Origin of the sequence: Heliorestis convoluta (assembly GCF_009649955.1) — a bacterium.
GTDB lineage: Bacteria > Bacillota > Desulfitobacteriia > Heliobacteriales > Heliobacteriaceae > Heliorestis > Heliorestis convoluta.
Map to the genome: position 1 here is coordinate 115,343 of NZ_CP045875.1, position 57,671 is coordinate 173,013.

Below are 57,671 nucleotides of genomic sequence, written 5' to 3' on the forward strand. Positions count from 1 at the left end.
AAGAAATACCGAACAAAGGCATTCTCAACAATCGTATTACCGCTCTTTTCTTTCAGTATCTAGAAGAGAGAGCCATTCCTACCCACTTTGTAGAGCTTCTCAACGATAGAGAAATGCTTGTCAAAGCCTTAGAAATTCTTCCTGTGGAAGTCGTTGTTCGCAATCGAGCGGCTGGTTCTTTAGGCAAACGGATCGGGCAAGAAGAAGGAACTCTTTTGCCGAAGCCAATTTTAGAGTTTTACTATAAAGATGATGGCTTAGGAGATCCTATGATTAATGAATACCATATAGATGCCATGGGTTGGGCGACGAAAGAGCAGATGATACAAGTCAAAGAAATTGCTTTACAAGTAAACAGCCTTTTAATCGATCTAATGGAGCAAGTTAACATTGACCTTGTAGATTTTAAGTTAGAGTTTGGACTTCATAAAGGGCAAGTGTTGCTGGGTGATGAGATTTCGCCAGATAACTGCCGCTTTTGGGATCAAGAAACGAAAGAAAGGTTAGACAAAGACCGCTTTCGCCATGACCTAGGTGGTATAGAAGAAGCCTATCAAGAGATTCTACGTCGTCTAGAAAGCAAACTGCTTACGTAGGGAGGCCTTTATCTTCATGTATAAGGCCCGCATCATCATTACTTTAAAAGAAATCATACCCGATCAAGAGGGAGAGGCGTTGTTACAAGCTTGTCACGATCTATCGCTCAATAAGATCAAGCAAGTACGTACAGGACATTATATAGAGATGGTTATTGATAGTGAAAACAAGCTGGACGCGGAAAAGCAGTTGAAAGCATGGATCGAGAGTGCTTTATACAATCAAGTCATAGAGCAGTTCAAGATTCAGCTTGAAGAAATAAAATAAATAATCATCTGGCAGGAGGCCAAATCATGTCTATAGATGGCATTCACGATCTCCCCTGGGACAAAATGGAGGAGGAGTGCGGGGTGATCGGAATCTACGGTCCGGGCAAAGAAGTTGCCCGGTTGGCTTATTTCGGTATGCACGCATTACAGCATCGCGGTCAAGAAAGTGCAGGTATGGCTGTGGGAGATGGTCAAGAGATTTCCCTTCACAAAGCCATGGGACTCGTTACAGAAGTATTTCCTGAAAAGAAAATCGGGGAACTTCAAAATGAAAAAAGTCAAGTTGCCATTGGTCATGTACGCTATTCAACAACGGGGTCAAGCCTTGTTAGCAATGCCCAGCCCCTCGTTTTTCGATATGCCAAAGGGATGTTAGCAGTAGCGCACAACGGAAATCTTACCAATGCAGCAGAACTGCGCCAAGATCTGGCCGTTACGGGTGCAGTTTTTCAAACGACGACGGATACAGAAGTTATTGTCAATTTACTGGCGCGCTATAGCCAATCTTCTCTAGAAGAAGCGCTAATGAAAGTGATGATTGACATTAAAGGTTCTTATTCGATCTTAGTAATGACAGAAGATCGGATCTTGGGTATGCGCGATCCTTACGGCGTCCGCCCTCTTTGTCTCGGTCGTTTAGATAATGCCTATATATTGGCTTCTGAATCTTGTGCTCTCGATACGATGGGAGCTACCTTTATCCGCGATATTGAGCCTGGAGAAATTGTCGTCATAGACAAAAAAGGTCTTACTTCTCTCAAAGCGTTAACACCTTTGCGCAGAGCTTCCTGTATCTTTGAATATATCTATTTTGCTCGCCCTGACTCGGTTATTGATGGAATCTGGGTGAATTTAGCGCGCCGTGCAATGGGTCGCCAATTGGCTCAAGAAGTTCAAATCGATGGGGATATCGTAATCGGCGTTCCTGACTCAGGGACAGCTGCCGCCATTGGCTACTCTTTAGAATCAGGCATTCCTTTTGAAGAAGGCCTAATGAAAAACCGCTATATTGGACGTACTTTTATTCAACCGACGCAAGAGATGCGAAGTCAGGCGGTTCGTTTAAAGCTCAATGCTATCTCCAAGGCCGTAGAAGGCAAGCGCGTAATTATGATTGATGACTCTATTGTTCGCGGTACAACGAGCGGAAAAATTGTACAGATGTTACGTCAAGCAGGGGCGAAAGAAGTGCATATGCTTGTATCATCGCCACCGATTACCTACCCTTGTTACTACGGCATTGATACAGCCGTGCGCAAAGAATTAATTGCTGCTGTGAAAACCATTGAAGAGATTCGGGAATTAATTGGGGCAGACAGCCTGCATTATCTTACCGAAGAAGGCATATTGAATGCAATTGCTGAACAAGGCGAAGGCTTGACCTGTAAAGATTTTTGTACAGCTTGTTTTTCCGGAGATTACCCAATTGAAGTAACTGATAAGCAGGGTTCCTCCTGCTGCTAAGAACCAGGACCGTTGAAAATTGCGGGAGGCAAGATTGTGTCAACAGATAATAAGAAAGAACAGTCCCAAGAGAGTCTGACCTATGCCCAGGCGGGTGTCGATATTACAGCTGGCAATCGAGCTGTAGAGCTGATGAAAAGTGCTGTTAAAAGCACTTTTAGACGGGAAGTGCTCACTGACATCGGCGGATTTGGAGGGCTTTTTGCTTTAGATATCAAAAAATATGAAGAACCAGTTCTAGTATCGGGGACCGATGGTGTTGGTACCAAATTGCGAGTGGCTATGATGATGGATCGTCATGATAGCATTGGCATTGACTGTGTAGCCATGTGTGTGAACGACATTCTTGTGCAAGGCGCAGAACCCCTTTTCTTTCTTGACTATCTAGCTGTTGGTAAGCTAGAACCTGAAAAAGTAGCAGCTATTGTTGGTGGTGTTGCAGAAGGTTGTCGACAAGCAGGATGTGCACTTATCGGTGGTGAGACGGCAGAGATGCCTGGGTTTTACGCGGAAGACGATTACGATATCGCCGGTTTTACCGTAGGTGTCGTCGATCGCTCTCGGATTATTAACGGCTCTACCATTCGACCTGGTGACTTATTAATTGCTTTACCTTCTTCTGGCATTCATAGCAATGGTTATTCCTTAGCACGGAAAGTTTTCTTTGATCACGCTGGTTACACTGTCGATACCTACCTTCCCCAACTAGGTAAAACAGTGGGAGAAGAGTTGTTAACACCAACTCGGATTTATGCTACTGTAGTGAAAAAGTTACTGGAAGGCGCCTCTGTGAAAGGGATGGCCCATATCACTGGTGGTGGTATTACAGAAAACCTGCCTCGCATTCTACCGAAAGGAATGCGTGCAGCTGTAGAATTGGGTCGTTGGCCTGCCTTGCCTGTATTCTCTACCATTAAATCGTTGGGCAATGTAGCAGAAGCTGAGATGTTGCGCACTTTTAACTGCGGACTCGGTTATATTATTGTGGTTGCACCTGAAGAAGTAGGCAAAGTGAGTGCTCTTATGAATGAGATGAATGAAACCTTTTACACCATTGGTGTTATCGAGTCAATACCGGAAAACGAAGAGGCAGCGCCAGAAGTGTACTATCGTGGTACCTTTCCCTGGGCATAATGATGATTTGCCATGATATTGCCATAAGGAGGTGGCACCATGACCTTGAAAATCGGCGTTCTCGCTTCAGGGCGAGGCTCGAATCTACAAGCACTCCTCGATGCAATTGAAGCAGGCACAGTAGATGGACAAGTTGTACTGGTTGTCTCGGACCGGCAAAACGCCCAGGCTTTAGAACGGGCTTCAGCCAAGTCGATTCCGGCTGTTCACTTGAGTCCAAAAAATTATAGCGATAGGGCAGCCTACGATCGAGCGCTCGCAGCCCTTTTTAAAGAGCGTGGCGCTGAAGCCGTTGTGTTAGCAGGTTATATGCGAATTATCTCAAAATCTTTTCTGGAGGCTTTTCCAGAAAAGGTTGTTAACATACACCCCGCACTTTTACCGGCATTCCCTGGCCTTCATGGACAAAAGCAAGCATTAGATTATGGTGTTCGTTACAGTGGTTGTACAGTTCACTTTGTTGATGAAGGTATGGACACAGGTCCGATTATCTTACAAGCAGTTGTTCCTGTGGAAGATGATGATACCGAAGAGACTTTAGCAGCAAAAATTCTAAAAGAAGAGCATCGCTTGTTGCCACAAGCAATACAACTCTTTTCACAGGGAAGATTGCGCGTAGAAGGGCGAAAAGTGCGAATACTGAAGGAAAAACCTACTTTGTAAAGAGAAGTAAAGTAGAACAGGGTTATCATAAACGGAGGAGGAATCAACTGTGAAGCGTCGTGCTTTAATCAGTGTTTCTGATAAATCAGGTGTTGTTGAATTTGCAAAAGCTTTGGTGGACCTAGGCTTTGAAGTTGTTTCTACAGGCGGTACTTTTCGAACCATCAAAGAAGCAGGCGTAGAAGTCAAATACGTGACAGAAATTACAGGTTTTCCTGAAATTCTAGATGGACGAGTCAAGACTTTGCACCCCAAAGTTCATGGTGGTATTTTAGCTCGTCGTACGCCTGATCACTTGCAACAATTGAGCGACAATGATATAACACCGATTGATGTAGTTGCAGTAAACCTCTATCCTTTCCGCGAAACTGTCGCCAAAGAAGGCGTTACTTTTGAGGAAGCCATTGAAAATATTGACATTGGTGGACCTGCCATGGTGCGCGCTTCTGCGAAGAACCATGGTGCTGTCACCATTGTTGTCAACCCAGAACGTTATGCAGCCATTGTTGCTGAGTTACAAGAAAAAGGTGAAGTATCAGATTCCACGCGCCGCCTCCTTGCTTTAGAAGCTTTTGCCCATACGGCAGAATATGACAGTGCGATTGCTAGCTATTTAAAAGGACAATGCGAAGAGAAGGACCAAGCTGCTGAAGAAAGCGACTGTGGCTTGCAGATTTTTACTGCAGGCACTGTAGAAAAAGTACAAGATCTTCGTTACGGTGAAAACCCTCATCAAAAAGCTGCTTTTTATCGAGAAGTAGGCTATGCAGGCGCTGGGGCTGGCACAGCCAAGCAATTGTGGGGTAAAGAACTGTCTTTTAACAATTTGCTAGATCTGAATGCAGCTTTAGAACTTGTTCGCGAGTTTGAGGAGCCTGCTGTTACCATCATCAAACATAACAACCCTTGTGGCACTGCTATAGCCGCTACTTTGGAAGAAGCCTATGTAAAAGCTTTTGACGCTGATCCTGTCTCTGCTTTTGGAGGTATTACAGCCTGCAATCGTCCTGTCAATGGGGCAACGGCGACTGAACTCGTGAAGACCTTCATGGAAGCGGTCATAGCGCCTGCCTATGACGATGAAGCTTTAGAAATCCTGAAGACGAAAAAGAACTTGAGAATTATGGAAGTAGGAGCTCTTGAAGGAGCAGCTCCCTCTTACGATCTAAAAAAGATTCGCGGTGGTTTCTTGTTGCAAGAAGGCGACTATGGCCAGGTCAAAGAAGAAGAGTTGAAAGTGGTTACAGAGCGGACTCCTTCTGATGTAGAACTTCGTGATCTTCAGTTTGCTTGGAAAGTAGTCAAGCATGTGAAGTCGAATGCCATCGTAGTGGCCAAAGACGGCGTGGCCATTGGTGTTGGAGCTGGTCAGATGAATCGCGTAGGCTCTGCTCACATTGCTTTAGAACAAGCAAGAGGGACGGCTATCGGCACAGAGAAAGAAGCCGCTGCTGATGTAGGGGCCTGGTCCTCTCAAGGTGCTGTGTTAGCTTCTGACGCTTTCTTCCCCTTCAAAGACACTGTTGAAATGGCAGCGAAGTACGGTATCAAAGCAATCATTCAACCAGGTGGCTCTATGCGCGATGATGAGTCGATTGAGGCTTGCAATCGCTTAGGTATCTCTATGGTCTTTACATCTATGAGACACTTTAAGCATTAAGCGTAGCATTATATATCTTGTTTGGGACTGGCCTGAGGATTTGATTTCTCAGGCCAGATGAACGTAAGGCCTTTGGAAGGAGAGTTTTTTCGTGAAACCATTAAAAGCACAAGGAATGAAAGTGCTCGTTGTTGGTGGCGGCGGACGTGAGCACGCACTAGTCTGGAAGCTGGCCCAAAGTCCTCGGGTCGAAAAGATTTATTGCGCACCCGGCAATGCAGGCATTGCACAGCTAGCCCAGTCTGTAGATATCAAAGCAGACGATGTGTCAGCCTTACTCTCTTTTGCCTGGGAAAACAAAATTGATCTAACTGTTGTAGGTCCCGAAGCGCCTCTAGCAGCTGCCATTGTCGACACTTTTCAAGCTCATGATATAGCCATTTTTGGACCATCTCAGGCAGCAGCGGAAATCGAAGGCAGCAAAGCTTTCTCTAAAGATTTAATGCAAAAATACCATATCCCAACAGCAGCTTATGGTGTATTTACTGAAGTCGAACCAGCGTTGGCTTTTATAGACCAATTGGCATCCACGCAGCCCGCCCAAAGCCCTTGCCCTTGTGTCGTCAAAGCCGATGGCTTGGCAGCAGGCAAAGGTGTGATTGTAGCTGCTTCCGTAGAAGAGGCGAAAGAAGCTGTTCGCTCTATGTTAGAAGGCAACTCTTTTGGTGAAGCTGGTTCACGAGTTGTTATCGAAGAATATATGGAAGGTGAAGAAGTAAGTATTCTTGCCTTCACCGATGGCGATGTGATCGTACCTATGGTTTCAGCGCAAGATCACAAACGCATTTTTGACAACGATGAAGGTCCAAACACAGGTGGTATGGGCGCTTACTCACCAGCTCCTGTCTATACAGAAGAGCTTGCTCCAATCGTAGAAGAAAAAATCTTAAAGCCAACTATAGAGGCGATGAAAGCAGAAGGACGCCCTTATGTGGGTGTTTTGTATGCTGGCTTAATGATCACCCAAGAGGGCCCGAAAGTGTTGGAGTACAATGCTCGCTTTGGGGATCCAGAGACCCAACCTGTGCTAATGCGTCTAGAAAGCGATCTTGTTGACATCATTGAGGCAATTCTACAGAAAAAACTAGATCAACAGACCATTCGCTGGAGTGAAGACGCTACAGTTTGTGTTGTAGTATCAGCGAAAGGCTATCCGAGTGACTACGAAAAAGGACAAGTTATTACTGGGTTAGACGATGTTCTCGACAATGTACAGATCTTCCATGCTGGAACTACAGAAGCAGATGGTAACATTGTCACCGCAGGAGGTCGTGTCCTAGGAATCACAGCCAAAGGCAAAGATATTCGCGAAGCCATTGAGCTTGTCTATCGTCAGACTGAGAAAACAACTTTTGCAGGCGCCCATTATCGCAAAGACATCGGTCGCAGAGCCCTAGAAAGGTTGTCTTAGTTATCATAAATGTGTCTTAAATAGAAATGGGAACCTCCTTCTCTAAATCAGGATGAATTGCCCACGGAAGTGGCATTCTATAGGGTGTATGAACCCATAACTGATAGCAGGGAAGGAGGTTTCGCTATGTTTCAGCCCATTCGCGATATTATGACGACCGATGTAACATCATTACGCTCAGACCAAACACTCGTAGATGCCGCAAAAACAATGAGCTCACTGGATGTAGGTGCCATGCCTATCGTAGACAATGGCAAATGCGTCGGTATCATTACAGATCGAGACATTGTGATTCGAGCTGTTGCCAATGGTCAGGATGTAAATAGTACAAAGATTCAGTCGGTCATGACCAAAGACTTGATTACGGCTTCACCAGACACAGATATTCATGAAGCTGCTGATACTATGGCAGAGCATCAGATTCGACGTCTTCTTATCACAGATAGAGATAAACTTGTAGGTATCGTTGCTTTAGGCGATCTGGCTGTTATGGACTTTTACGAAGATGAAGCTGGAGAAGCCCTCTCCGATATTTCTGAGCCTTCTCGACCTTTGATGTAATTGAATCGAGTATAGGTTTTTTAGAAAGAAGAGCTCTTGTCATGGCAGAAAAAGCTATAGGCACGAGCTCTTTTCTCTTTTACAGTACCGTAGCCCAAGGGTACGCTTCATAATTTTTTTACAAAGTAGCCATAATAGGGAATGGATAAGAAAAATTAAAAAAAATAGTAACCTCAAACATTGACACTGAAAACCATTTTCAGTATAATGAGGCTTAGATAGTACTTTCACCTTCGACTTATGATGGGGTGTAAGGAATGAAACTTCGTAAAGAAGATTTATTTATGAGTTTACTAGCTTTGGCTTTTTCTTTTCATGGTCTTTGGGGCTTTTCTTACTTGGGAAGAATGGACAAAAAAGAGGAGGTATTAAGAACAAGTGTGTCTTGTCGTCGGAGCTGATCGATTGGGAGCTGTAGAGAGATTGTTGCCACCTGAATACAGTAGAGAGGAATATATTCACTGGGATGGAAGAAGTCGTCGTCCTAGTATGTCCAGGGTAACTAAGGTTGTTGTTCTAACCGGATTTATCAATCATAATGCTGTAAATTACGTCAAAAAAGAAGCCAAAAAACGAGGCATCTCCATGATATTTTTACGTAGAGGTATCTCTGATTTATCGGCATAATCAAAGCTTTAAGAGGTGCGAATTATTAAATTTTGTGAAAAATACAAAATTCAGACCTATAAATATAATAAAAACATAACAATTGGAAAAAAATAAAAGATTGTACAAGTTTGATATTGTACAATCTTTTTGTATTTTTATACATTGAAAGTAAGAACAAGGTAAGTAATAAAAACTGGATATAGAGATAAGAGAAAAGGTTTTATTTTTTTAAGAAAAAAGTTTTTAACTGATAGATAAAAGCAGGGTACTATTAAACATACTAATGATAGCTCCGACAATCACATATTGACAAAAAAACCCCAATATAAGAGAATGTTTAAGTATGCTCTCTATGCTATTAATATTCGCCTGATGAGGAACTGAAGAAGTACAAGATTACAAACGTCGTGATAAGCATCGGCCTATCTTAAGGCTTATTAAATCGATCAAAAAAAGCTCGTCAAAAAATGGCAGAACGGCATTTTGTGTAAAAAATAACCATAGGAATTTATGAGGGAATGGTTGAAAAGAATTATGTACATTTGATAGAATAATTGCTAGATCCTGAATCACTCTAATTCTTTGCCTGCGCAGACAGTATGGTGTGTCATTATGTTAGAATTAGGGGGACGAGCTTGTAATGATTTGACAGGATTTCAAGGTTCCAGTGGAGATAGAGGGGGACAATGTGGTAGTCCCTGATCCGCTGTATTCCTTTCCAACGGGGGTTGGGGAAATTTCCTTTCCTCCCTTTTTTGTGCCTCTTTTCAAGACAGGCCATGCTTTTGTGTTTTTAGCAAAGATGAGCGAAAGGATCTGACAAGTTGAGAAGTTTATTTCTGATTAAGTAAGAGAGGAGTGCTCGCTATTAACAAGCCCGTTTCCATTACTGAAAGATTAAAGCGTCCCTTCCAGCAGTTTTTTGAGTTAGAGGCATCAGGCGGGATCCTTCTACTCTTATGCACCGTCCTTGCGCTGATCTGGGCCAACTCACCTTTAGGCGAATCCTACATGACCCTTTGGCAAATACCTTTAACCGTTGGTTTTGGTGAATTTATTCTTCAAAAACCTTTGGTGCTATGGATTAACGATGGTCTTATGGCCATATTCTTCTTTCTTGTAGGTCTCGAAATTAAGCGAGAAGTTCTACATGGTGAACTAAAATCACCGAGACAATCGGCTTTCCCGATTGCCGCTGCTATCGGTGGTATGGTTGTACCTGCTAGTATCTATGCTGCTTTGAACTGGGGTACCGAAGGAATTACTGGTTGGGGTATCCCCATGGCGACAGATATTGCCTTTGCTCTCGGCGTACTAGCTCTTCTAGGCAAACGTGTACCACTTGCTTTAAAAGTATTTCTTGCCGCACTAGCTATAGTTGACGACCTCGGTGCTGTTCTTGTTATCGCTATTTTCTACACAGCCGATATATCTTGGATGGCCTTGGGCATCAGTGCCGGCTTCTTGGCTGTGCTGGCTCTAGCTAACTTTATTGGAGTACGTCATATCCTTGTTTATGTTGTCCTTGGTATTGGTCTCTGGTTTGCCTTCCTTCTCTCTGGTGTACACGCTACCATTGGTGGTGTCTTGCTAGCAATGACCATCCCTGCAAGCTCTAAGATCAACGCTGAAGAGTTTATGAACCGCACTCGCAGGTTGATCAAAGATTTCGAGAATGCTGGAAATGGTCGCAAAGGCGAAATCAACATGACAGAGCAACATCAAGTATGCGTACAAGCTTTAGAAACGAATTGTAACCAAGTGGACTCTCCCCTTCATCGTATGGAGCATACACTCCATCCCTACGTTTCTTTCTTCGTTATGCCTGTCTTTGCCTTAGCCAATGCCGGCGTTGTCTTTGAAGGCGGCTTTGTAGAGTCCCTGACACACCCTGTCAGCCTTGGTGTTATTCTAGGTCTCTTCTTCGGTAAACAGATTGGTGTAACTTTGTTCTCTTATATTGCCGTCAAGGCCGGCTGGGCTTCTTTGCCGAAAGGTGTTACCTGGACCCACGTATACGGTGTCAGCATGCTGTCTGGTATTGGTTTTACCATGTCTCTCTTTATTGCTGGCTTGGCCTTCGAAGATCATGGTCTACTCACACTTTCTAAAGTGGGTATCTTGACAGCTTCCCTCCTTTCTGGTGTTATCGGTTACCTTGTTCTTCGCTATCAAGCTGCTAAAGATGATGCTCGTAAAGCACTTTCTGCTTCCTAAACGGACAAGATGGCAGGTAGCTTTACAGCTATAGTAAGACTTGATAACTGGCTACGTTTTTAGAAGCTGAAAAGGAGCTTGCTCTATTCCTATAGAGCAAGCTCCTTTTCTAATTAAAGTGATTCCTCTCTTTCATCTACAGAAGGGACAACTTGTTGAAGAGCTTCTGTAAAATCTGCGGTTGTTACACGAATGCGAGAGGAAATATCTTTATCTAATGCCGCAGGCCAACGATTCATATCTTGCCCAAGAGCTCGACTGACTGCGATCAAAGCTGCTTTGGCACATAAAGCGGCAATATCAGCGCCTGTATAGCCGGATGTTTTCTCTGCCAATTCTTGAATTTGGACATGCTCATCTAAGGGCATTTTTGTCGTATGTAGGCGTAGAATTTGCTCCCGGTCGGCTAGTTCTGGCAATCTTACACGGATTCGATAATCGAAGCGGCCAGGTCGAAGCAAGGCTCGATCGAGTATGTCTAAGCGATTTGTTGTTGCGATGACCACGACTTGTCCACGTCGATCGAAGCCATCCATCAGAGAAAGAAATTGTGCCACTAGGGTAGCTTCAAAAGTCGCAGTGGCTCGACTTCGATCAAAAGCAAAAGCATCGATTTCATCAAAAAAGATAATGGAAGGTGCTTTTTTTTCGGCTTGTGCAAAAAGCTGACGCAGCCTTTTTTCACTTTGACCGTGCATCGGTGAAAGAAACTCTGGCCCTTTTACAGAGAAAAAGGTAGCCTCTACTTCTTGCGCTACAGCTTGGGCTAACAAAGTTTTACCACAGCCCGGTGGTCCATAAAGCAAAACACCTTTTGGAGGTTTAATGCCTAAATCTTGTACCAACTCAGGATATCGTAAAGGAAGCTCTACAGCCTCGCGGAGTAAACGAATCTCTTCTTTTAAGCCCCCTACGTCTTGATAGGAGGTTTTTTTTGTCAATTTTACAGGTTCAATGATATCGTCAAGGTTTTCGCTTTTTGCCAGAGTAGCAGCACTTTCTTCTTGACCCGATCTTTCGCTAGGTCGATTTCTCGCTTCATCTGCTTTTCTACGAGCTACATCAGCATACTGTCCTGTAACACTCGTATCCATATCGGCTCGACCGCGTGCTGATACAGAAGGCTTCCGAGTTACCCCGACGATACGACCTTCACGAGTTAGATGAATCCAGTTCGAGTCTTGCTCTGCATCAATCGTATCAGGCAAGGAAAAAACTTGTCTTTCTACATCTTTCCACTCTAAAAGGGGACAGTAATAACATTTATTCTGGCGAGCCATCTGTTCCACTGTAGAGAGTATAGCGCTTTTATCAACATAAAAAATACCTTCACTGTCAACGGTACCAAAGCGATACCACCTCTGTCCTGAATCATTGACAGCAAAGTCATCAAAAACGAGAAAGCGGCAGCCCGGTCGGAAATAGATGGCGCCATCATGCTCTCTATAATCACGTGTTTGACCATCACAATAGATGGAGCGATCCGATGACTTCAGACATTGGCGTAAACATTCTACGATAAGATCAAAGGTATCTGCCCGTACTTCTTCGCCATCCGCAAGAATCGTACAATTACGGTCAGACGATGCAACTTTCCATATTTCACAAAGAAAAACTAGATCCTCAGGACTTTTTCCCAGTTCAACCTGATAGCCTGCGCGTCCATTGTAGCTTTTTTTACGAAAGGTGCTATGTTTTCGGGCATGACGATAAATATTTAAGAAATTCTTGGAAAAAGAAGTGGTAAAATGTATACTAATTACCATCGTTGATCTCCTTTGTTTCTAAACATTAACACCCAACATCATACCACAGCTTTTTCAGTAGAAGGAAGGGAGCCTGTCACCGACTGAAGCTCAGAAAATGAAAGCATGAGCAGGACAAATGAAGGGTTTCCAAGGATAGATGTGGAAAAAGAATAAAAGTTAGTCTATGAGTAGACAATTTTCAATAGTACTTTTCTGGATTCTTACTTCGATGGATTGATATCAGCGATAGAAGGGAGGTTTTACTCGCTGAGGGAGGAAACAATTGGAATGGTTGTAACTTCTGATATGATTCTTGTATTTATAATTTTGGCTATTACGACAGTTCTTTTTATGGTAGATCGACTTCGTTCTGATCTTGTTGCGATGGGTGCTCTTCTCGCTTTGACTCTTAGTGGTATTTTAGAAACCCAAGAAGCTTTAGCTGGCTTTTCCAATCCCATTGTGTTAATGATCGCCGGACTCTTTGTTGTTGGTGGTGGTCTTTTTCGAACAGGTGTGGCAAGAGCGATAGGCAATCGCTTGTTGCGTACTGCCGGCAACAATGAAAACTATGTACTCGTTCTACTTATGGTTGTGGTAGCGGTTTTGAGTGCATTTATGAGCAATACAGGAACTGTTGCTGTTTTCCTACCTATCGTCGTTAGCCTGGCTTTGGATGCTCGAATCCATCCGGGTCGATTGTTGATTCCGCTTGCTTTCGCAAGCAGCTTAGGTGGAGTAATGACCCTAATTGGAACTCCACCAAACTTAATTGTAAGTGAGATTTTAGAGCAATACGGTTATCAACGATTGGGCTTTTTTGACTATACACCAGCAGGTGCTGTGGCCTTATTGCTAGGAATCCTTTTTATGTTAACGATAGGAAAAAAACTGTTGCCTGGCAAGGATCTTGATGAGCGCATGCAGAATCGATCTGCCAATCTATCACCGCAGGAACTGGCTGACTTTTATCACTTGTCAGACAATATTTTTCGCCTTCGTGTTCGACGTAGCTCTCCCATGGTCGATAAGCGCCTCTATGATCTTACTCTGCCTTCGAGGTTTAATATTTCAGTCTTGAAAATCATGCGCACAAGTGGACGGACTCCCATTCGAACGAGTACATCTCAGGAGATGGCAGGGCCGGACAGTGTGATTAAAGAGCAGGACATTCTTTATGTGCAAGGCGTAGCAGAACAAGTTCACAAATTGGCTCTTCAATATAACCTAGCAATTCAGCAAGGAGAGGTTTCGGAAGCAGATCATCCAGATAAGGAAGCATCTGCAGATGGCGAAGTAACAAAGCAGTCAAAACGCAAGGAAGCGGTAGAAGAATCGACAGCTGCATCAGCAGATCAACTGGTTGGCCGAGAGCTTGGCCTAGCTGAGGTGCTTCTAACACCTCATTCCAGTCTAATTGATCATAATATTGAAGAATGGCGCTTTCGTGAAAAATATAAAGTGAACGTGCTTGCTATCAATCGCCGAGGAGATCAGTTACTGGAGAATATTCCTCACCAGCGCTTGCGTTTTGGTGATGCCCTGCTTGTACAAGGTCCCTGGGAAGAGATTGAGCTGCTCGCGAAAGATACACAAGATGTGGTTGTAGTAGGACAAACGAAGGAAGAAGCAAGTAAAGCAGCGACCAGTGGCAAGGCACCTATAGCCGTAGCAATCATGATTGCCATGTTGGCACTCATGACCTTCGAAGTTGTTCCTGCCGTTATTGCTGTACTAATAGCAGCCATGCTTATGATTCTAACAGGGTGCTTGCGGAATGTTGAAGAAGCCTATAACTCCATCAACTGGGAAAGTGTGCTTTTAATCGCGGCTATGTTGCCTATGGCAACGGCTTTGGAAAAAACAGGTGGCGTTCTCTTCGTTTCTGAAGGTCTTGTTACTTTACTGGGTCCCTATGGCCCCTTGGCGCTGATGGCAGGAATTTACTTATTGACTACTTTTTTTAGTCAATTTATTAGTAATACAGCGACAGCCCTCTTATTCGCACCGATTGCAATTGCTACGGCTGTTCAAGTTGGTGTGAGCCCTTATCCTTTTCTGATGACCGTAGCCGTAGCAGCAAGTATGGCTTTTGCTACACCTGTTGCATCGCCAACGAACGCGATGGTAATGGCGCCTGCCAACTATAAGTTTCGTGACTTTGTCAAAGTAGGCGTACCTTTGCAATTTTTAATCGGGCTTGTCATGATGCTCGTGCTTCCTTTACTATTTCCTTTTTGAAAATAATAGGAATAGTCACTTGTGTTGAGATGGGTATTTATGTAAAATAAGTATACAAAAATATCAAATACTACATGGAGTTGCTTCACAGAATCTGAATATCATAGATCCTTCATATGCTGTATTAAAAATACCTAACTATCGCTCTTAAAGTTGCTACTTACTTCAAAGCACTCTATTTTTCTATAGATTAGGAACAGAAAAGAAGCCTTTTGTTGATAGAGAGCAAAGATGAGTATTCAACGTCAGAAGGAAAGGTAGGTTTGTCATTAATGAACGATAGACTTCAATCTATCATTAATACAGCGCCCTTGATTCAAAAATTAGTACCTTTAGATTGTATGATTGGTATTTCAGATCGAGAAAAGTTTTTGCACTATTTACCAGGTCGAGCTATCTCCATTGGTAGAGATATACGAGGAGAGCGATTATCTTCTGATGATGGTCTGTATCATGCTGTTCACTCAGGCAAAGAGCATATTGTCAAATTACCTCGTGAAGTCTTCGGGTTTCCATTTCGATCAGTGGCTGTTCCTATTCATGATGAGAAAGGCTATGTAATTGGAGCGATCGCTCTGGGAGTTAGTCTACAGACCCAGGAGAGTTTATTGTCAATTGCGCAGATGATTGTTACATCATCACAAGAAATCTCCGCAGCTACGAAAGAATTGGCTCAGTCAGCGGAAGAATTATCTTTACAGCAAGAGCTACTAAGTCGTTTGAGCAATGAGGTATTAGAACAGGTAAAAAAGACGGATCAGATCTTAAAATTTATTAATGATGTAGCCATGAAGTCTAATTTGCTTGGACTCAATGCTTCCATTGAAGCATCCCGAGCTGGTGAGCAAGGAAAGGGCTTTGCAGTGGTTGCCGAAGAGATTCGCAAGATGGCCGTAAACAGTGCTCAGTCAGTAAAAGAAATTCGAGAAATTTTGAACATAATCAAAGAACGCGTTACAATTATGAACAGTAAAATTACGCAAACGACCGATATTGGTCATCAACAAGTAGCGGCTACAGAAGAGATACATGCCTCTGTACAGGAATTTGCTGATTCGGCGCAGAAAATTGAAGATGTTGCGAAGATTGTTTGATACAAAAAAAGACTGCCAACAGTTCTCTGCTGGCAGTCTTTTTTACTTTCCTTTTTTTTGTAGCCATGCTCTTTTCTTTGTTCATTCTTGCCCTTACATGAGGATCTAGAATCTTTTTGCGTAGACGAATACTTTTTGGCGTAACCTCTACCAGTTCATCATCACCAATCCACTCTAGTGCATCTTCCAAAGAGAGACGTAAAGGTGTCTTAAGAGAGATTGCACCTTCAGAACCACTGTTTCGCATGTTCGTTAAGTGTTTTGTTTTTGTTACGTTAATCTCCATGTCTTGCTCGCGGGCGTTTTCGCCGACAATCATGCCTACATACACATCGGTACCTGGCTCAATGATAAAGTTCACCCGCTCTTGTAAGTAGCCCATGGCATAAAGAGTTGCTGTTCCTTGTTCGATAGCGACGGCAGCACCTTTGGAACGACCAGGGATATCACCACGATGAGCTTCATAACCACGGAATAGATGATGCATTACGCCAAAGCCTTTGGTATCAGTTAAAAACTCTGTGCGATAACCGATAAGACCACGAGCGGGTATGGTAAATTCAATACGAACCTGGCCAGAGCCCGAGGGATTCATGTTAGTCATCTCAGCTCGACGAGTGCCAAGCTTTTCCATAACAACGCCCATATATTCTTCGGGCACATCAATGATCAAATCTTCAATCGGTTCAAGTAGAGTGCCTGACTCATCTCTATGCATAATTACCTGGGGCTTTGAGACAGCCAACTCATAGCCTTCGCGGCGCATCGTTTCGATCAAAACAGACAAATGAAGCTCGCCACGACCAGAGACAAGGAAAACATCAGGATCTTCTGTATCGCTAACCCGTAGAGCTACGTTTTTCTCTAGTTCTTTATAAAGACGTGCCCGGAGATGCCGAGATGTAATATATTCGCCTTCTTTGCCGGCAAAAGGACTTGTGTTTGTTTGGAAGGTCATCTGTAAAGTAGGCTCATCAATTTTCATTACTGGCAAAGAGGTTGGATTTTCAGGATCAGAAATGGTTTCACCAATGTTAATATCGGTTAAGCCGGTAATGGCAATAATTTCGCCGACGGTGGCTATCTCCGCATTGATACGACTTAATCCTTGGTACGTAAAGAGTTGCTGCGCTTTTCCTTTTGCTATAGTGCCATCCGCTTTACAGATCGATACTTGTTGACCTGATCGTACTTGTCCTTGATGAACTCGACCGACAGCAATACGACCTACATAGTTATCGTAATCTAATGTTGTAACCATGCATTGTAGCGGACCTTCATCATCACCTTCTGGAGCTGGTACATGTTCTATAATCTTTTGGAAAAGTGGCTGCAGATCGACGCCTTTTTCATGGGACTCAAGACTACACCATCCATCCCGTCCTACGGCGTACAAGACGGGAAACTCTAGCTGCTCATCATCGGCACCAAGATCAATGAAGAGTTCTAGAATCTCATCAAGAACTTCAGCAGGTCTTGCGTCTTGACGATCCATTTTGTTGATGACTACAATGGGACGCAGCCCTTTCTCTAAAGCTTTGCGTAGTACGTATTTCGTCTGTGCCATGACGCCTTCGGCGCTATCAACAAGTAAGATCGCGCCGTCAACCATCGAGAGAATGCGTTCTACTTCTCCAGAGAAGTCGGCGTGACCCGGCGTATCAACAATGTTGATCTTAATGCCGTTGTAAGAAACAGCCGTGTTTTTCGCTAAAATGGTAATACCGCGTTCACGCTCTAGGTCATTCGAGTCCATGACACAATTCTGTACTTCTTCGTTTTCGCGGAAGATACCCGATTGTTTGAGTAGGCCATCAACCAAAGTGGTTTTGCCATGGTCAACGTGGGCAATAATGGCGATATTTCGCAGATCAGTCCGTTTCACAATATTCTCTCCTTCAATTGATGAGCCCTTTCAATGTAGGTATAATCCTGATTGGGTATATCCCTGATCATCATACCTATAGATGAAGGCACTACCTTCGTTGTTTACATCCTTTCAATTATATGTTTTTCGAAAATTAAGAGTCAAGCAAGTTCTGTTAAACTATTATATAACTTTTTTCAAAAAAAGGCTTGCAAGCTTCGACGAATTATGATAACATTCTATCTCGTTCGGGGGAAACAAAAACCCCTCAAAAAGAAATGGAATCAATTAACACTTGTAAAAATATAAGAGCTTGTGTTAAGATGAGATTCTGGCGCTGAACGAGAGCTACACTTTCTAAAGCGCACCGGTCCTTGAAAATCAAACAGTTGTAAACAAGTCAAGCGTGCGAAACAAGAAATTGTGCGAATTGTTCGGGGGTCAGACTCCACAACAATTCGAAAACAATTCTGACAATTTGCTGAGTCGCTTAGGAGATAAAGTGCTACGGTGCGAAAACCTTCGTTCTCGCTCTACGCTGGTTCTCTTAAAAAGGCAAAGCAAAATGTACAAAATTAAGTCAATTAAGAGCTTTATCAGGCTCACCCATATATAAGGAATGCAAAGGAAGTTCACTGCTGACGCCATTTATGGCGCAGCGAACTCCAAAACATCCTTTTTTGGAGAGTTTGATCCTGGCTCAGGACGAACGCTGGCGGCATGCCTAACACATGCAAGTCGAACGGAGTTAAGGGATAGCTTGCTATTCCAAGACTTAGTGGCGAACGGGTGAGTAACGCGTGGATAACCTACCTATAAGAGGGGGATAACTTTCCGAAAGGAGAGCTAATACCGCATAAAGTTGTTCTATGGCATCATGGACAACCAAAGGAGCAATCCGCTAATAGATGGGTCCGCGTCCGATTAGCTAGATGGTGGAGTAAAAGCCTACCATGGCGACGATCGGTAGCCGGCCTGAGAGGGTGAACGGCCACACTGGGACTCAAAGCTTGTTCAAAATCAATTTCTTTCTCAAAGACCATTGCGTATTCACAACTCCTACACGAACATTTTTTCGAGCATGGATTTCTTGAAATTTTTTAACTTTTCTAACTCAAGCTGTTGAAGGGTGATAAGATTGTCGAGACGCTGAAAGAACAACGTAATCCTTTCTTGTTCAGGCAACGAAGGAAGAATTATCGTTCTTTTTTTCCAATCTTCAACATCGAATACCAGCTTTTCTATATCAACTCCATATGAGCTGAGGAAAAACTTCCTATACATATTAGGCAGTTTCGATATTAAAGTCCAGTACTCGGTAGTGATGTTTTTGTTTCCAATGGATACTAAGTATTCATTGGAAACAATTGATTTATCAAGGCTTTCCGGCACTATTCCATTTGCTCCATGTACCACTTGTCTCTTTGAAATCAAATAATCTCCAGACCTGATTTCAAAATAGTTTTTGACTAAAATGTCTTTGCCCTTGAAATAGCCTCTGGATACGATTCCCTCATTACGACGTTTCACCGTAATAAGCTGATACTCTTCATCATCTTCCATTTTAATAGGGCGTTGCTTTTCTGTTAGCACATCTCCAACCTTCTTCTGTTCCCAAGCATCGGTAAATCCGGCAAAGCGAATTTCCGGAACATTGGCTCCATCCTTCGGAAACATTTTTTCGAGCATGGATTTTTTGACGATAACCAGCTTGTCATATTTACGCTGATGAAGGGTAATAAGGTTGTCGAGGTTTTTGAAAAAGGTGCCGATTTTGGTTTGTTCCCCATCTTTTGGGACATAAACGAGTTGCTCATCCAAATCGCTTTTGTTAAGGTTTCCAATTGCACCATTTCCGCCAGATACAAAAATGCTTATAAATTTCTCATACCATGATGAACTCATAGAGGCATTTAAGAAATATGGGTTCTTAGTCTTAGCAAGCAGCATAAATCCACCGTGCACCGCTTTTTTGTCCAATTTACACACTATTGCGTGCTTTCCAACCAATCTACTTGACCCATTAGCGGAAGTGACAAGAATATCACCTTCATCTACATATTCAATATTTACTGCACTTTCATTAACAAAAACATCATCGTCTTTTTCCAAGTAAGTGTCTTCATTTATGTTGGAAGATCTAAGAACTCTAACACCATCCTCAACAATATCGCTTGGTTTATATGTCAATCCTCTTCGGGTTTCAGCTAATTCTTTATACTTACGCTGTTCCCAAGCATCGGTAAATCCAATGAAGCGAATCTCTGGTTTTTTATCTTTTTCAGCCATTCAGAGACGCACTCTATCATTCACCCTTTAGCAGCTTCTGGAACTCGCTGAGACCTTTCATATCATACTCGTTTCCGACGAGTTCATCAATGAGCGCCGAGAGTGTAGACTCCGTTTCCTGTATCTCCGATACGACCGCAGAGTATGTGACAGCGTATTTTTCAGAAATGGCTTTGATTTTGTCTACCAAAACATGAGTTACCGCATTGGGAAGTTGCTTAATACTCTCAGTAAGCGGAAAAATCCATTTTTGCTCAAGCAGTTCAAGCGCCTGTTCGTCGGAAAGCGATTCAATGGTTGCCTTTGTTTTCATATGCAATGCTGCGGCATCCGCTTTTACCTGTGCTTTTACTTCCTTTTCTTCGGTCATCAACTTGCTTATTCTTACAATCTTTGCTTCAAAGGATTCTTCCGGGAATTCAAAAGCGGATTGAAGCTCTGCTAAATAAGCATTTACTGCTTTTTTACCATATGTGCCATCAGTATTCGCTTCCATATTCGACCATACTACATCGTTATGTGCGCTAATAAAGGTAAGTTTGTCGGCCTTCCTGGAAAGAGCGGCATAAGCGTTCAGAGTCCTTATTTCCTGGGTGTCCACATCAGCATTGATTTCTTTGAGTTTATCACCGACTTCTTTTGCGACAAACGCATCGCTGGAATCGTTTGTCACGCTTGAATTCCTTTCTTCGTCGGAAAGTGAGTCGAGTATTTCATCATATTCAGAGAAGATTTCGGTAAGGCGACTCTCTTTTTTCTTAAGTGCTTCATATTCAGCCGAAAGTAATGTCCGATGAACAAGTTCAAATGGAATAATATGACCGATCCAACCATCCTGTACCTCTTCCTCTTTGCCGTCCTTCTTCTTAATTACCATATTGGGATCAACTTTTTTAACAGCGTTGAAGCCCTCTGTCTGAATTATTTCGAGGTCAACAGATATTTTTGCCCACTCGTCAGCAAGCAATTGATATGCTTCGTATTTGTCAATAAGTGGAATGAAATCAAGGCGGGCAAAAATGTCAGCACTCAAAAAAACCTCTTCTTTTGAAATATTGAGGCTCGCAATATTCGTTATAAGCTCGCTTTTCAAAAAACTGTCGAAGTCTCTAAAAGCTCCCATGAAATTGGAAACAAAAGCTTTTACGGCGGGGTGCTCATCGACACTCTGTTCAATATTGTTGACCGCCAACTCAGCATAAGGACCTACACCTTTTGAGAACAATGTCTCTTTTAATTCTGGGAAAGCACTCCAGTACTCGCTAAGTTCAGCAATTTCGCTCATGGGAATGCCGCCGAACATAGTAGCATAAATGTCCCATTTTTCTGCGCCTTCAGAGGAATCAACATACCTTGGAATATTCAAATTGTATTCATTTCGGCGGATTTCTTCACGGCTGGCCTTCCATGAGAATTTGTCAATATCGGCTCTGATAGTTACGGTATCAACGATCTTTTTAATATCAGATGCTCTAAGCTTATTATTTTTGCCAACTTTAATAAAACCTTTGGATGCATCAACAATTAAAACATCGGTATTCTCACGTTTTTGCTTCAAAACCATTATGATTGTCGAAATGTTCGTGCCAAAGAAAATATTGGTAGGAAGCCCAATGATAGCATCAATGTGATTGCTTTCAATCAGATTTCTTCGAATCTCGCCCTCTTCACCGCCACGGTATAAAACACCATGCGGGAGAACTATCGTCATGATGCCATCCGGCTTAAGATGGAACAAGTCGTGGAGTAGGAAAGCATAATCGGCTTTTGATTTCGGAGCGAGGCCAAAACGTGCGTAGCGAGGGTCTGCTTCCTTATTACTCGGGTCCCAATGCTGAGAGTACGGAGGATTGGAAACAACTGCATCCACATAAAGTGGATTGTACGTTTCAACTGGATTGACTTCATCAAAGTACGGCCAATCATCTTCCAAAGTGTCACCGTTGCGGGTTACGATATTATCCGGGAGGATGCCACGCATAACTAAATTCATACGAGTGAGGTTGTATGTATTCTGCTTCAGCTCCTGTGCATAGTATTTGATGTTGTTTTCATCATCAATATGCTTTGCAATAGAACGACCGATGTTTATCAAGAGGGAGCCCGAACCGCTCGTCGGGTCATAAATAATGATTTCCTTTTTGTCCTTCAAATGTTCTGCAACGATTTCGGACATAAGTAGAGATACTTCATGCGGCGTGTAAAACTCTCCTGCCTTTTTTCCAGCATTGGCTGCAAACATGCTAATCAGATACTCATATATGAAGCCAAGAACATCGTAGTCCTGCTTGCCATCCATAGGAATATTTTTAATCAGATGAATCAGATCGCTGATAGCTTTTGTTCGAGATGCGGAGCTGTCACCGAGTTTGCTTAAACCGGTCTGCAAGGTATTAAATATACCCTCAAACACCTTCTTATGAGAGGGGTTAATCAGACGGTTGAATGCTGACAAGGCATCCGTGACATTAGACACATCAAAATCTTTGCCCATTTTGAGCCAAGTTGAGAACAAGTCCTTGTAGGCAATAAAGTATCCGACATTTTCACGAACATACTTTACGGTTTCGGCATCGTCTTCAACAAGAGCCTCGATGTCTTCCTGGGTAAAGCTGTTTTCTTTCAGAAACTTTAACTCCCTGTCCGAAAGGTACTTGTAAAATATGAAGCCTAAAATGTAATCTTTATATTCATTCGCCTCAATCTTGGAGCGCATTTTATTTGCTGAATCCCAGATTTTTGTGGCAAGTTGTTGCTTATTCATGATAATCCTCCTACAGTTTCATACCTTTGCGGTATTGTTTTAAAGTCGTTCATCATCATTCGGTAATGCTACCCCTGCTTAAGCGTGTCAAAAATCAGCTTGAACACCTCTTTATACCGTGCAGTATCCGTGCAGTTGTCCGCATAGTGGAGACCATCATTGATTCCGATAAACTGCGTAGTGATGTACGACGGCATAACATCATCGGTGCAAGAATTTAAAACTTTAGAAAACTTAGAAAACGAAAATGAAAAACTTAAAAGCCTTCTTAGATTCTATGTTCTGTATCGTAATCTAATTAAAATATTGCAACAGATTTATTCCACAAAGTTACTTTAGATCCTTTTTTCTAAAATCATTTTCAATTTCCCTTTCTATCTCATTCCACACTCATTGCTAACGACTAACATAAAATAGAAGCTGTACAAAAGGGTCTTTTTTAGTCACATTCAAAATAAAAACGCGAAAAAATACTCTATTTTGTGTATTTATAAAACCCCCTTATTGCCTAAAGAAGATTCAAAATATAGATAACTGAAACAGTGGTATAAGAACAGTAAGCTCTCAAGCACCTATTGCTTGAGAGGCTTACTTGTTTTTCTTAAGAGGAATAAATATGGATAGATCAGAGTCGTCGCATACGCTAGAGAGAAAAATGTAAGAGCAATTTTAGATGCATTGAATTTCCAGAAAGTACAAATTTAAATAAGTTTGTTAACATGTCGAACTTCGAGGAAGTCAGATTTCTTCATCATCAATAGTTCTAGAGTTCGTTATTCATCCTTTAAAAATTTTTAATAGAACATAAAAAACTTATCAGAATAAAAATTCTAGATTTTGGAGCACGAGAACGTATCCTGGTATTCTCAAGTAAAGAACTAGTTATTGGAAGACATGTCTTTAGAACTCAAATGGAGAATTTTAAAGGAGATAAGCCAATAGAAAAAATGTAGTTAATATATCCAAGCAATGCTTTTTGACTAGGCAGTTGTACCCAATTTCCGAAGTGCATTCCTCGACAGTTGACAATAACACCGTGAACGTGAAAGAACACTGAGTTTTTCGTGATTGCTTGGTCGACAAAGGGAGCATCTTCTTTGTCTTTGTTTACGATGTTCTCCCAAAAGATGTAATTATTATAAGTGCTGACGGTTATCACTCCTTGAGTAACTTACAGATCCATCTTATTTAGCATATCCCGTAAAGCAATTAATTCTTCCTTCGTTAGTGTTACGCCTTTACCCATCTTTGCATGCTCAGGTGCCCAATCACGAATATCGTACTTAGGGGCTTTGTCGTTCCAACTGATTAGGTTGACTTCCTTTTTCCAGCCTTTTGAGCCTTCGGAAAGAGTTCCGAAGTGTTGGGTGATATTGTATTTGATTTCGGCCATGCTGTTTGGCTCCTTTCAAGGTTTTGGGAGTTATTCGTTGATGTTTATCTACAAGGTTTGTTTTTTAGGATGATGGCATACGTGTTATAGGGAAAGATTATAAAGCTGTAGATTGGATAGATCTTTTCCCTAGTCGTTTATCGTAGTTTTCTTAAATATTTTGTACGGTTCTTAAACAAAATTCGACAGGATTTTCGCAACGGAAGTGATATACTTTTTATAACCTAACATTTCGTTCTGAAACCAGTCGGGGTTGTGCCAAGCAGCCTATGACTGGTTTTTGCTATTTTTACTTAGAGGTATTTCGGCAGCGCTTAACAAAAATATTCCTGAGTCTTTTCTGATAATTGGCAACACAAATAAAAATAAACCGATTGAGGAATTAATCAATTTTACAATTCCAGAGTGCTGTTATTCCGGTGGTGTGTGAAGATTCTTTTTTCATGGAAAACAAAACCACTCTGTGTTAGATAATGCTTTTTTGTTGTATTTGCATCTGGATTTCTGGAATTATCACGTTTTCGGACAATTCCGCTAAGCTCTGTGACATAAGGGTTTGTGGACATTTTGGAAATTAAGATGCGTAGACTCTCTGAAATTTTCATTGGATTGCTCAATACTGAATTTCATGACGTTCACCCCGTAGGTGAGATTTTGATTCTTTCTTTAGAAGCATTTAACTCTTTTTTACGGGATTTTATGCGGATTTTAGAGGTTTTTCTTTAGTTTATTGCTGTGGATTCAAGAAGTTGACCCAAATAAACTTCGAACAATCGTACTAAAAACTGTTGAGGAATTTGAGATAGAATGAGAGGATTGAGTCGAAACCTGAGCAAGTGACCATTACAATTTAGGGCGGGTATTACTCTTTCTATGGTAGAAGATTGTATGAGAGAGAAAAATATATCATTTGAAGATGCTATTAGTTATCTTATCAGCGTAGGTTGGAAGGCACATCGGCTATTTAATGAAGTCATGGTCTCAAAAAAGTAATAGCTGAGGTGGTAGGACAAGCTTGAATTAATACAAAAAATTGTCAGAGATGCTTAAAAACTAAAAATATGTCTCATGGAGGTTAAATTGATTAAAGAATATGATATTGCTTTTTCTTTTGCAGGTGAAGATAGGGACTTTGTAAGACCAATAGCTATTGAGCTAACCAGACATGGAGTTAAAGTATTTTATGATGAGTTGGAACAAGTAAATTTGTGGGGGAAAAATCTATATCAGCATTTGTCCCAAATATATTCTTTCAAAGCTGACTATTGCGCTATATTTATTTCAAAGTTTTATGTAGAGAAGTCCTGGGCTAAGCACGAGCTTCGTAGTGCACAGGAAAGGGCTTTTGCACAGGATGCAGAATATATATTGCCAATAAGGCTAGATAATACTAAAGTGCCTGGAATATCTGAAACAACTGGGTATATTGATGCTCGTAAGTTTTCTACCAAAGGGTTAATAGATATGTTTCTAAAAAAACTAAATTACCCATCTACTGCTCACAAAAAAGCTAAAAAGGAAAAGAATAATAGTGACCCAGAGCTTCTGTTTTTACAAATTAGAAGCATTATTAATTCCCTGGATCCAATTGACCTCTTTCCAGAAGCTCCCTCTGACGAGTATGACCCAGAAATAAGAGACATAATAACCATTTTACCTGAAATAAAGTCAATATCTGAGCTAACAATTAAAATTCATTCAATCTTTGTTAAATGGTTTGATAAAAAAATTGTAGGTAGTATATCTGATTATGAAAAGGTAGCTTATGAGATATGGTGTTTAACTCATGAAAAAATGGAAAGTGTATACTAGTTCGCAAGCTCTACAGAAAAAACAAATAGGTTACTGTGGGGCTTTTTTTGAGAAGACTTGACATTTTTTTACTAAACTTTGAGAAGCTGTTACGTTATAACATGATTTATAAAAAATACAACCAATTGAAAGACATTGAAAACCAGCTTGGGCTGTGCAAAGCAGTCTGTTTAGCTGGTTTTATTGTTTATAAGAGGTAATTTACCTCTGTAACGTGGTGTGGTGTAAAGGAGATAAAAAGAGGTATAGTACAAACGTTTTGTAAAAAATCTAGGAGAGTGAAACGGTGGAAGTTGATAACTTTATGCTTGGAAGGACTATGGGGGGAATCCTTCGGTTAGAGAATGCACAGGGTATTTGTGCATATAATGACGCGACAATATATGGATTGATTAATGGTATTGAACCATTTATTGATGAATTCTTTTCTATCGAACTATAACCGAAGCCAAATTGATGTTATTGCTAGGTAATCATTTTTATCATAAGCTATTTCATTAAAAAGTTCTCGGATAAAAGCTATGATCAAATAAAAAACACTACAAACAATTTAATTGACACAAGACTTACAAATACAAGTCAATATGTAATAAAAAGGTGTGAGCTAAATGTACATATCTCAAATAGAAATATTTAATTTTCGAAGCTTTCAACAGAACGTTATAGAATTTAATGAAGGTATGAATGTTATCATTGGACATAATAACGCGGGCAAAACTAACTTACTCAGTGCATTAGGACTTATATTTAACCAAAACCAACGGTACCGTCCTGATGTGGAAGATTTCAATAAAAATATTCCTATATGCCACTATCTTACTAAAAATGAAAAAGGTATTTATATACCTCCTAAAATAACAATTAGTGTTTGGATTCAGGAGTCTTCCGAGTTTTCTAACGAATTATCTGATGATAATAACGTGATCTATGCGTGGAGAATTATAGTTGATAGACCATATTTGGCAAAGCTAACTTATGAGTTCTTTTTACCTGAGGGAGCAATATTTGCAAATTACCAGAAGGACATTCAAAAATTAGTAGATGAAAAAAAAGATATTGAAATTGATTTTTGGGATTTGTTAAAAAGAAAATATATCAGAAAATACATTTCGAGAATTTATGGGGGAGATGAAAAATTAAGAAATAGAGCGAATTCAGAAGAATTAAGTAAATTTGATTATCAATTTTTAGATGCTATTAGAGATGTTGAAAAAAAACTATTAACAGGTAAAAATATTTTGCTTAAAGAAGTATTAACTTATTTCCTGGATTACCAGTTAGAAGGAGAGAATGATGCGGAATTACAAGATGAAAGAGAAAAAAGATATGAAAATTTTCGAGAAGAATCAGGAAAGCTTATTAAAAGTTTAAAGGAGCGAATCCATACCGAACCAATCTTAGATTATGCAAAAAATGTTGGAGCATCCATTGAAGGAATCCCTAATTTTGAAGGGCGAATTAATGAGGTCGAATTATTTTCTGCATTAAGCCTAATAATTGAAAAGGAGACCGGAATAAAGATACCTGTTACGCATAATGGATTAGGTTATAACAATCTGATTTACATGTCTATTTTACTAGCAAAAATGCAAATGCAGTGTACAGATTATGTAAATGAAGATGAACAAAAAGTATTTCCTATGTTACTTATAGAAGAACCCGAAGCTCATCTTCATCCTGCAATGCAATACAAATTTCTCAAATTTTTAAAACAAAAACTAAAAGAAAAAGACAAAGTTAGACAGATATTCATTACTACTCATTCCACTCATATTACTGCAGCAGTTGATTTAGACGAAATAATTATTTTGAATATTGCTCAACAGCAAAAGTTAAATGTATCTTACCCAGGAAAAGTTTTTGATTTAGACTCAGAGGAAGATAAAAAGTCAAAAGCGTATGTTAAAAGGTTCTTAGATGCAACGAAATCGGATATGCTTTTTGCTAAAAGTATCATCATGGTTGAAGGGATTGCTGAACAACTATTGTTATCTTGTTTTGCAGATTATGTGAAAAAGGAAAAGCATATACCAGTCTCTTTAGAAGATAATCATGTTTGTGTCGTCAATATAAGTGGTAGGTACTTCAATCATTTTCTGAAGCTATTTTATTATGCAGAGCAGGATCCATTAAGAAAATCTGCAATTAATAAAAGGATATCTTGTATTACAGATACAGATCCTACTAAAAGAAAAATAGAAAAGAAGGCAAAAAATACCAAGTGCTTCCCATTCGAATTACAATCCAACCCTAAAGAGTATACCTATAAGGATGAATCAACCGTGCTTTTTGAATTAAAGCAAAAACAAAAAGATCATAATAATATTCGTATATTTTCTCAACTTAAGGGTAAAGGAAAGACATTTGAATATGAACTAGCCTATTGGAACCCAACTTGTCAACTACTGTTGACAGATTATGTGTCCAACAGGAATGAACTGGAGTCATTGATGTCATTATACTTGGATGGAAAAGACCTAGATGAAATGTTAACAAGAGTAAAATCAGAAAAACTGATTTCAAAAATTAAAGCAGCACCTCAAACCTGGGAAGAAAAAGAAAAGAAGAAAGCTCTCATTGCAGCAAGGTATTTGCAATCAGTTGAAAGCAACAAAGGTGAACATGCACTTGAATTAGCATATCAATTAAGAAAAAATCTCGAAAAGGGACAGCCAGTCAGTTTTAGAGTTCCACCATACATTGAAGAAGCAATACTCTGGGCTTGCGGTCAAGAGGAGGGATAGTATGGAGGAAAAAATCGATTCAAATACTACTATTCATATTGAGCAGCATTTTAAGATTATTGCTGGGCCAGGTGCTGGTAAAACTCATTGGTTAACAAATCATGTAAAAAACGTTCTGCAAAACTCAACACGATTAGGCCGTACAGCTAAGATAGCTTGCATTACCTATACAAATGTGGCTTCGGAAGAAATACGTTTAAGATTAGGTGAGACTGTTGGAGAAAAAGTTGAAATAGGAACTATACATAACTTCTTATATAAATATATTGTTAAGCCCTATGGATTTTTACTTAAAGACGAAGAGGGGATTAATTTAATTAATCTTGAAAAAATGGATGGTCATGATGAGCATATACCAAATATCTCAATAATAAAGAAATGGATCGATAGTGAATTAGGTCGTAGAAGATTTTATTTACTTAACGATGATCGCATTGAAAGGTTCCTACAGTGTCTAAAAAACTTTGATTGGATTTTAGAGCAAGATGATTGTCTAAATTTTCAATTGAGATCAGAATACAAGAAGACTGCAAGTAATATTCGACTTCCAAAATTGACTCAAAAACAACTCCTTACGTACAAGAAGTATTATTGGAATAAAGGTCAAATTCATCATGAAGATGTCCTTTATCTTGCTTATAGGATACTAAAAGAGAAACCAAGTGTAATAAAATTTTTAAGTTATAAATTTCCTTATCTTTTCATTGATGAATTTCAAGATACCAATCCTATTCAAACTTCAATTGTAAGAAGATTAGCGGCTGAAAAAACTATCGTTGGTGTGATTGGTGATAGTACACAGTCAATATATAAGTTTCAAGGAGCTAAGAGAGAAGACTTTGAGGTTTTTGAACTTAATGAATTAAAAGAATACTACATGCCGGATAATCGACGTAGTACAAATAATATTGTGAAATTTCTACAAAACATTCGTGACGATGAATTAGTTCAAAAAGCAAAAAAGAATAGAGAAGGTGCTAAAGTAACCGTATTAGTTGGCGATCAATCAAAAGCTCTACAATATGTAAGCAAGATAGATCATAAAGCGTGTGTATTAGCAAGAAATAACGAAACCGTAAGACAATTGAAATACTCATCAACTCAGGAACTAGGGGATCTATGGGTTCGTTCAAGAGTTATTGATAGTAACTTTCAACGACAAATGTTTATTTACTATGCTGTATTTGCTGTAGAATTAATAGAACAAAAAAAATATGAAGAAGCTTTGAGTCTAATGAAAAAAATATTCAATTATCATGCGAATGGCAGTAAAATTACCCAAAAGAAAAAAAGAAGCTTTGCTATTCAAACAATAGAGAGGCTTTATTCCTTAAGAAATCAAAACTATAAGAAAACACTATATGAATACCATAATGTTACATTAGAAGAGATCTTAGAGCGATTTGATGTTGAATCACCGAGTGCTAAAATCACAAAAAGAGGGAAAAAGTTTTTCGAATTTGCTAATCAATATACATATCAACATATGGTTCAGTCTTTACGTTTACAAGAAGATGAAAGTCTGATTAGGACCATCCATAAGGCCAAGGGATGTGAATTTAATACTGTCTTAGTGGTATTAGAGAAAAAGAATTTAAGATATTTATTTGAACCGAAAATTGATTCGATTGATGATGATACAAGAATTTTGTATGTAGGTTTTAGTAGGGCAAAGGAAAAATTGTATATAAATATTCCCTATTTAGCTGATGATAAACATTCAATATTATCAGAATGTGAAATTATTGATATTTAAAAATTGAAACTTTTAAGTGAATATCAATGATTAAACATTGACGGTTAATCTTCATTTTATGTAAAATTATCAATCTGTTTGATTACTGACGAATGTTGCCCTAGAGTATATAAGTTTAAGCATTAAAGACTTTTAGTTTTTTAAGTATTCTTTCACGAAAGCAACCAAGTGGCTGGTTTGTGTGTTTAGTAGAGGAAAAGGTTATCATTCGCTCATCGTCTGGGATTGGCATTACAATTTGGAGAGGTTTTAATGATTGTTGTGGATTTTAGAAAGGGGTTATTTAATGCAGGTATTTTACTTTATCCTTTTTATAATAGTTTTTATTGTGTTTTCTATTATTTTCAATTAACGTCATATAAAAAATAGAGTTACTTCTTTTAATTACATTACTTATATATACGAAGACCAGAAGAGTATATATAAATGAAAGCCGTTATACATGTGAAATATAAATACATAGTAAGTGTTGATGGATTACAGAACCTAGAAGAAAAAATAAACTACAGAAGAATTGCAAGTAATAACAATACTTACATAAAGGTGGGGGTAAAATGCAGATTGACTTTCATCATGGTGTGATCTATGTACTTGCTCGATTGGCAGGTTTTGAAAAAAGAGATGCAGATATTATTGCTTACTGCTCACAATACGTAGATGATGCAACTCTTAATGTTCCCATCCGATTTCTAGACGGTGCACTTTACAAGCCATTACAGTCGGCGCATAAAATGCTTGACTATCGAAACTTTAACGACTTAGCATATTCATTAGTTTGGATCCCTTTTCATTTTCTTCCTGGCAACGGCAATTTAACAGCCAGTGAAGGGAAAGAGCTTGACTATGTTAAAAGGATAATATGCAGAAAAAATAGTCCGTTAGCTCAAGATATGATACGAGATTGTATCGAAAAGAAAAGCGAAACAACGGGGCTCTATCGTTTTGGAATCGCATTGCATACTTATGCGGATACTTGGGCACACCAAGGTTTTGCAGGAATTCAAAGTGAAGTAAATAAGGTTAAATACTTACGTAGAAATAAGATCGACGAGAAACTCATAGATAAGTTATCGACGTTTTTTGGCAGCAACTTTGATAAAGCTCAAGGTATATTCTTAAATGCAGCTCTTCCTTTAGGTCACGGAACAGTTCTGAGTTATCCAGATCGACCTTATCTCACATGGAGTTACGAAGATCATCAAGGAAGCGAGATCCTCAAGAATAATCCCGAAATTTATATGGAAGCTGTTGACCATATTTATGAGGCCATGAAAAGATATCTAATAGATAATCCTTATGCAGACGTTGAGGGAGTGCCTTCTGAGGAGCGAAAGAAAATTGAGGATTACTTACGAACTATTGATTTTACAAGTGGTGAGGAACGCCATCGGGAATGGTTAAAATTAATACGGGAAGGCAAGTTTTCTTTTGGACCAGAATATGTAAGCTATGCAAGTGATGGAAGAGGTTCATGGGAGTTTGAAATTACAAATGGCTATGATGTTGAAACAGATATAATAAACTCTCACAAATTTTTTGAAACAAGTCATTGGAGATACTTCTATGACGCTATTAGAGATCACTACTACTTCCTATTACGCAAACTCTTTCCGAAATATGGCTTGCTAATTGCCTAGTTTAACAAACAAACATATCAAAAGAGTATGAGGAAGTAATTCCGGGATACTAACCTATAAGAAATATCAGATATTAAAAATCAGAATCTTACAATATTCGACAGGATTTTACCCTTTGATATGGTATAATTTTATTGTATTGATAAAGAAAAACCAGCCTGGTGGTTGTTCCTAGCAACCATATGGCTGGTTTGTGTTTTTTCCTAAAAAAGTCTTGCATAAAAAGCAGGAGTGATCTTTATGGAATTAACCCGTCAAGAAAAAAATGTTTTGGCGTTCATACAGAAATACGTTTCAGAACATAGTTATCCGCCTTCAATTCGGGAAATTTCTGATGCAGTAAATTTGAAGTCAACGTCTAGTATACATAGATATATTAAAATACTTGAAAGTAAAGGACATTTACATGTGGACCCTAATAAACCGCGAACTATTGTGCTCAAAACTGATGAAGAATTTGAGTTAGAACCAGAGATTGAACCAGAACCAGTGACCATTACCATTGAGGGTAATACGCTTTCTATGGTGGAAGATTGTATGAGGAAGAAAAATATTTCATTTAAAGATGCGACTTGTTATCTTATCAGTATAGGATGGAAAGCTGATCATTTGGTTAATGAAATTGTCCCAAAAAAGGATGAGTGAGTTGGTTTAGAGCAGACAAGTTTTGAACTACTACGAGAAAAGCGGAGAGACCTCAAAGTGTATCAAATCTTTCTTGTCAAAAGTCTCTACTCAATCAAATTGAAGAGTGCAAAGCATTGCTAGTTTAAGAATAAATTAAATTTTTGGACTTAAAAGGATGTGAGACTATGTTTGAGAAGGAAAAAAGCAAAATAAAATATGATCTTGATGAATTTATCATTTGTTTTGATAGTAATGTGTGGCTTGACATGTATAAACTTCCTCCAGCAATAATCGAAGACATCATAATTGCTATTTCTAACAACGTCCAATATTTTTGGTTGCCAAATCAAGTATATATTGAGTTCACTCAGAACGTCATTAAAAATCGAGATTACACAATTAATCGTTACAAAAATATAATTGAAAATAGTTGCCAGCAACTAAATGATGCCAAAAATAAAATTAATCAAGAATTGAAAAACTTATACACAAGCAATATATTAACCAACGATTATTTTAATCAAAAGTTTTTAAATGAAATTGACACTTTACGAAGTAATTTTAAGAGCGATTTATCAATCTTGGCATCTGAATATGAAAAAGATCTAAAAGTAATTTCTAATGATAATGATATTATTTCAGATTTAGTTGAAGAGCTTAATGAATTAAGAAGTGAAAAGCCTTTTTCCACAAAAGAACTCTTGTCTCTATACGTAGAAGGAGAAACTCGCTTTAAATATAAGCTTCCTCCTGGATACACAGATGAAAAGAAAGAGAAAAAGAATAATCAAGAAAATAGTAACGATTATTTAGTAAAAAAATATGGAGACTTAATAATCTGGAAAGAAATCCTTCGATTAATGAAAAATAGCGAAAAAAACTTACTATTTGTACAAAATGAGAAGAAAACAGACTGGTGGGAATCCTATAAATCAAAAAAAATAAACAAGTTTTTAGTTCAAGAGTATTCTGAAGTAACCAATAATAAAAGTAAAATATACATGGTTGATTTCGTGGAATTTTTAAGTTTATGTGGTAAAGAATTTGGATTAGAGGCTGAAACTATTAATGACTTGGTTGCTAAAGCAAAACTAGAAAAAGATGTTCTGGAATATATTGAATTTAACAAGCTAAATATTTTAGAAGAACAATTAGAAAATAAATATTTGAATGATAGCAATAAGCTGTATGATTTATTAATTGATTTTAGTTTTTTCGGTGGTTCAGTTAGTGATGTAGAATGTACAGAATTATTAAATATAAATATGTTAAATAGTGAGATAGTATTTGATAAAGCTTGGGAAGAAAAATATATAAAATTCGAATTTGAAGTTGAATTTAATTCATATATTACATCTTATGTAAATAAGTATGTTTGTCATAGTGGACAAGCCATTACAAAGTTTAAGATAAATTCTAAAATAGATTTTACGATTAACTATATTCATTTAAAAGCGAATCCCTCTGCAGCATTTGAAATCATTGATTGTGAATTTTATGATGAGGAATTGGTTGAATCTCATAGTAATGAGTATGAGATCGACGTAGATGTAGATGAAGACTTATTTAGAGACAGATAGGATTTTATATTATGCCAAAAAAGAGCGACCAGCCAACATACAGAGGATATTTAAGAAAATTCTTGGGGCTGTCATACAGTTATATATGGTTTATCAGTAAGAAATAAGTTAGGAGACGCTCATGGCAAGACCGAACATAGTCCTAAGCCTTCTCCAAGCCATACGGAATTAGTAGCTTAATCTGCAGGAGCTATGGCAGTTTTTTAGGATGTCTGAGTTGCTTAGGAGGGAGAAGCTTGAATTACTACGAAAAGTGTATCAACTCTTTCTTGTCCAATGTCTCTACGAAGATGTCTGCACTTTATCTTCCAGTTATGTTTCTTTCGTTGATTGAACTATTGGAAGATCACTACAAATTTGATGTTGTTTACGGAGATCATATTCAAGTGACAAACACTAGAGTAAAAATCTCCTATTCATTGATAACTTCCTACTTCTTATCCTATCTGCTACGAATTAGAAAAGAGATTCCCTCTATCAAAATGGCACCAACAAAAAATAAGACACATGATGAAGCCTTTATCGAGGATCAGCAAGGCTTAAAGATCTTGCTTTAACAGGTCAGATTCTTTTTTCACCTCTCTTTGAGCAAAGAGGGAAGACCGTTCTTGGTCGGATGAGAAAGTCTGATAACGTTTTTCCCGTTTTTGAGAGACATTGTCCGATTTTAGCCTGTGAAAAGATTCATATAGAAATGGATATTGCAGCCGTTGATGCCATAACAAGCAATTCTGTGCTGTACACTTCTATGGGTGAGTTAATTTGCTTTCAGTACCTTAGTAGGATCTCCTATAATTACGATTTGCGTGAGAAAATCGAGCAATACTTCATCCGAAGGTGATAGCCGTGTGGACTTTCCGAGCAAAGCAAAGTCTTATGTAATTGATTTTCAAGAGAACCGTTGTTATTACTGTGAACGAGTATTAGATGGTAGTTCCTCTAAAAGTCAACCAAGGGCAGATCACTTTATACCCTGGGTTTTTGTAAAGACATCAACTTTAGAAAATCTTATTTATGCTTGTAACGACTGCAATGGAACTAAGCTTCATCGATTGCCTAAATTGGTTTATTTCAATAAACTCTTGCAACGGAATGCTTCTAACGGAGATTTTATATTGAGTTATCCTGAGCAGATTCCTAACTGGACAGAACGTGTTGAGAGATGGGTTAAGAATTATCATCAGGCATCGGAACAGTTGAGTACGGGGTGGGGGCCATGATAAAAGGCAATGGTAGTAACTGTATATTTTCAAAAAAATATTGCAATAAAAATTATTTAGAAAAGATTTGGAGGAAGAAGTTTAATGGACTTAAAAAAAAGATGGCAAGCAGTCTTTATTTTCGCATGTCAAAAATTTGCCAAGCTAAAATGAGTGTAATTGATAAAAATTCAAACGAGAGTGCTCTAGTTTTTTATCCTGATCTATAAAAAAACCATTTTAGTTATAAAAATCAAGTAGGGACCGTTCAATATATAGGTGCAAGTAAACGTAACCCATACGGAATAAAATCAGTAGAAGTGCGAATTTATCTTATTGCGATGGAAAAAGCAAATGCATTAGAAGACATGAAGCCTTTTATGAGCGCTTGGAGCTATAAAAGTAATAAAAACGATCCCTATCTACATATTAACTTAGTTGATGAAGTAGATGTTCATAAGCATGTAACGCCTGTGCTAAATGCTTTTTCGAAAAAAATGAGTACTCAATTGGGTTAAGTTTATGATGAAGTGCCTGTGCCTGTCGTACCAGAGAGTTTGAAAGAGCTCTCTAGGTATTCTTAAAGCTAGACTAAAAAATTTTGTAAAACAAGAAGAAATAGGCGAGGTGCCGGGACTTGCAACAACAAAAGAAATACATATGTCAGTTGGATTATGTAGTATTTTTATTAATACAAGCTTAATCTTGACTTATCATAGGATTGAAAACCAAAGGAGTAATCTAAATGAGTTATAAACCAAGAAAAATTAGCATAAGGAGTGAAAAAAATAAATATTATTGTAATTTGTATCATCAAAACTTGTATTCTATTAAGGTGTACTTTCAAGAAAAACAATTAACTCTAATGGATTTAGACACTTATTATATGGAACAAATAAATAATAAGTTTGACGGGAAAATAGGACATAAAATAGAGGTATTACCCTCTGTTTATTATATAAAGACAGCATTTTTAAATAAAAATACTTCTAGAAGAAACTATGATAGCAAACTAAAAACATTATTAAATGTAATATATAACCACTTATATAGTAGGCAAATATTTAATATAACAGTAGATGTAAAAAATATCAGAGATAGATTTGAAATGGTTGATTCTAGTGAAGTTTTTGAAGAAAATGGTTATTATACAGATAGGAAGTATAGAACTGAAAATAAATTTCTAGACCCAAAATATTTGCCATATCCTGATACGCTGGGTAAAGGGCCAGGTAGATGTGTTATTTGGAGTATTTTTTCTGTTCTAGGATTGTTAGACCATGGTCATGAAGTGTATAGTATATTTAGTCATAGAAAAATGTTTGAAGTGACGAGTTATAGCGATAGATTATTAAATGCATGTCTTAATTCACAACATTGTGGCGAAATTATTAAAAAGATGCAAAAAGGTAAATATAAAGCAAAATTCGAAACCAAAGATGAAAATTTTGATGATGATATTCAAGTTAGTTATGAAAATGGAAGGTATATGCTATCAGAAGGTAAACATCGAGTTTGTATGGCTAAAAGATTTAATATTAATAGCATACCTGTTGAAGTTACCATAACAACAGTTGATGAGGAAAGTTACGTTAAATCGAATTTACTAATACCTCAGCGATTCTATAAGAAATTTATAAATTGTGAAAATATCCTTACGGAATGTTACGACAGATATAAAAAACTCGGTTTAGATAGGGAGGATGTACGTACTTTAAATGAAACCGCATCTAATTCTAATTATGTAGATTATTTAGAAAAAATAACGAATAAAAATATTTTGCTTTTAGCAAAGGAGCAAAGGAAAAAAAAGATGATAAATTTTTAGAGAAGTATATAACAGATAAAGTATAATGAATGTCTATTAATAATTTATTACAAGAAATAAGAAAGTTATGTTGTGAGTTGGGTTAATTTGTAATAGATGTTATGGAGAAAAACTTCCTAGAACCATGCCTCTAGGAAGTTTTTCTTTTTTTTATGCTGTGCAAAACTTCTTAGAACCCGTAAAATAAGTATAGAAAAACACTTCCTAGAACCCGGCGATAAAAGGAGCATTCAACTATGTTCAATGAGTGGCTACAACAAGATGGAAAAAACATTAAAACGATTCAGTCCTACAATCAATCTTTCACCGAACTTAAGAAATGGTTAGAAGGAAGATATGGACACTTTGCTCAAGACCAAGTGACACCGCTAGATCTACACGAGTGGATCAGTCACATGCAGATCGTGCAAAAACTTGCCCCGGCAACGATTAAAAAGAGAATTGCAGCCGTCAAGGTTTACTGGTCATATTTGATAGATACAAAACAGACAACCTATGACCCAACAAGAAAAGTAAAAGCAAAGAGAGTAAGAGAATCAGAGGTAGCGCCTCGATGGCTGACCAGACATGAGCAAGCAAAACTTTTAATGACGATTGAAAAAGAAAAAAGAGCCTTTAACCGGATACGAAACCTGGCCATCGTACAATGCATGCTTCAGGCAGGACTCCGTATATTTGAGGTCGTGGCTCTGGATGTGAGCGATATAGACTTGCAGCGAAGAACTTTGGTTGTTCGACGAGGAAAAGGAAATAAGTATAGAGTTGTTCCTATTAATAAGGATCTTTATCGTTCATTACTTGAATGGCAAGAAAATGCTCAAGTAGAAGATCCATTGTTTGTGTCACAACAAGGAAAGAGGATTACAGAGCGATCCGTTCAATATGCGTTACGTCATTATTTTGATCAGATCGGGTTAGAAGATGCGACAGTTCATAGCTTGAGACATAGTTTTTGTAAAAACCTGATTGATGCAGGCCAACCTATACAGGTGGTGGCTCAGTTGGCCGGCCACTCTTCAATTGAAGAAACTCGAAGATATGTAACTGCAAGTGAACAGGAACTGCGGGATGCTGTTGAAAGGATTTCATGGGAAAGATAAAAAAAGTCGAACGCAACAAAGATACACTCGGATTTGACGGGGTGAAAGTAGTCAAAACTCGAGACAATATCTGCATATCCGAAAAAACTTGGTGAGCATTAGAGAACCAGTTATGAATAAAACTTATTAAGCCTTTAGTTTGAAAAGTAATATGAGGGTAGGAGTATGATACGTTAATTCATATGGGCATGGGGCTTATTGCTTCATGTGCAATCGCTATAATAAAAATTGACCACTAGAATAAAAAACGCTAGAAAAAAAGTTGACCACCCTGACCATCAAACCTGCTAAGCTGGAGTTGACGAGACAACAGCAAAGGCAGGTAGAAAAGGATGATCAAGGTGGATACTTATAAGTATATCAAAGATCTTCACATTAAGAAACGTGAGTCGATCCGACAAATTTCTAGGGATACTGGACTTTCCCGACAAACAATCCGCAAAATCCTATACGGTTCGGTAGAAGAAGTTACACAGTACAAAAGAAATGTACCGCCACCAGCACCACTTAAAGAACAATATGCCCCCATCATAAGAGATTGGATAGTCGAGAATCTAACAGCCCCACCGAAACAACGCTACACTGCGAGCCGCATCTTTGAACGACTCCAAGAGGAGAAAGGTTTTATAGGCGGTGCATCAACAGTTAGGGGTTGGGTAAAGGAAATAAAGCATGAATTGAACATTGAACGTATTGAGACCTATGTCCCTCTAGAACATGACCCCGTTGGTCGTGCTCAATGTGATTGGACCCCTGCTGTGGCAAGAATAAACGGTCAGGACATTAAGGGCGATTTATTTTTAATGCGGTTTAGCAACAGTAGTGCTTTTTATATCCGGTTTTACCCACACCAGAGACAAGAAGCATTTTTTGATGCCCACGAGAAGACATTTGCATTCTTTAATGGCGTGCCACAAAGTATTCTCTACGATAACCTAAAAACTGCAGTTAAGCGCGTACTTGTAGGACGTAAACGAGAAGAACAGGATTCTTTTGTCAAGTTCCGTGCTCACCATGGCTTTGATAGTGAATTTTGTAATCGAGCCAAAGGAAACGAAAAAGGTAAAATTGAGTCTCTAGCTCGCTACGTTAAGTGGCACGTTTTCACGCCAGTACCCGAATTCCCTACTATCGAGGCCCTCAATAACTGGATAGAAGAACGTTGCCGCAAACTAAATGCCAAGCCAAGGGGACGGAATCAACAAAGCTTTTGGGACGCCTTTGAGCTTGAAAGAGACAAGCTATTACCCATCTCCGTTCATACATTTGACTGTTGTACCAGAAAAGAAGCCAAAGTCAACCGTTTTAGCCTGGTGCAGTTTGACCGTAATCAGTACTCAGTACCCACCGAGTACACTGGTAAAATGGTCACCGTAAAAGGCTATGTGGATAAAATAGAAATCTATTATCAAAAAACAAAAATAGCTACCCATGAACGCTGTTACGACTCAGGAAAGCAAAAGTTTCTATTAGAACATTATCTCAAGCTTTTAGAACGTAAACCTCGTGCTGTTGGACAAGCAAAACCGGTACGGCAAGCTAATCTTCCTAAACCCTTTGCCAAGTACCATGAAGTGGTTCAAAGTATGGACCCAGAAGAAGGAGACCGCCAGTTTGTAAAGGTACTGTTATTACTAAAACGCTTTCCTGTCCACATAGTAAGTGAAGCTCTAATCTCAGCTGTAAAACAAAACAGACTTAGTCCAGTAGATGTAGAACAGATCGTCGACACAATTGATAAACCAAGTACGAAAACAGTAAGCAGCACCAATACAGAGGTTCTAAAACCAACTGGCCAAGTAGCTCCCACCCAATTGCAACGTTATGCGAGCTTGGTTAAAGGTGGTGTTGGGGCATGAACCAAATGACGATTTCACATTACCTAAAGGAGTTACGTCTACCGGCAGCAGCAAAAGCACTGCCCAACCTACTGCGGGAGGCACAAGATCGAGACTTTAACCATCTAGAGTTCTTAAGTGCTTTACTCCGCCAGGAGCTAGACCAGCGAGAGGAAAATACCGTTGCCAGAAGAATTAAACAAGCACGTTTTCCACAGATCAAAACTTTAGAAACCTTCGACTTCAGTCTAATATCCACAGTGAGTAAATCCCGTATCTTAGCTCTAGCCCAAGGTCAATACATAGACGAAAAGCGACATGTAATTTTTATGGGTAACTCTGGGACAGGAAAGTCCCACATAGCTAGTGCTCTCGGTCTTGCAGCCTGTCAACAGGGTCGTAAGGTCCGGTTTTACCAAACAGCCCGTTTGGTTGAAGAACTAGTCACGGCTCGAGAAGAACACCGCCTCTTAAAGCTTGAAAAGGAGTGGATGCGAGACGAGGTTGTAATACTTGATGAACTGGGCTATATCCCCTTTAGCAAAACTGGAGCAGAATTACTATTTCAGTTTTGTTCTACAAGGCATGAACTTGGTAGCATCATCGTTACAACCAACCTAGACTTCGAAAAGTGGCCTGAAGTGTTTGGGGATGTACGTTTGACGGAAGCCCTAGTTGATCGGTTGACCCATAGGGCCGACATCCATCTGATGAATGGAGAAAGCTACCGTTTTCGTGAGACCATCCAACAAAAGCCAACATCAAACTTACTCCAACAACCTAACGGAGATTAACGCTAGGGTTGAACTGTAGTCAGAATTATCTGTCAGTTTACCGTTGTATCAGGAGGCTGGTCAACTTTTGCTCTAGCATAGGTGGTCAACTTTTGTGTTGACGAAACCATTCATGCTTTTGTTTTTAAAATACTGGCCACAATTTGGAGGAAAAAGAAGGGATGTATTGAAAAATAAATATGTGAATTTATACTATAAGATTGGTGGTGTAGAAGGAATATGGATAGTCTGTTGGTGAAAACTACGTTTGAGGAAGATTATTTGTACAGAACTTATTCGAAAGTAACGAGTAGTCCCGACATCGCTTTTACTGAGTTGATTGCAAATTCATGGGATAGTGGGGCTTTAACTGTTAAAATTATCATTCCAGCAGAAGCCGGGGATTTAATTACAATTGAAGATAATGGTAATGGCATGACATACCAGCAATTTTTAAATAGATGGATGAAGCTCGCTTATAATAGATTAAAGCACCAAGGTGCCGATGTTGAATTTCCAATAGACGTTCAAGCGACAAAAAGACGTGCTTATGGACGGAATGGTATAGGAAGACACGGGCTATTATGCTTTAACAACATGTATGATATTGAAACTTGGAGAGATGGTTCTGGAAATAAATTTACTGTATCGACTGCATCGAATGAGCAACCAATAAAAATTATTAAGCATGAACAGTTTGAGAGAAAAGGTCATGGTACTAAATTATCAGTGCTTGCTAGTAGAAACCTTCCCAATTCAGATGAAATGTTAGAGATATTATCTGCTAGATTCCTTTATGATCCACAGTTTGTAGTTTATATTAATGAGCAGAAGTTAGATTTGTCTGAAAACAAGAGCGCAACTAATGAGATCATACAGATAAATGATGAGATTGAACTTAAAGTGACAATTGTAGACTCAAGTAAGTCTGCTCGTAATACTATGCAACATGGGGTAGCTTTTTGGGCAGGTGGTAGACTTATTGGGGAGCCATCCTGGTCATATGGGAAATTTGTTTTTGCAGATGGTAGGCGAAAAATTGCCAAAAGATTCACATTTATTGTTGAGTCAGACGAATTATTTGATGAAATACTTCCAGACTGGACAGGCTTTAGGAATTCTTATCTAATGAATGAAGTTTATAGAAAACTGAATATCTATGTGTCTAACATATTTCAAAAAGCCTTTTCTGAAGATATTGAAGAAGTTCAAATGGCAGCATTAAAAGAGAATATTGAGGATTTAGAGGCGATTTCAAATTCTCCTATAGCTAAATATGAAGTTTCAAAATTTATTAATGACGTAACCAATAAAAAGCCAGATATACCTCAAGATGCACTTAATGTAGCTGTAGCGGCCATGTTAAACATTGAGAAAAGCCGTTCAGGAGTAGCTTTACTGAGTAAACTTTCAAAAATGTCCACAGAGGAAATTACGGCACTTAACTCATTGCTAGAGGAATGGACTGTAAGTGATGTTTTATCGGTAATAAGTGAGATTGATGCAAGAATTACTACAATAGAAGCAATAACAAGACTGAGTGGGGATAAAACAGTCGATGAACTTAACACACTGCATCCAATAGTATTGCAGTCTAGATGGCTTTTTGGACCTGAATATGACTCTATTAATTTTGTATCAAATGTCTCATTAAAAAAAGCTATAGAACAATTGTTTGGGCAGAAAGTGATTAAAGATGAATTTGTAAATGAAAGAAAGAGGCCAGATATAATTGTTCTTTCTAATTCTACAGTATTAGCAGTATGTATCGAGGATTACGATGACGGTGCAAATTTAAATTTTATCGATAAAATACTAATTATAGAATTAAAACGAGGCGGGTTTAAGCTTGGGAGAGATGAAGTAACTCAAGCACAGTATTATGTACAGGATTTACTTAATTGTAGTTTTGTGGCTAAAAATACGATTATACGTGCATATGTAGTTGGAGAAACAATTGAACCTAAAACAGAACGGGTATTAAAAATTGGCGAAAATGACAGAGGCAGAGTTGATGTTTGTACTTTTGCTCAGCTTATTGATACTGCTCAACGGAGATTATTTAATCTCAAGAAAATTTTGAGTGAGCATTATGAGAAAATTGATAATGATAATATAGTTGCTAAAGCACTTAAAAAGCCAAAGCAACAGACGATTCTATAAAAGGTAATGAAAGATATAACCAAGGGACGGTATGGAAGAAACAAGTAAAAACCTTGAAAAGTATCCTTGTCCGAAGTGTGGCAAGCATAGCTTATTTGAAACTGGAATGATGATGCATAGGGATTGACTTGACAGTGGTAGTCGTTTTCTCAAGATAAATAACAAGATATTACAAGTAGATTAGCTTTATTAAAGGGGCAACCTATTCCTGGAGGTGATGTGTCTTCATCCAAGATTGGCTTGAGTCTAGACGACAGCGGAGAGAAGAAGAGGTAGAGCGTATTCGTGGTCACTTTAGAGAAAAGCAGGAGAAAAACAAGAATTTTGAGAAGGACCTTATATTTTTCTTAGAGCAAATTGAGGCTGCTGGAATTCAAGTTCCTGAAAGTGTAAAAGAACATCTAATCAAAAAGCTAGAGGGAACAAAAGAATCACACAAATGGCATGAAGATATTATTAAGAACCTCCACTAAATTTAAACGTTCTCGCTAAACTTGGCGAGAACGTTATTGCGGTCTAGTCTATGAGTTCAAAGCACTTTTTTACTGTATCAACCAAAATCATATGCAACATTACAAAATTCGACAATATATTCTAGTTATTTATGGTACTATATACCTTGATGACACTTGGTAAAAACAAAGGATAGGTATCTATCCTTTAACTGGACAAATACTAATGAGTTGTATCATGGTGGAGCATCTTTGTTCGAACCCTAAAATCTTTCTAAAAGAGATACAACGTTGCCAAAAAAAACAAAAAAGACAAAAGCAGTTGACATCTTAAAAGAAAGAGTCAACTGCTTTTTGTTCTTAGAAAAAAAGGAGGCATCTTTGTGAATGATTCATTGCACATAAACATCTTACCATTTCTTGTAGAAACTGTTTCAGGCAATACAGAAATCTATCAAACGATTGATCGTATATACGAAAAGGATAAAAGCAAATTTCATCAATTAGCTCGGGAATCGGAGTTTTACAATCATGAGGCCGTTATTTCATCTTCTTTACAAAGAGAAATTTATGGAAAAAAGGTACTCGGAATATTATTAGATGAATCAAATAACGAAAAGAACATACTTGAACTCGTTCGAAAAGGATGGAAAAGGATCTATGGTTGGGTAAAAGCAAATCAAAGAATAGATGCTGAATATCTAATGAAAGTGCTTTTCCGTGAAAAATCACAACAGGGCTCAGAGCCTTCAGATTGTGAAATAAATGGTTGGACAGCCATTATTATAGTGACAAGTAGGGCAATGGGTAAAGAAATCGTAGAGACAGATGGATACAATAAAATATTAAACATAATGAATGCTCGATTATGGTTTTTAGAAGGCCATCAAAGGTACAGTTTTGAAAGATTGTCTCTCGACGAAAAGCAAAAAGTACAAAGAATCAAAAAAGAAGTCTATAAGTATGCAGGGGTAAGCTCTGATTATTATGAGATTCGAGAGGCAAAGAATCCTGAAATATTAAATTGGTATCAAGCTTACGCATTTCTCTTCGACGTTGAGAAGCTATCTTCGTCAATTGTCGAAGAAGTGAATCTATCTGAGGAAGACATTAATTGTATCTTGGGAACTTATTACATACGTTTTCGGAATCAAAACAAAGATGAAGCATCTAAATATTTTATGGGAGCCCATATTATTATGGGTTTATTAAAGGCTTACAAAAAGGCAAAGAAGGAGTATTGGAAAAATAATAATGAGACTAATTATCTTGATATAGAAGCTCTTCACCAAGAACTTGACCAGTTACATGAAGAAAAAAGAAATCTCGAAAAGAGGCTATATCAAGTTGAAGAAAAAAATAGTCAATTGGTCCGGAAGGTTGAGAGTGAATACAAAAGAGCTTATGGTGAGAGTAGGGACAAGCTACGAGAGCTTGAAAATGAAAATACAAAGCTTAAAAAACAGTTAACCACGGATCAACAAGAAGCTCATGAATTAAGAGAGTTATTCTTTCGATTAGATTCAAGTGAAGAAGATTTTATTACGAATGAGAGTACAGTTGACTTATCTGCTGTGAGAGGTGTGATAGTAGGTGGCCACGAACGTTGGCAAACTAAAATGCGCGAAAAATTAAAGGAATGGCGCTTTGTAAGTACGGATGCGCTTAATGTGGATGTTTCTATACTGAATCAGGCCGAGATAATTTTCTTCTTTACGGGATACTTAAACCATGCCATGTACGATAAGCTAATCACGGAAGCAAAGAAGTTAGATGTGCCTGTTGGGTATTTGTCGGCTGTTAATGAAGAAGCGTCATTGAAAGAGATATCAGAGCAAGTAGAAAGAAATAGCAAGAGGAGTCCGTACTCGTATTAATTTAAAAAGATAAATATAGACTTGCCCAATTTGAGAGCCATTTAAGGTTATTTGTACTTATACTTTAATCGAGGGAAGCCTTACTATTGGTAAGGAAACCATCAACAACAAGGCTTCTTGAGTGATTGCCTAGGTATGTGCAAGAATTTAAAAATTTAAAAGCGCCAGAACTTGATTATCTGGCGCTTTTAAAGCGACAAGCTAATGGCCGGGCGGCGTATCCGGCATCTCTGTTGACTCACCTAAAGGCAAGCGCATGGGGAACCTTTCCCACCTCAAAAGCTTGTCAGTATAAACGTATGTCGTTTAACTTAATTTTAGCACTGTAAAATTTACTTTACAAGAGGAATTATTTGTAAGGAACTATCCTGCCTGTTCTCAATCTTTTCTGTATCTTATGTTCAGCATTGTCTAGATCGTAAAAAGAAGATAGATGCAGGTACCCTTTAGGTGATAGTTTAACCGCAACAAGCAAGGTTGGATTCAATCTTTTATAAAGCTCTATACTAGCAGGCTCTTTAGGATTTTTACCTATGTAATCAGGAGCTACGATAATTTCAGGTATAAAGAAGTAATGGGTTTCAAAAATATCTGCATGCTTTTTCTTGATATGTTTAATAGCGCCTGGGTAGATATACACCGTAGCCTCAGGGAACTGCACACCTACAAGGCTCTTTACTTTTTCTAGATCAAGTTCACCGACTATTTGAATATCTCTCGATGATGGATCGAAAATTCTTTTTTTCATTGCTATAGCGTACCTTTCCATAACTACTTAAATTAGTATACCATAGCAACCATCTGTTAAGAGCCCAAAAATTTTTGTGTAGCTCCGTGACATGAAAACTTTAACAATACGAATTTATGTTTTTAGCTCCTTATTAAAACCTAAATTGCTTTACAAAGAAACATATAATCCGATAAAATGAAACAAATTATATGTTTATGGAGGTTATCATGGACAACAACGCTATAAAATTTATTGCTCATAATGTACTTACCCTTAACGACGATGGATACATATCGGTTATGAATGCAGAAAAACTTCGGGAGTATTGGGTGTCTGGAGTTATAAAATATAATCCAGAAATTCAACGAGGAGAAAAAGTTGTAAAACGCCGAAATAAAAAAGAAGAAACTGTTCCCGTTTTCAGTAGAACCAACATTAATAAGATTGCCGAACGTATGAAGGCCGGAAAATACAAGCCCGACACCATCATTCTTAATATCATGAATGATGGTGCAGAGAAAATAGCAGTCGTAGACGGAACTCTCACCGTGGAATCCGGTAACGTAGAGGTACTAGACGGTCAACATAGACTCCGTGCTTTAGAACGTGTTGGAGAGGCTGCCGAAAACATTGTTGAACCTTTCCCTGTTATGATATTGAATCTTTCTAAAGAGAAGGCACAGGATGCTTTTTATCAGTTTACCCAGGGTTCAAAAATTAGCAAGACAAGAGCCGAATACCTTAACAACGATCAGGGTAAGTATGAAAATTTAATAGCAAAAGAGATTCTTTCATCCAGTGATCTAGGAAAATATGTTGAAGTGGTCAAAAACAACATTAGCAAAAATGATAAAAAGGCTGTTGTCACATTCAGTACAATTGTTGCCGCAATACAAAGTTCTTTAAGATACATGCAAATAAGCATTGATGGAAAAAATGAAGCAAAAGAAATAGCCAATTTCTTTGTACGTTATTGTGATGCATTGGTTTCAGTTATTGAAGAGATTCGAAACTCAGAAAAGCGTCTGGAAGGTAGAGATGAGTCATTAATTTGTGAAAACTTTACTTTCTATGGTTATGTAGCGGTGGGAGCTTATCTATATCAGAATCATAGAAATGATTGGGAAAGCTTTGTTTCAAATCTGCTAGACATGGACTATAGAAAAGATTCTCCATTATGGGAAAGCAAGATCGTTCGAAAAGGGAAAGAAAAATACAGTATCGTAAACAGTAGTGACTCTAGAAATTATCTCATAGAAACCTTTGTTAATGAATTTAATAAGATAACAAAACCGAATAGTCAAAATAAAGAATCTGCTTAAGAAAAGTAAAAGAAGGAATAATATTTCATAGCAAAGAAACACTCATCTTAACGTTAGAAGAGTGTTTCTTTGCTTGTTTGAATTATTTTTAATATTGTTATTGTTGAAGATACAACGTAGAAAAGATATTTTAGGAAGGGAAATTTGAATGAAGATTAAAGCAACCATTGATCGTTTTGAGGGATACTATGCTGTTTTATTAGTCGGTGAAGAAGAAGGTATTGTAGACTGGCCAAAAAACATGCTCCCATCGGAAGCTAAAGAAGGCGAGATAATTACCATCAGCATGTCTATCGATAAAAATGAAACTCAGAGACGACGAAAACGAGTAGAAGGTCTACTAGATAAGCTAAAAAATAAGAATCAAGGATAGTTGAGATAAATATGATATTGCCAAAAGTATGCCCTTATTGCGGTCAGTCATTCGGGTCTAAAAATCCTAAGCAAATCACTTGTGGTCAATTAGACTGCCAGAAAGCTAGAAACAAAGAAAAGCAAAAAGCATGGTGGAAAAAGAAAGTCAAAATAAATCAAAACATAAAAGGTATCTGTCCTTACTGCGGTAAAGAATTTCTGCCTCATCCTCAGGGAAAAATAAAATATACTTGTGGAGACAAAGCTTGTGTCTACTCGTATCAAAAGGAATGGCGACGAAAAAAGTCCGAGGAAGGTATTTGTATCCGGTGCTTTCAAAGAGAAGCTGTACCAAAAAAAAGGTATTGCTCTGTATGTGCTAAAGCGGAGACGGAACGAGGAAAAGCTTTATTTCACGATCCGTCTTGTTATAGACGAAACCAGTTGAACGAATGGCATAAGAAAAGATACTGGGAGAGAGCCTCTGAAGGAGTTTGTGTCAAATGTGCTGCACCTAGACTTGCTAGCTTACGGCTGTGTTCGAAATGTTTAGGTCGCATGAATCGTTATTGGAAACGTATGGGTCGATTAAAACAGAGATACCCTAAAAATAAAGCTTTCTAAAGCTTAAAATATTAAAATAAGTCTATTGCGTACATAATCAATACACCCTTGAAACTAGAAGTAACTGTACCTGCCTCTTGTAAGGCAGGATTTTTCTTAAGAATTTTAATGTGATGGAGGAATCTTTGTATGTCTAAGCTAGAGAAGGCTGAGTTAGAAAAGGCGATTCAAGAAACAGAGAAAGAAATCAATGGGTTGCAACAGGAATTTAAAGATGCTCCTTTGCATAAACAAAATAAGATTCAGAGAAAAATTAAAGAACTGCAAATTAAACAGTTGTGGAATTTAGATCAGATTGATTTTTGGAATGATAAGAAATAGAATCTTTCTTGTTTGTAAGAAAGCTGTACAACAGAATGAACTTGAGAAAAAGCGGTACGATAAAGCACATCATAATTAATAACCATGTGCTTTTTTTCTTTCTAATGATGTTAGTCGAAATCCTATCAAACCAAGCATAACACAATTTTAACTGCTAATATACTTTCCCTTAAGAGCTTGTGATAACTAGTTTCTTCCTAAGAAGGAAAAAGAGCTTTTATCTAGAATTGGTAGTCTATAGGCGAACCTTATCAAAGGAGGTAGTTTTTTGTGAGAAATTACAAATTGTTTTTGGTAGTGGTGTTGGCTGTCTTTCTATTTACTACGCCATCGATGGCAAATGGTATTTCAGTTATAGTCAATGATAGTCAAGTTGACTTCGGAGATGTATCACCACAAATCGTTGATAACCGAACCCTGGTACCCTTAAGAGCTACTTTTGAAGCATTAGGAGCAAGTTTAGAGTGGATCGGGGAAGAACAGAAAGTAATTGCATTTCGAGGAAACAATCAAATCGAACTTGTAATAGGTGTAAGTACGGCGATTGTTAACGGTAATACAGTACAGTTAGATGTACCTGCAAAAATCATTAATGGCAGAACTTTGGTTCCTCTTCGTTTCATAGGGGAAGCTCTAGGTGATGATGTGCGATGGGATGGACAAAAGCGAGCTGCGGTCATTACATCCAAAGCATTTAGTATAGAAGCTCCTTCTTCCAGTGAAAAAGATAAGCTAAAAGATATGACCGTACACTTTATTGACGTTGGTCAAGGTGATAGCATTTTCGTTATCTCACCAAACGGAGCTACCATGCTAATCGATGCTGGTACTCAAACGGCTGGCCAAAAAATAGTTAGCTACCTGAAGAAAGCTGGAATAACGTCAATCGACAAGGTTGTTGCTACTCACCCACATGCTGATCATATCGGTGGAATGCAAGCCATATTTGATAACTTTAAAGTGAAAAAAGTCTACGATAGTGGGTTTCCCCATACTTCGCAGACCTATGAAAACTTCTTGATTACTGTTGATGAAAAGAACATACCTTTTGAGATTGCTCATCGTGGAAACAAAATCAATCTCGATCCAGACTTAGATATAATGATACTTCACCCAGGCACCACGATGGGAGATGCAAACAATAACTCTATTGTATTGAAGGTTACATATGGACAAGTATCGTACCTTTTCACTGGAGATGCAGAGAAAGAAGCAGAAGAAATGATGCTAGAGTACGTAGGGAGCCAATTGAACTCTACGGTGCTAAAGGTTGGTCATCATGGTTCTTCTACCTCGACGACAAAGCTTTTTTTAGATGCTGTTAAACCAAAAGTTGCAGTGATTCAAGTTGGTGAAGGAAACAGCTACGGCCACCCGACAAACGAAGTTTTGAATCGCTTGTACAACGCTTCAGTAAACGTGTTCAGAAATGATATACACGGCACTGTTGTAATTTCTACGGATGGTCAAACCTATAGCGTCAAAACGGAGAAACAGATCACTCAACCAGTACTGCCTGTCCAAGCACCTATCGCTCAACCGATTATGAATACGGATAGTGTCAATGCTCCTTCTACACAGGAAAGACTAATTAACATCAATACTGCGGACTATGAGCTGATACAAAAGATTACTGGAGTAGGTCCAGCTATTGCGAAAAATATTATTGACTATAGAGAGAAGCATGGAGCATTTACTTCGATTGAGCAAATTAAAAGGGTTAGCGGTATTGGTGATGCTCGGTTTGAGGCTATGAAACACCAAATAACGGTGAATTAATCTTTTTCTTAAAAACAATTTACAAAACAAGCCGTCAATATTTAGATGGTTTGTTAATTACTTGCTTAGTCATATGCGCAAATAATTCAATCAATCTACATAATTCCTTGCCACCTAGTCCTTGCTGGGTGGCTATTTTTATTGTTTCATTCCACTGCGCATCATACTTTTCTTTTGTAACAAGCAGATTATTATAATCTTCTGATGATGGAGGCTTTTTCAGAAGCATTACAACTTGTCCGATTACTTTGTAATGTGGACATAGAGGAACATCTTTGTATTTCGGATGAGCAGCTCTAAGATAGGGTTGCTCATTTTCATTAATAAAAAACTTCAAAACAGCTTTTTTTTCTACAGCCCCAGTTATAACGGCAACAATAGAACCATGAGTAGGTTCGGGACACTGTTTCAGCAATGCAATATCACCTTCATGTATGCCAACCCAACTCATTGAATCACCTGTAATTTGAATTGCAAAATCAGCATCGATGCTTGACGAAATTTCTAATTTTTCTTCCAAGTTTGCTTGTTCTAAAACAGGAACATCAGGATCAATGGTCTTGAAGATTGGGATGTAACGTTTTTTTGAACCGTAAGTAGTATCGGGCTTTTCAGTAAAAACATAGGTTTCTGTGGGAGTGATAGTGCTTGTAGTAGAACGACCAAAAACATAGTCCATAGAAACGTTATAAAAATTAGCAATCTTTAGCAAGGTAGCAGGATCAGGATTCCTGGTGCCTTTTTCATATCTATTATAAGTATTTGGTTCAATACCTATTTTCAAAGCGGCTTCTTTTTGAAGCAATCCATGTTTTTCTCTAATTTCTATTAATTTTTCACTAAATGAAATCAAAAGTGTCCCCTCCCTCAAGAAGTATACCATATTGGTAATCAGAATAAACACGCAGATACCGAAGAGGGAATACCGTATTGACATTCCCGCGATGGTAGCTTAAAATAAAATTAAATTACCACCACGGGAATAGAGGTGTTTAAGATGATGAATATAGCAAGTAGGGTGCGAGATATCAGAATAAACAAAGGGATAAAACAAGCTGACATCGCTGAGAAAATGGGTCTTCGACATGCAACCTATAATCGGCTTGAGACAGGGGCAAGGAGATTAAGGGCAGAGCATATTCCTTTAATTGCAGAAGCTTTAGGCGTAACTATGGCGCAATTATTTGGGGAAAACACAGTTGAAAGTGAGGATACAAATAAATCTTAATTTGGATTGGATTTTAATCGCATGAAAGGGGTGATAGTTGCGTTATCTTATCTCCGTTAAGAGACAGCACATGGTAAGAGCTGTAGCTTAACGGGGATAAGATAAGCATGGCAGAGGTGCAGTGGGAAGTGACGAGAACTCTTAAACACTTTAGGCGGTGATTATTTGAACAGCACAACATGGTTCGAAATGTACCAGGGTCTCAGAAAAGAAGAATCACGACTTCGCTCTATTAAGTTACACAAAGAAAACGAGCGAGCCATGAAAGTGTACGAAACTGATGAATACGAAGACAACATAGCCCATCAGCAAATTCGGCAAATTAGTTTCCTGTTAAGCAATTCGAGATTACAGGCAGATAGTGTGAAACGTCATGTAATGACGGAAGAAGTATACATGCTAGATCTCTCATCACGACAAAGAAAAGTACTTAACTGGAGGTTGAGTGGTGGTGATGTTGATACTGCAGAAAGTCACTTAGGAATGAGTAAAAGCGACATTCGAAAAGCATTTTGGGAAGCAATTCAAAAGATAGAAGAGAATGTGGGACAGTTTAGGAAAGCTATTGATGAATATGGCTTAGAGTACGATGATGCGCTACTTTATATGAAATTATCGCAAAAGGAAAGAGAAGCATTTTTGCTGGACAAAAGGGGCTTAAAGAGTAGGGAGATAGCTGAAGCCTTGGGGATATCAGCAAGTAGAGTTAGAGATATCAAAAGTTCCATCCGCCAAAAAGCTCTCGTAACTTTGTAAAGGAGGGCATCGGGTGCAACTACATCTTGTTAGTAGGGCTGGAAACAATGTAGACTGGTACGCCTGTCGAGTGATGACGGGGCAGGAAAAAGCAGTGGCCTCCTTAATTGCAGAAATTGCAAAAGAGAATCAGGCTCTTGGAATTGTGACCGTCAACTCCATTTGCAAAAAAGCTCTCCAGACTGGTAGGCGCGCCCGTGTTGTGGTGGAGCCCATCATGCCAGGGTACATAATGATCTCTTTAGCTTCTACGACTGACCCTAATAATATTAATTCGTTTTTGAAGCACGTAAAAAAAATACCAGGCTTTATTCGAGTCAGCCCTGTACCTTTGCCAGAAAAGGATGTTTCTTTGTACTTGTGTTTATCACAAAAAGTGCATCATGAGTTCAAAGTCGAACGGAATACCATACCTCACATAGGGGACTGGATTTTTCTGACTGAAAAAGAAACAGGAATAGGAAAATTGAGAGGACAGGTGATCAAAATCCAAAAAGAAGTTTTGGAATTAACAGTATGGGTGGAAGTTCCTACAGCAATCGGTAAGATCGTCTTGCAGGGGCAGAGTGCTTAAGTAATTACCCTGAGATAGCCAACTACATTAAGGGGCTACAACAATGATAATTCGTAAAAAAAATACGTCCTTTACCCTAAACAGAGCAATACAGAACGTAAATAAAGAAGAGGATAGGGTTAATGATTACGGATTTTCCCTGGTTCGCTTCAAAAGAAAAAATAAAGCTTTATTTAGTCAAATTATATCAGAAAATGTTCACTATTTGTCAATAAATAATTATCTTTCATCTCCAGAGAGAGCATTTCTTTTTTTCCTTTCAAGTGTACTGGAGATGCACTCTAACGCTTTAATGATTCCAATAGATAAGACTAAATATAAAAAAGAAGATAAGAATTCGCTTTTAGGCATGTATATGACAATCTCTGATATTTGCAGAATTTTCAAAATATCAAGAACTCAAGCTAGTAAAAATATAAATGCCTTGCTCAAAAAAGGTATCGTTTTGGAATATGTAAACTCAAGTATGAAAGAAAAGCATGGGCGTGTCGTAGGAGAACGCCCACTTTTTTTAAACCCTGAGATCATTTTTGCAGGCGACAGAAACAGGATAAACGCTATTTTGGCTAAGCTTGTAATGGAAGCGGATGTACTTGAGCGAGAGAGTATGAAGCTCCCTTGGAAAGTATGGCTATCTCCTCATGATGAGTACGCTAGGCTTGTTACTAGGAAGAAATACTTAGAGTACAAAAAAGTACAACCATAAAAAACAATCCAATAAAAGGGTGTTTGATGCAAAAAACACCTAAATTTTTTCTTGTAGCTCAGAAATTCTGCAGATCTGTCCTTTGGGTTGGACAAAAATGTCCAACATGTGTATCAAAAATAAGATACATGTGAATCAAAAATGATACACCTAAAAAGGGCCGCAAAGCCTTATATATCAAGGGTTTGAGCGATTTTGTCACTTCCCCTCTATTCTCACTCTTTAATATTAAAATCCAAATACATTTTTAACCAAAAAAACATAATGGAGTTTTACATGAAAATAACAAAGACAGTAACAATGCTGGGAGGCTTGAACCAAGGAATTGTACAAGTATCGGCAAATATTAAATTTCTGATTGAATCAAATTATCTCTCAAGTAAGGACTGGGGGTATTGCATACAGCTCTGCCCCTATTTGAGCCCAAGTTCTAATCTCTTGGTTAGCGCCGAAGAGTACAGCCACGGTTACGGAATGATCTCGGCCTTATCTCTTAACAAAATAGCTAACATTTACGGAAAGTCTAGAAGACAAGTTACCAGGGTAGTCAGTCAATTGATTAAAAAAGGTATTCTGCTAGAGAAGCTTGATTCCGCTGCAGAAGAAGAGAAAGAAAGACTAGGCAAAGTTGTTCGACAAAGAGAGATCTATATGAATCCAGAGCTGATTTATGCAGGTGACTTGCAGCAGATAAACATGGGAACATGTTTATTACTAAAACGTAATGATGTAATTGAACAGCACAACATAAAGATGCCTCTAAAAGTAATTGTGAAGCAGGAAGAGGAATATGGCGTTCTTGTTACTAGAAAGCAGTATGAAGAATTAATGGGCATGCAGTAGTTGTTTTTCCAGTGAAAAGAAATTATTTGCCTTCATTATTCGCAAAAACGAAAAATATTCGAACTTGAAAGATATGTATTCTTTTCACCGGAAAAAAGATGAATTAGGAGTGGTAGGATTGTTTGCAGAACAAATAGAACAACAAACAAGTCAAGTTTCCACTGCGATTATAAAAGGAATTATCAAAAGAATTATTTTTCAAAAAGATGACTTTCACATACTGTCTTTCATGGCCGAAAAAACAAAAGAGCCAATTACGATTGTTGGAGATTTTTTCAACGTAGCTCCTGAAGACGATCTTACCGTTTGGGGTGAGTGGGAGAGTCATCCCAAATTCGGACATCAGCTTAAAGTTTCAAAATGGGAAAGGCCATTGCCTTCAACGATGGAGCAGATTGAGAAGTACCTTGCTAGTGGTCATATAAAAGGCATTGGTCCTGTAAAAGCAGCCAGGATCGTTCGTGAATTTGGTGAGCGTACATTGGATGTAATTCAAACTGGCCCCGATGTATTGGGCAATATTAAAGGCATTAATCGAGAACAAGCCCAACATATTCATCAATCCATTGTGGAGCGCATGGAAGAACAACACCTTTTGCTTAATCTTTTACACTTAGGCTTTAGTGCTAGTATGGCTAAGAGAGCCTATAAGCACTTCAAAAGTAAGACCGTAGATATCGTAAAAACAAACCCTTACAGACTTACAGAAGTAAACTTATTTGGTTTTCACAAAGCAGATCAGATAGCCTCCCATTTAGGTTTACCGACTGATTCTTCAGAACGAATACAAGCAGCCATCTTACATGTAACAGAAGAAACAACTAAGTCTACTGGACACTGTTGGTTGACTCGTGACGAAATTTTAGAAGAAGCATTAAAGCTACTCAACAAAAACAGCAATGTATCCTGGGAAAGTGCCGAAAAAGAATTAACTTATTTAAGTACATTGGATTCTCAACTGGTACAAATGGGAGAGCAAATATATCCCGGCAGACTCTTTCGGGCAGAGTCCATTGTTGCCAATCGTATTTCAAGCCTCACAAGCTCTGTGCATACCAACAGGCATTTTCCTCTTCACCGGATGATAGAGCTATACGAAAAGCGAAGCAAAATCAAACTGGCAAAAAATCAGAGAGAAGCAGTAGAAGCCATCTTTCAAACTAACCTGCTGATTCTAACAGGAGGTCCTGGTACAGGAAAAACTCAAACCACTCGTGCCATCATAGATATTTTTGAACAGGTCAATGCAAATGCAAAAATTGTCTTATCAGCTCCTACGGGAAGAGCTTCTAGGCGAATGTCTGAGGTGACAGGAAGAGAAGCCGGAACGATTCATAGTCTTTTGAAAATCAACAAAAGCGGCAAGCCAACATACGACACAAACAATCCTTTACCTTGTGATTTGCTAGTGATCGATGAATCCTCAATGCTGGATATTTCTCTAGCGAGACGAGTTTTTGAGTCTATAAGCGACGATACAAAAATATTGCTTGTAGGAGACATCGATCAGTTACCATCGGTTGGACCGGGAAATGTATTAAATGATTTAATCAATGCTGGAGTATCAACAGTACGCCTGAAAGAAATTTTTCGGCAGGGAAAAGAAAGTCAGATCGTAATCAATGCTCACAGGATAAACCAAGGGAAAAATATAGACATTGCTGTGAACAAAGATGACTTTTACTTCATAGCAAAAGAAGATCCAGAAGAGATTGCCCAACTGATTTTACGCTCTGTTAGACGATTGCTACAAAAGGGCATGACTGTGGAAGAAATACAGATCTTATGCCCTATGAAAAAAGGACCAGTTGGAACAACGAATTTGAATCGACTTATTCAGTCAATAGTAAATCCCAAAATGTATGGAGCAAGTGAACTCATGAGTGGAAACGAAGTCTTTCGCTCTGGTGATAAAGTTATTCAGACAAAAAATAACTATGGAAAACAAGTCTTTAACGGTGATGTTGGAATTGTACAGAATATAGGTTCCTTCTATGACGAAGATGAAGGTAGAGAAGTTATGAGTCTAACAGCTATCTTTAACGGCGAGACTGTTCGATATCAAGAAAACGAATTAGGGCAACTGTCTTTAGCTTACGCAGTAACGGTGCACAAAAGTCAAGGCTCAGAATATGAGGCCGTCATCATGCCTGTAACAACGCAACACTATGTTATGTTGGCGCGAAACTTACTTTACACAGCCGTAACACGAGCAAAGAAAATGGTCATTCTAGTTGGCACACAAAAAGCTTTGCATCTTGCCATACGTAATAATAAGATAAGTCAAAGAAACACAGGGTTAATTCATAAAATAGTAACAAAAGGTTGACTTATCGCTTAATTATTAGTATGATCTTTATAGGTTTAGAAAATATTCTTTAGATTAAAAAAGCGTCTTAAAAACAAGTAACGTTTTGACCCCCTAATAAAAGTCTGCCCTTTTTGAGAAAAAACCCACCTTGTGATTTGCAAGGTGGGTTTTCTGCATTTAAAGGCATAGGGTAAGGGGGTGACATACCAATCAAAAAAACAAAGGCTATGGCATTTGTTGGAGCTGCGATTTGTACTCTACTGATTGTTAGTACAGCTTTTGCAAATGCGCCAACAAGCATTACAGAAGGTCTTCAAGGTCAAAGTCTGAATGATGCAGGAAACAAAATACTCAATGTAGTTAAATGGGTAATGGCAATCCTAACAATTGTTTGTGCTGTTGCCATGGCTGCTATCGGAGCTAAAATGGCTGCATTAGGTTCTAATCCTCAAAAAAGAGCAGACTTGATGACTGGTTTTCTTGTTGCCATGGGTGGTACAGCGATTTGCGGTGGAGCATGGTTCTTAACCAGTGTTGGACTTGGAATCTTTCAATAAGGGGGTGACCTATGGGGGGGACCTATCATCTTCCTATGCAACCAGAGGGGGAAGATAAGATTATTGGCGGTATGCTTAGTCTTCGGCAGTTTGCTTTTTTGCTCGTTGGATTTGTACTAGGCGCATTGTTAGGAGTACTCCTATTAAAGCTCACCAAACTTATTTTTGTTGCGGTACTAATCTCATTACTTCCGTCGAT

At 38.5% G+C, this 57,671-nt stretch carries 49 protein-coding genes and 1 other annotated feature (2 of these 50 running past the window's edge); of the genes, 42 read left to right on the forward strand and 7 right to left on the reverse strand.

Annotation, left to right across the window (positions count from 1 at the left end):
• From purC to nhaA, 10 genes are all read left to right on the forward strand, one after another.
• On the forward strand, window positions 1–596 hold the 3' portion of the coding sequence (gene purC, locus FTV88_RS00495; RefSeq protein ID WP_153726441.1) for a phosphoribosylaminoimidazolesuccinocarboxamide synthase. It extends 121 nt beyond the left edge of the window; the window shows 596 of its 717 coding nt (coding positions 122–717); the start codon falls outside the window, past its left edge; the stop codon is at window positions 594–596.
• 16 nt (window positions 597–612) lie between these two features.
• Window positions 613–864, forward strand: coding sequence for a phosphoribosylformylglycinamidine synthase subunit PurS (gene purS / locus FTV88_RS00500; protein WP_153723890.1), 252 nt, complete (start codon window positions 613–615; stop codon window positions 862–864).
• A 26-nt stretch (window positions 865–890) separates the two neighbouring features.
• Entirely contained in the window at window positions 891–2,330 is a 1,440-nt protein-coding gene (gene purF / locus FTV88_RS00505; RefSeq protein WP_153723891.1) for an amidophosphoribosyltransferase, read from the forward strand.
• Between the two features lie 36 nt (window positions 2,331–2,366).
• A complete protein-coding gene (gene purM / locus FTV88_RS00510; protein ID WP_153723892.1) occupies window positions 2,367–3,464 on the forward strand; it encodes a phosphoribosylformylglycinamidine cyclo-ligase in 1,098 nt (365 codons plus the stop codon).
• Window positions 3,465–3,503: 39 nt separating this feature from the next.
• Window positions 3,504–4,127, forward strand: coding sequence for a phosphoribosylglycinamide formyltransferase (gene purN / locus FTV88_RS00515; RefSeq protein ID WP_153723893.1), 624 nt, complete (start codon window positions 3,504–3,506; stop codon window positions 4,125–4,127).
• Window positions 4,128–4,176: 49 nt separating this feature from the next.
• A complete protein-coding gene (gene purH / locus FTV88_RS00520) occupies window positions 4,177–5,787 on the forward strand; it encodes a bifunctional phosphoribosylaminoimidazolecarboxamide formyltransferase/IMP cyclohydrolase (RefSeq protein ID WP_153723894.1) in 1,611 nt (536 codons plus the stop codon).
• 115 nt (window positions 5,788–5,902) lie between these two features.
• Window positions 5,903–7,198: a phosphoribosylamine--glycine ligase gene (gene purD, locus FTV88_RS00525; protein ID WP_153726442.1), complete on the forward strand. Its 1,296-nt coding sequence runs from the start codon at window positions 5,903–5,905 to the stop codon at window positions 7,196–7,198.
• 126 nt (window positions 7,199–7,324) lie between these two features.
• Window positions 7,325–7,759, forward strand: coding sequence for a CBS domain-containing protein (locus FTV88_RS00530; protein ID WP_153723895.1), 435 nt, complete (start codon window positions 7,325–7,327; stop codon window positions 7,757–7,759).
• Window positions 7,760–8,137: 378 nt separating this feature from the next.
• Window positions 8,138–8,386, forward strand: a complete 249-nt coding sequence (locus tag FTV88_RS00535) for a DUF2325 domain-containing protein (protein ID WP_153723896.1) — start codon at window positions 8,138–8,140, stop codon at window positions 8,384–8,386.
• A gap of 840 nt (window positions 8,387–9,226) precedes the next feature.
• On the forward strand, window positions 9,227–10,585 hold the full coding sequence (gene nhaA, locus FTV88_RS00540) for a Na+/H+ antiporter NhaA (RefSeq protein WP_243137226.1): 1,359 nt from the start codon (window positions 9,227–9,229) through the stop codon (window positions 10,583–10,585).
• 113 nt (window positions 10,586–10,698) lie between these two features.
• Here the strand turns inward: nhaA and FTV88_RS00545 are convergent, their stop codons facing one another.
• Complete coding sequence (locus FTV88_RS00545; RefSeq protein ID WP_153723897.1) at window positions 10,699–12,351, reverse strand: ATP-binding protein; 1,653 nt, start codon at window positions 12,349–12,351, stop codon at window positions 10,699–10,701.
• A 270-nt stretch (window positions 12,352–12,621) separates the two neighbouring features.
• Between FTV88_RS00545 and FTV88_RS00550 the strand changes: the two genes are divergently transcribed.
• Both FTV88_RS00550 and FTV88_RS00555 read left to right on the forward strand, forming a co-directional pair.
• Complete coding sequence (locus tag FTV88_RS00550) at window positions 12,622–14,574, forward strand: SLC13 family permease (RefSeq protein ID WP_207707890.1); 1,953 nt, start codon at window positions 12,622–12,624, stop codon at window positions 14,572–14,574.
• Between the two features lie 215 nt (window positions 14,575–14,789).
• A complete protein-coding gene (locus FTV88_RS00555; RefSeq protein WP_207707891.1) occupies window positions 14,790–15,668 on the forward strand; it encodes a methyl-accepting chemotaxis protein in 879 nt (292 codons plus the stop codon).
• Here FTV88_RS00555 and typA read toward each other — a convergent pair.
• From typA to FTV88_RS00575, 4 genes are all read right to left on the reverse strand, one after another.
• A complete protein-coding gene (gene typA, locus FTV88_RS00560) occupies window positions 15,589–17,556 on the reverse strand; it encodes a translational GTPase TypA (RefSeq protein ID WP_153723899.1) in 1,968 nt (655 codons plus the stop codon). The genes FTV88_RS00555 and typA overlap by 80 nt on opposite strands.
• A gap of 702 nt (window positions 17,557–18,258) precedes the next feature.
• Window positions 18,259–18,582 (forward strand) — a sequence feature (16S ribosomal RNA rRNA prediction is too short).
• A gap of 12 nt (window positions 18,583–18,594) precedes the next feature.
• The gene (locus FTV88_RS00565) at window positions 18,595–19,824 is read right to left on the reverse strand and encodes a restriction endonuclease subunit S (RefSeq protein WP_153723900.1); all 1,230 of its coding nucleotides are present in this window, start codon (window positions 19,822–19,824) and stop codon (window positions 18,595–18,597) included.
• A gap of 16 nt (window positions 19,825–19,840) precedes the next feature.
• Complete coding sequence (locus FTV88_RS00570) at window positions 19,841–22,588, reverse strand: type I restriction-modification system subunit M (protein ID WP_153723901.1); 2,748 nt, start codon at window positions 22,586–22,588, stop codon at window positions 19,841–19,843.
• Window positions 22,589–23,759: 1,171 nt separating this feature from the next.
• Window positions 23,760–23,981 carry a YdbC family protein gene (locus tag FTV88_RS00575; RefSeq protein WP_153723902.1) on the reverse strand — a complete coding sequence of 74 codons (222 nt, stop codon included), beginning with the start codon at window positions 23,979–23,981 and terminating at the stop codon, window positions 23,760–23,762.
• Window positions 23,982–24,539: 558 nt separating this feature from the next.
• Here FTV88_RS00575 and FTV88_RS00580 point away from each other — a divergent pair.
• From FTV88_RS00580 to FTV88_RS00670, 18 genes are all read left to right on the forward strand, one after another.
• A complete protein-coding gene (locus FTV88_RS00580; RefSeq protein ID WP_162007824.1) occupies window positions 24,540–24,707 on the forward strand; it encodes a hypothetical protein in 168 nt (55 codons plus the stop codon).
• A 354-nt stretch (window positions 24,708–25,061) separates the two neighbouring features.
• A complete protein-coding gene (locus FTV88_RS00585; protein WP_162007825.1) occupies window positions 25,062–25,793 on the forward strand; it encodes a toll/interleukin-1 receptor domain-containing protein in 732 nt (243 codons plus the stop codon).
• 286 nt (window positions 25,794–26,079) lie between these two features.
• Window positions 26,080–26,235: a hypothetical protein gene (locus tag FTV88_RS00590; RefSeq protein WP_153723905.1), complete on the forward strand. Its 156-nt coding sequence runs from the start codon at window positions 26,080–26,082 to the stop codon at window positions 26,233–26,235.
• Between the two features lie 166 nt (window positions 26,236–26,401).
• Complete coding sequence (locus tag FTV88_RS00595) at window positions 26,402–28,537, forward strand: ATP-dependent nuclease (protein WP_153723906.1); 2,136 nt, start codon at window positions 26,402–26,404, stop codon at window positions 28,535–28,537.
• Between the two features lies 1 nt (window position 28,538).
• The gene (locus FTV88_RS00600; protein ID WP_153723907.1) at window positions 28,539–30,293 is read left to right on the forward strand and encodes a UvrD-helicase domain-containing protein; all 1,755 of its coding nucleotides are present in this window, start codon (window positions 28,539–28,541) and stop codon (window positions 30,291–30,293) included.
• A 554-nt stretch (window positions 30,294–30,847) separates the two neighbouring features.
• Window positions 30,848–31,930 (forward strand): DUF6765 family protein, encoded by a 1,083-nt coding sequence (locus tag FTV88_RS00605; protein WP_153723908.1) that lies wholly within the window; start codon window positions 30,848–30,850, stop codon window positions 31,928–31,930.
• 240 nt (window positions 31,931–32,170) lie between these two features.
• Entirely contained in the window at window positions 32,171–32,575 is a 405-nt protein-coding gene (locus FTV88_RS00610) for a LexA family protein (protein ID WP_153723909.1), read from the forward strand.
• A gap of 167 nt (window positions 32,576–32,742) precedes the next feature.
• Window positions 32,743–34,137 (forward strand): PIN-like domain-containing protein, encoded by a 1,395-nt coding sequence (locus FTV88_RS00615; protein ID WP_153723910.1) that lies wholly within the window; start codon window positions 32,743–32,745, stop codon window positions 34,135–34,137.
• Window positions 34,138–34,373: 236 nt separating this feature from the next.
• Window positions 34,374–34,694, forward strand: a complete 321-nt coding sequence (locus tag FTV88_RS00620; protein WP_153723911.1) for a hypothetical protein — start codon at window positions 34,374–34,376, stop codon at window positions 34,692–34,694.
• A 291-nt stretch (window positions 34,695–34,985) separates the two neighbouring features.
• Entirely contained in the window at window positions 34,986–35,357 is a 372-nt protein-coding gene (locus FTV88_RS00630) for an HNH endonuclease (RefSeq protein WP_162007826.1), read from the forward strand.
• A gap of 299 nt (window positions 35,358–35,656) precedes the next feature.
• The gene (locus FTV88_RS00635; RefSeq protein ID WP_162007827.1) at window positions 35,657–35,854 is read left to right on the forward strand and encodes a hypothetical protein; all 198 of its coding nucleotides are present in this window, start codon (window positions 35,657–35,659) and stop codon (window positions 35,852–35,854) included.
• 227 nt (window positions 35,855–36,081) lie between these two features.
• Window positions 36,082–37,164, forward strand: coding sequence for a hypothetical protein (locus tag FTV88_RS00640; protein ID WP_153723915.1), 1,083 nt, complete (start codon window positions 36,082–36,084; stop codon window positions 37,162–37,164).
• Between the two features lie 236 nt (window positions 37,165–37,400).
• Window positions 37,401–38,264, forward strand: a complete 864-nt coding sequence (locus FTV88_RS00645) for a tyrosine-type recombinase/integrase (protein ID WP_153723916.1) — start codon at window positions 37,401–37,403, stop codon at window positions 38,262–38,264.
• A gap of 332 nt (window positions 38,265–38,596) precedes the next feature.
• The gene (gene istA / locus FTV88_RS00650; RefSeq protein ID WP_153723917.1) at window positions 38,597–40,123 is read left to right on the forward strand and encodes an IS21 family transposase; all 1,527 of its coding nucleotides are present in this window, start codon (window positions 38,597–38,599) and stop codon (window positions 40,121–40,123) included.
• Window positions 40,120–40,896 carry an IS21-like element helper ATPase IstB gene (gene istB / locus FTV88_RS00655; protein ID WP_153723918.1) on the forward strand — a complete coding sequence of 259 codons (777 nt, stop codon included), beginning with the start codon at window positions 40,120–40,122 and terminating at the stop codon, window positions 40,894–40,896. The genes istA and istB overlap by 4 nt, the downstream gene beginning before the upstream one ends.
• A 219-nt stretch (window positions 40,897–41,115) precedes the next feature.
• Window positions 41,116–43,038 (forward strand): ATP-binding protein, encoded by a 1,923-nt coding sequence (locus tag FTV88_RS00660; protein WP_153723919.1) that lies wholly within the window; start codon window positions 41,116–41,118, stop codon window positions 43,036–43,038.
• An 835-nt stretch (window positions 43,039–43,873) separates the two neighbouring features.
• Window positions 43,874–45,367, forward strand: a complete 1,494-nt coding sequence (locus tag FTV88_RS00665; protein ID WP_153723920.1) for a hypothetical protein — start codon at window positions 43,874–43,876, stop codon at window positions 45,365–45,367.
• 137 nt (window positions 45,368–45,504) lie between these two features.
• Window positions 45,505–45,696, forward strand: a complete 192-nt coding sequence (locus FTV88_RS00670) for a hypothetical protein (protein ID WP_153723921.1) — start codon at window positions 45,505–45,507, stop codon at window positions 45,694–45,696.
• Window positions 45,697–45,716: 20 nt separating this feature from the next.
• Here FTV88_RS00670 and FTV88_RS00675 read toward each other — a convergent pair whose 3' ends face one another.
• On the reverse strand, window positions 45,717–46,115 hold the full coding sequence (locus FTV88_RS00675) for a PBECR3 domain-containing polyvalent protein (RefSeq protein WP_153723922.1): 399 nt from the start codon (window positions 46,113–46,115) through the stop codon (window positions 45,717–45,719).
• 209 nt (window positions 46,116–46,324) lie between these two features.
• Between FTV88_RS00675 and FTV88_RS00680 the strand changes: the two genes are divergently transcribed.
• The 4 genes from FTV88_RS00680 (at window position 46,325) to FTV88_RS00695 (ending at window position 50,497) form a co-directional block, all read left to right on the forward strand.
• Window positions 46,325–47,419, forward strand: coding sequence for a DNA sulfur modification protein DndB (locus FTV88_RS00680; protein WP_162007828.1), 1,095 nt, complete (start codon window positions 46,325–46,327; stop codon window positions 47,417–47,419).
• A gap of 148 nt (window positions 47,420–47,567) precedes the next feature.
• Window positions 47,568–47,792, forward strand: coding sequence for a DUF3006 domain-containing protein (locus tag FTV88_RS00685; protein ID WP_153723924.1), 225 nt, complete (start codon window positions 47,568–47,570; stop codon window positions 47,790–47,792).
• Between the two features lie 734 nt (window positions 47,793–48,526).
• Complete coding sequence (locus FTV88_RS00690; RefSeq protein ID WP_153723925.1) at window positions 48,527–48,718, forward strand: hypothetical protein; 192 nt, start codon at window positions 48,527–48,529, stop codon at window positions 48,716–48,718.
• A gap of 270 nt (window positions 48,719–48,988) precedes the next feature.
• Complete coding sequence (locus FTV88_RS00695; protein WP_153723926.1) at window positions 48,989–50,497, forward strand: stalk domain-containing protein; 1,509 nt, start codon at window positions 48,989–48,991, stop codon at window positions 50,495–50,497.
• Window positions 50,498–50,531: 34 nt separating this feature from the next.
• On the opposite strand, the gene FTV88_RS00700 is transcribed toward FTV88_RS00695, so the two are convergent.
• A complete protein-coding gene (locus FTV88_RS00700) occupies window positions 50,532–51,350 on the reverse strand; it encodes a helix-turn-helix domain-containing protein (protein ID WP_162007829.1) in 819 nt (272 codons plus the stop codon).
• Between the two features lie 144 nt (window positions 51,351–51,494).
• Between FTV88_RS00700 and FTV88_RS00705 the strand changes: the two genes are divergently transcribed.
• From FTV88_RS00705 to FTV88_RS00740, 8 genes are all read left to right on the forward strand, one after another.
• Window positions 51,495–51,725, forward strand: coding sequence for a helix-turn-helix domain-containing protein (locus tag FTV88_RS00705; RefSeq protein WP_153723928.1), 231 nt, complete (start codon window positions 51,495–51,497; stop codon window positions 51,723–51,725).
• A 165-nt stretch (window positions 51,726–51,890) separates the two neighbouring features.
• A complete protein-coding gene (locus tag FTV88_RS00710; RefSeq protein WP_153723929.1) occupies window positions 51,891–52,481 on the forward strand; it encodes a sigma factor-like helix-turn-helix DNA-binding protein in 591 nt (196 codons plus the stop codon).
• Between the two features lie 13 nt (window positions 52,482–52,494).
• A complete protein-coding gene (locus tag FTV88_RS00715; protein WP_162007830.1) occupies window positions 52,495–53,055 on the forward strand; it encodes a transcription termination/antitermination NusG family protein in 561 nt (186 codons plus the stop codon).
• Between the two features lie 43 nt (window positions 53,056–53,098).
• Window positions 53,099–53,761: a MarR family transcriptional regulator gene (locus tag FTV88_RS00720; RefSeq protein WP_153723931.1), complete on the forward strand. Its 663-nt coding sequence runs from the start codon at window positions 53,099–53,101 to the stop codon at window positions 53,759–53,761.
• Between the two features lie 276 nt (window positions 53,762–54,037).
• On the forward strand, window positions 54,038–54,604 hold the full coding sequence (locus tag FTV88_RS00725; protein ID WP_162007831.1) for a hypothetical protein: 567 nt from the start codon (window positions 54,038–54,040) through the stop codon (window positions 54,602–54,604).
• A 118-nt stretch (window positions 54,605–54,722) separates the two neighbouring features.
• A complete protein-coding gene (gene recD2, locus FTV88_RS00730; protein ID WP_162007832.1) occupies window positions 54,723–56,933 on the forward strand; it encodes an SF1B family DNA helicase RecD2 in 2,211 nt (736 codons plus the stop codon).
• 209 nt (window positions 56,934–57,142) lie between these two features.
• Window positions 57,143–57,472 carry a hypothetical protein gene (locus FTV88_RS00735; protein WP_151620732.1) on the forward strand — a complete coding sequence of 110 codons (330 nt, stop codon included), beginning with the start codon at window positions 57,143–57,145 and terminating at the stop codon, window positions 57,470–57,472.
• Between the two features lie 11 nt (window positions 57,473–57,483).
• A protein-coding gene (locus FTV88_RS00740; RefSeq protein ID WP_153723934.1) for a PrgI family mobile element protein crosses the window boundary here: on the forward strand, window positions 57,484–57,671 show its 5' portion. The gene runs 157 nt beyond the window's last position; the window shows 188 of its 345 coding nt (coding positions 1–188); it begins with the start codon at window positions 57,484–57,486; the stop codon falls past the right edge of the window.

Excerpts from the sequence above, each read along its gene's own strand:
- FTV88_RS00660 (WP_153723919.1), top strand. The coding sequence starts at position 41,116 with ATGGATAGTCTGTTGGTGAAAACTACGTTTGAGGAAGATTATTTGTAC.
- FTV88_RS00610 (WP_153723909.1), top strand. The coding sequence starts at position 32,171 with ATGGAATTAACCCGTCAAGAAAAAAATGTTTTGGCGTTCATACAGAAA.
- FTV88_RS00680 (WP_162007828.1), top strand. The coding sequence starts at position 46,325 with ATGGACAACAACGCTATAAAATTTATTGCTCATAATGTACTTACCCTT.
- FTV88_RS00735 (WP_151620732.1), top strand. The coding sequence starts at position 57,143 with ATGGCATTTGTTGGAGCTGCGATTTGTACTCTACTGATTGTTAGTACA.
- FTV88_RS00595 (WP_153723906.1), top strand. The coding sequence starts at position 26,402 with ATGTACATATCTCAAATAGAAATATTTAATTTTCGAAGCTTTCAACAG.
- purS (WP_153723890.1), top strand. The coding sequence starts at position 613 with ATGTATAAGGCCCGCATCATCATTACTTTAAAAGAAATCATACCCGAT.
- FTV88_RS00615 (WP_153723910.1), top strand. The coding sequence starts at position 32,743 with ATGTTTGAGAAGGAAAAAAGCAAAATAAAATATGATCTTGATGAATTT.
- FTV88_RS00565 (WP_153723900.1), bottom strand. The coding sequence starts at position 19,824 with ATGGCTGAAAAAGATAAAAAACCAGAGATTCGCTTCATTGGATTTACC.
- FTV88_RS00575 (WP_153723902.1), bottom strand. The coding sequence starts at position 23,981 with ATGGCCGAAATCAAATACAATATCACCCAACACTTCGGAACTCTTTCC.
- FTV88_RS00605 (WP_153723908.1), top strand. The coding sequence starts at position 30,848 with ATGCAGATTGACTTTCATCATGGTGTGATCTATGTACTTGCTCGATTG.
- purN (WP_153723893.1), top strand. The coding sequence starts at position 3,504 with ATGACCTTGAAAATCGGCGTTCTCGCTTCAGGGCGAGGCTCGAATCTA.
- FTV88_RS00705 (WP_153723928.1), top strand. The coding sequence starts at position 51,495 with ATGATGAATATAGCAAGTAGGGTGCGAGATATCAGAATAAACAAAGGG.
- FTV88_RS00530 (WP_153723895.1), top strand. The coding sequence starts at position 7,325 with ATGTTTCAGCCCATTCGCGATATTATGACGACCGATGTAACATCATTA.
- FTV88_RS00570 (WP_153723901.1), bottom strand. The coding sequence starts at position 22,588 with ATGAATAAGCAACAACTTGCCACAAAAATCTGGGATTCAGCAAATAAA.
- FTV88_RS00640 (WP_153723915.1), top strand. The coding sequence starts at position 36,082 with ATGAGTTATAAACCAAGAAAAATTAGCATAAGGAGTGAAAAAAATAAA.
- FTV88_RS00600 (WP_153723907.1), top strand. The coding sequence starts at position 28,539 with ATGGAGGAAAAAATCGATTCAAATACTACTATTCATATTGAGCAGCAT.
- FTV88_RS00645 (WP_153723916.1), top strand. The coding sequence starts at position 37,401 with ATGTTCAATGAGTGGCTACAACAAGATGGAAAAAACATTAAAACGATT.
- FTV88_RS00545 (WP_153723897.1), bottom strand. The coding sequence starts at position 12,351 with ATGGTAATTAGTATACATTTTACCACTTCTTTTTCCAAGAATTTCTTA.
- istB (WP_153723918.1), top strand. The coding sequence starts at position 40,120 with ATGAACCAAATGACGATTTCACATTACCTAAAGGAGTTACGTCTACCG.
- FTV88_RS00675 (WP_153723922.1), bottom strand. The coding sequence starts at position 46,115 with ATGAAAAAAAGAATTTTCGATCCATCATCGAGAGATATTCAAATAGTC.
- FTV88_RS00550 (WP_207707890.1), top strand. The coding sequence starts at position 12,622 with ATGGTTGTAACTTCTGATATGATTCTTGTATTTATAATTTTGGCTATT.
- purF (WP_153723891.1), top strand. The coding sequence starts at position 891 with ATGTCTATAGATGGCATTCACGATCTCCCCTGGGACAAAATGGAGGAG.
- FTV88_RS00685 (WP_153723924.1), top strand. The coding sequence starts at position 47,568 with ATGAAGATTAAAGCAACCATTGATCGTTTTGAGGGATACTATGCTGTT.
- FTV88_RS00690 (WP_153723925.1), top strand. The coding sequence starts at position 48,527 with ATGTCTAAGCTAGAGAAGGCTGAGTTAGAAAAGGCGATTCAAGAAACA.
- purD (WP_153726442.1), top strand. The coding sequence starts at position 5,903 with ATGAAAGTGCTCGTTGTTGGTGGCGGCGGACGTGAGCACGCACTAGTC.
- FTV88_RS00720 (WP_153723931.1), top strand. The coding sequence starts at position 53,099 with ATGATAATTCGTAAAAAAAATACGTCCTTTACCCTAAACAGAGCAATA.
- istA (WP_153723917.1), top strand. The coding sequence starts at position 38,597 with ATGATCAAGGTGGATACTTATAAGTATATCAAAGATCTTCACATTAAG.
- FTV88_RS00725 (WP_162007831.1), top strand. The coding sequence starts at position 54,038 with ATGAAAATAACAAAGACAGTAACAATGCTGGGAGGCTTGAACCAAGGA.